54 protein-coding genes and 1 tRNA gene (2 of these 55 only partly in view) are annotated in these 56714 nt (G+C 70.1%); 20 read left to right on the forward strand and 35 right to left on the reverse strand.

What is annotated here, in order from left to right; genetic code table 11:
* Both LNW73_RS09530 and LNW73_RS09535 read left to right on the forward strand, forming a co-directional pair.
* Positions 1-335, forward strand: the final stretch of a protein-coding gene (locus tag LNW73_RS09530; protein ID WP_250992863.1) for an AIM24 family protein. Its footprint begins 454 nt before the window's first position; only the last 335 of its 789 coding nucleotides appear in the window; its start codon lies beyond the left edge, outside the window; its stop codon occupies positions 333-335.
* Positions 336-427: 92 nt separating this feature from the next.
* A complete protein-coding gene (locus LNW73_RS09535) occupies positions 428-901 on the forward strand; it encodes a MarR family winged helix-turn-helix transcriptional regulator (RefSeq protein ID WP_250989637.1) in 474 nt (157 codons plus the stop codon).
* A 203-nt stretch (positions 902-1104) separates the two neighbouring features.
* Here the strand turns inward: LNW73_RS09535 and meaB are convergent, their stop codons facing one another.
* Both meaB and LNW73_RS09545 read right to left on the reverse strand, forming a co-directional pair.
* Positions 1105-2058: a methylmalonyl Co-A mutase-associated GTPase MeaB gene (gene meaB, locus LNW73_RS09540; protein ID WP_250989638.1), complete on the reverse strand. Its 954-nt coding sequence runs from the start codon at positions 2056-2058 to the stop codon at positions 1105-1107.
* A gap of 176 nt (positions 2059-2234) precedes the next feature.
* Entirely contained in the window at positions 2235-3410 is a 1176-nt protein-coding gene (locus tag LNW73_RS09545) for an acetyl-CoA C-acetyltransferase (protein WP_250980332.1), read from the reverse strand.
* Positions 3411-3573: 163 nt separating this feature from the next.
* Between LNW73_RS09545 and mce the strand changes: the two genes are divergently transcribed.
* From mce to LNW73_RS09580, 7 genes are all read left to right on the forward strand, one after another.
* Positions 3574-4002 carry a methylmalonyl-CoA epimerase gene (gene mce, locus LNW73_RS09550; RefSeq protein WP_138357147.1) on the forward strand — a complete coding sequence of 143 codons (429 nt, stop codon included), beginning with the start codon at positions 3574-3576 and terminating at the stop codon, positions 4000-4002.
* A gap of 175 nt (positions 4003-4177) precedes the next feature.
* Entirely contained in the window at positions 4178-7729 is a 3552-nt protein-coding gene (scy, locus tag LNW73_RS09555; RefSeq protein ID WP_374118063.1) for a polarized growth protein Scy, read from the forward strand.
* A 103-nt stretch (positions 7730-7832) separates the two neighbouring features.
* Positions 7833-8771: a cellulose-binding protein gene (locus LNW73_RS09560; protein ID WP_250989639.1), complete on the forward strand. Its 939-nt coding sequence runs from the start codon at positions 7833-7835 to the stop codon at positions 8769-8771.
* A 114-nt stretch (positions 8772-8885) separates the two neighbouring features.
* Positions 8886-9905, forward strand: a complete 1020-nt coding sequence (locus tag LNW73_RS09565; RefSeq protein WP_250977774.1) for an ABC transporter ATP-binding protein — start codon at positions 8886-8888, stop codon at positions 9903-9905.
* A 2-nt stretch (positions 9906-9907) separates the two neighbouring features.
* Positions 9908-10678: an ABC transporter permease gene (locus LNW73_RS09570; RefSeq protein ID WP_250977773.1), complete on the forward strand. Its 771-nt coding sequence runs from the start codon at positions 9908-9910 to the stop codon at positions 10676-10678.
* Positions 10679-10788: 110 nt separating this feature from the next.
* Positions 10789-12123: an ABC transporter ATP-binding protein gene (locus LNW73_RS09575; protein WP_250989640.1), complete on the forward strand. Its 1335-nt coding sequence runs from the start codon at positions 10789-10791 to the stop codon at positions 12121-12123.
* Positions 12120-13013 carry an ABC transporter permease gene (locus tag LNW73_RS09580; protein WP_250989641.1) on the forward strand — a complete coding sequence of 298 codons (894 nt, stop codon included), beginning with the start codon at positions 12120-12122 and terminating at the stop codon, positions 13011-13013. The genes LNW73_RS09575 and LNW73_RS09580 overlap by 4 nt, the downstream gene beginning before the upstream one ends.
* A gap of 8 nt (positions 13014-13021) precedes the next feature.
* On the opposite strand, the gene LNW73_RS09585 is transcribed toward LNW73_RS09580, so the two are convergent.
* On the reverse strand, positions 13022-13348 hold the full coding sequence (locus LNW73_RS09585) for an ATP/GTP-binding protein (RefSeq protein WP_250989642.1): 327 nt from the start codon (positions 13346-13348) through the stop codon (positions 13022-13024).
* A 195-nt stretch (positions 13349-13543) separates the two neighbouring features.
* Here LNW73_RS09585 and LNW73_RS09590 point away from each other — a divergent pair, with 195 nt between their 5' ends.
* Entirely contained in the window at positions 13544-14572 is a 1029-nt protein-coding gene (locus tag LNW73_RS09590) for an LLM class flavin-dependent oxidoreductase (RefSeq protein WP_250989643.1), read from the forward strand.
* Positions 14573-14611: 39 nt separating this feature from the next.
* Here the strand turns inward: LNW73_RS09590 and LNW73_RS09595 are convergent, their stop codons facing one another.
* Complete coding sequence (locus tag LNW73_RS09595; RefSeq protein ID WP_138357354.1) at positions 14612-15004, reverse strand: SCO5389 family protein; 393 nt, start codon at positions 15002-15004, stop codon at positions 14612-14614.
* Between the two features lie 224 nt (positions 15005-15228).
* Between LNW73_RS09595 and nucS the strand changes: the two genes are divergently transcribed.
* Complete coding sequence (gene nucS / locus LNW73_RS09600) at positions 15229-15891, forward strand: endonuclease NucS (protein ID WP_198357678.1); 663 nt, start codon at positions 15229-15231, stop codon at positions 15889-15891.
* An 85-nt stretch (positions 15892-15976) separates the two neighbouring features.
* On the opposite strand, the gene LNW73_RS09605 is transcribed toward nucS, so the two are convergent.
* The 4 genes from LNW73_RS09605 to LNW73_RS09620 all read right to left on the reverse strand — a co-directional run bounded on the left by LNW73_RS09605 (position 15977) and on the right by LNW73_RS09620 (position 21419).
* Positions 15977-18412 carry an ATP-binding protein gene (locus LNW73_RS09605; protein WP_250989644.1) on the reverse strand — a complete coding sequence of 812 codons (2436 nt, stop codon included), beginning with the start codon at positions 18410-18412 and terminating at the stop codon, positions 15977-15979.
* 171 nt (positions 18413-18583) lie between these two features.
* Positions 18584-18883 (reverse strand): STAS domain-containing protein, encoded by a 300-nt coding sequence (locus LNW73_RS09610; protein ID WP_138355950.1) that lies wholly within the window; start codon positions 18881-18883, stop codon positions 18584-18586.
* Between the two features lie 130 nt (positions 18884-19013).
* Positions 19014-19862, reverse strand: coding sequence for a 3-hydroxyacyl-CoA dehydrogenase family protein (locus LNW73_RS09615; RefSeq protein WP_250977768.1), 849 nt, complete (start codon positions 19860-19862; stop codon positions 19014-19016).
* A gap of 201 nt (positions 19863-20063) precedes the next feature.
* Complete coding sequence (locus LNW73_RS09620) at positions 20064-21419, reverse strand: RNA-guided endonuclease InsQ/TnpB family protein (protein WP_250989645.1); 1356 nt, start codon at positions 21417-21419, stop codon at positions 20064-20066.
* 58 nt (positions 21420-21477) lie between these two features.
* Here LNW73_RS09620 and LNW73_RS35915 point away from each other — a divergent pair, with 58 nt between their 5' ends.
* Both LNW73_RS35915 and LNW73_RS09625 read left to right on the forward strand, forming a co-directional pair.
* Complete coding sequence (locus tag LNW73_RS35915) at positions 21478-21600, forward strand: hypothetical protein (protein ID WP_285390879.1); 123 nt, start codon at positions 21478-21480, stop codon at positions 21598-21600.
* Positions 21601-21614: 14 nt separating this feature from the next.
* Positions 21615-22187 carry a cob(I)yrinic acid a,c-diamide adenosyltransferase gene (locus LNW73_RS09625; protein WP_250977766.1) on the forward strand — a complete coding sequence of 191 codons (573 nt, stop codon included), beginning with the start codon at positions 21615-21617 and terminating at the stop codon, positions 22185-22187.
* 40 nt (positions 22188-22227) lie between these two features.
* Here LNW73_RS09625 and LNW73_RS09630 read toward each other — a convergent pair whose 3' ends face one another.
* Entirely contained in the window at positions 22228-22779 is a 552-nt protein-coding gene (locus LNW73_RS09630) for a hypothetical protein (protein WP_250989646.1), read from the reverse strand.
* A gap of 155 nt (positions 22780-22934) precedes the next feature.
* On the opposite strand from LNW73_RS09630, the gene LNW73_RS09635 reads away from it, so the two are divergent.
* The 3 genes from LNW73_RS09635 (at position 22935) to LNW73_RS09645 (ending at position 26968) form a co-directional block, all read left to right on the forward strand.
* Entirely contained in the window at positions 22935-24146 is a 1212-nt protein-coding gene (locus LNW73_RS09635; protein WP_250989647.1) for a sensor histidine kinase, read from the forward strand.
* Positions 24143-24793: a response regulator gene (locus LNW73_RS09640; RefSeq protein WP_250989648.1), complete on the forward strand. Its 651-nt coding sequence runs from the start codon at positions 24143-24145 to the stop codon at positions 24791-24793. Before LNW73_RS09635 ends, LNW73_RS09640 begins: the two co-directional genes overlap by 4 nt.
* Positions 24794-24943: 150 nt before the next feature.
* A complete protein-coding gene (locus LNW73_RS09645) occupies positions 24944-26968 on the forward strand; it encodes a glycosyl hydrolase family 18 protein (protein ID WP_250989649.1) in 2025 nt (674 codons plus the stop codon).
* A gap of 178 nt (positions 26969-27146) precedes the next feature.
* On the opposite strand, the gene LNW73_RS09650 is transcribed toward LNW73_RS09645, so the two are convergent.
* The 20 genes from LNW73_RS09650 to thrB all read right to left on the reverse strand — a co-directional run bounded on the left by LNW73_RS09650 (position 27147) and on the right by thrB (position 47340).
* Positions 27147-27599, reverse strand: coding sequence for a DUF2550 domain-containing protein (locus LNW73_RS09650; protein WP_250977761.1), 453 nt, complete (start codon positions 27597-27599; stop codon positions 27147-27149).
* A 97-nt stretch (positions 27600-27696) separates the two neighbouring features.
* Positions 27697-28071, reverse strand: coding sequence for a F0F1 ATP synthase subunit epsilon (locus tag LNW73_RS09655; protein ID WP_187145018.1), 375 nt, complete (start codon positions 28069-28071; stop codon positions 27697-27699).
* Positions 28072-28234: 163 nt separating this feature from the next.
* Entirely contained in the window at positions 28235-29677 is a 1443-nt protein-coding gene (gene atpD, locus LNW73_RS09660) for a F0F1 ATP synthase subunit beta (RefSeq protein WP_164293367.1), read from the reverse strand.
* Between the two features lie 5 nt (positions 29678-29682).
* On the reverse strand, positions 29683-30609 hold the full coding sequence (locus LNW73_RS09665; protein ID WP_250989650.1) for a F0F1 ATP synthase subunit gamma: 927 nt from the start codon (positions 30607-30609) through the stop codon (positions 29683-29685).
* A gap of 2 nt (positions 30610-30611) precedes the next feature.
* Complete coding sequence (gene atpA, locus LNW73_RS09670; protein ID WP_250977759.1) at positions 30612-32183, reverse strand: F0F1 ATP synthase subunit alpha; 1572 nt, start codon at positions 32181-32183, stop codon at positions 30612-30614.
* Positions 32184-32307: 124 nt separating this feature from the next.
* Positions 32308-33123: a F0F1 ATP synthase subunit delta gene (locus LNW73_RS09675; protein WP_250989651.1), complete on the reverse strand. Its 816-nt coding sequence runs from the start codon at positions 33121-33123 to the stop codon at positions 32308-32310.
* Positions 33120-33665 (reverse strand): F0F1 ATP synthase subunit B, encoded by a 546-nt coding sequence (locus tag LNW73_RS09680; protein ID WP_250977757.1) that lies wholly within the window; start codon positions 33663-33665, stop codon positions 33120-33122. The genes LNW73_RS09675 and LNW73_RS09680 overlap by 4 nt, the downstream gene beginning before the upstream one ends.
* Positions 33666-33701: 36 nt before the next feature.
* Positions 33702-33944, reverse strand: coding sequence for an ATP synthase F0 subunit C (atpE, locus tag LNW73_RS09685; RefSeq protein ID WP_018563527.1), 243 nt, complete (start codon positions 33942-33944; stop codon positions 33702-33704).
* Positions 33945-34020: 76 nt separating this feature from the next.
* Positions 34021-34830 carry a F0F1 ATP synthase subunit A gene (gene atpB, locus LNW73_RS09690; RefSeq protein WP_250989652.1) on the reverse strand — a complete coding sequence of 270 codons (810 nt, stop codon included), beginning with the start codon at positions 34828-34830 and terminating at the stop codon, positions 34021-34023.
* Between the two features lie 222 nt (positions 34831-35052).
* Positions 35053-35466, reverse strand: a complete 414-nt coding sequence (locus LNW73_RS09695; RefSeq protein ID WP_250989653.1) for a hypothetical protein — start codon at positions 35464-35466, stop codon at positions 35053-35055.
* 261 nt (positions 35467-35727) lie between these two features.
* On the reverse strand, positions 35728-37032 hold the full coding sequence (locus LNW73_RS09700) for an MraY family glycosyltransferase (RefSeq protein ID WP_138355968.1): 1305 nt from the start codon (positions 37030-37032) through the stop codon (positions 35728-35730).
* 160 nt (positions 37033-37192) lie between these two features.
* Positions 37193-38494 carry a serine hydroxymethyltransferase gene (glyA, locus tag LNW73_RS09705; protein WP_250977754.1) on the reverse strand — a complete coding sequence of 434 codons (1302 nt, stop codon included), beginning with the start codon at positions 38492-38494 and terminating at the stop codon, positions 37193-37195.
* A gap of 127 nt (positions 38495-38621) precedes the next feature.
* A complete protein-coding gene (locus LNW73_RS09710; protein WP_138355970.1) occupies positions 38622-39260 on the reverse strand; it encodes an arsenate reductase/protein-tyrosine-phosphatase family protein in 639 nt (212 codons plus the stop codon).
* Positions 39257-39904: an L-threonylcarbamoyladenylate synthase gene (locus LNW73_RS09715; RefSeq protein WP_138355971.1), complete on the reverse strand. Its 648-nt coding sequence runs from the start codon at positions 39902-39904 to the stop codon at positions 39257-39259. The genes LNW73_RS09710 and LNW73_RS09715 overlap by 4 nt, the downstream gene beginning before the upstream one ends.
* 151 nt (positions 39905-40055) lie before the next feature.
* Positions 40056-40901: a peptide chain release factor N(5)-glutamine methyltransferase gene (gene prmC, locus LNW73_RS09720; protein ID WP_250989654.1), complete on the reverse strand. Its 846-nt coding sequence runs from the start codon at positions 40899-40901 to the stop codon at positions 40056-40058.
* Positions 40902-40957: 56 nt separating this feature from the next.
* Entirely contained in the window at positions 40958-42046 is a 1089-nt protein-coding gene (gene prfA / locus LNW73_RS09725; protein WP_250977752.1) for a peptide chain release factor 1, read from the reverse strand.
* Between the two features lie 108 nt (positions 42047-42154).
* On the reverse strand, positions 42155-42382 hold the full coding sequence (rpmE, locus tag LNW73_RS09730) for a 50S ribosomal protein L31 (RefSeq protein WP_138355974.1): 228 nt from the start codon (positions 42380-42382) through the stop codon (positions 42155-42157).
* 201 nt (positions 42383-42583) lie between these two features.
* Positions 42584-43705, reverse strand: coding sequence for an LCP family protein (locus LNW73_RS09735; protein ID WP_250989655.1), 1122 nt, complete (start codon positions 43703-43705; stop codon positions 42584-42586).
* Positions 43706-43937: 232 nt separating this feature from the next.
* The gene (gene rho, locus LNW73_RS09740) at positions 43938-46043 is read right to left on the reverse strand and encodes a transcription termination factor Rho (protein WP_250989656.1); all 2106 of its coding nucleotides are present in this window, start codon (positions 46041-46043) and stop codon (positions 43938-43940) included.
* Positions 46044-46416: 373 nt separating this feature from the next.
* On the reverse strand, positions 46417-47340 hold the full coding sequence (gene thrB / locus LNW73_RS09745; protein WP_138355997.1) for a homoserine kinase: 924 nt from the start codon (positions 47338-47340) through the stop codon (positions 46417-46419).
* A gap of 18 nt (positions 47341-47358) precedes the next feature.
* Between thrB and LNW73_RS09750 the strand changes: the two genes are divergently transcribed.
* Positions 47359-47634 carry a hypothetical protein gene (locus LNW73_RS09750; protein WP_250989657.1) on the forward strand — a complete coding sequence of 92 codons (276 nt, stop codon included), beginning with the start codon at positions 47359-47361 and terminating at the stop codon, positions 47632-47634.
* Between the two features lie 46 nt (positions 47635-47680).
* Here LNW73_RS09750 and thrC read toward each other — a convergent pair whose 3' ends face one another.
* The 5 genes from thrC to LNW73_RS09775 form a co-directional block, all read right to left on the reverse strand.
* Positions 47681-48772 (reverse strand): threonine synthase, encoded by a 1092-nt coding sequence (gene thrC / locus LNW73_RS09755; protein WP_250989658.1) that lies wholly within the window; start codon positions 48770-48772, stop codon positions 47681-47683.
* Positions 48773-48778: 6 nt separating this feature from the next.
* Complete coding sequence (locus LNW73_RS09760) at positions 48779-50071, reverse strand: homoserine dehydrogenase (protein ID WP_250977747.1); 1293 nt, start codon at positions 50069-50071, stop codon at positions 48779-48781.
* Positions 50072-50183: 112 nt separating this feature from the next.
* On the reverse strand, positions 50184-51575 hold the full coding sequence (gene lysA, locus LNW73_RS09765) for a diaminopimelate decarboxylase (RefSeq protein ID WP_138355977.1): 1392 nt from the start codon (positions 51573-51575) through the stop codon (positions 50184-50186).
* A 14-nt stretch (positions 51576-51589) separates the two neighbouring features.
* Positions 51590-52603, reverse strand: coding sequence for an ArgS-related anticodon-binding protein NrtL (gene nrtL / locus LNW73_RS09770; RefSeq protein ID WP_250989659.1), 1014 nt, complete (start codon positions 52601-52603; stop codon positions 51590-51592).
* Between the two features lie 123 nt (positions 52604-52726).
* Positions 52727-53185 carry a response regulator gene (locus LNW73_RS09775; protein ID WP_250992865.1) on the reverse strand — a complete coding sequence of 153 codons (459 nt, stop codon included), beginning with the start codon at positions 53183-53185 and terminating at the stop codon, positions 52727-52729.
* Positions 53186-53416: 231 nt separating this feature from the next.
* On the opposite strand from LNW73_RS09775, the gene LNW73_RS09780 reads away from it, so the two are divergent.
* The 3 genes from LNW73_RS09780 (at position 53417) to LNW73_RS09790 (ending at position 55347) form a co-directional block, all read left to right on the forward strand.
* Positions 53417-53488 (forward strand) — tRNA-Arg (locus LNW73_RS09780).
* A 491-nt stretch (positions 53489-53979) separates the two neighbouring features.
* Positions 53980-54261, forward strand: coding sequence for an antitoxin VapB family protein (locus LNW73_RS09785; protein WP_250993137.1), 282 nt, complete (start codon positions 53980-53982; stop codon positions 54259-54261).
* A gap of 525 nt (positions 54262-54786) precedes the next feature.
* Positions 54787-55347: a DUF4231 domain-containing protein gene (locus LNW73_RS09790; RefSeq protein WP_250989660.1), complete on the forward strand. Its 561-nt coding sequence runs from the start codon at positions 54787-54789 to the stop codon at positions 55345-55347.
* Between the two features lie 15 nt (positions 55348-55362).
* On the opposite strand, the gene LNW73_RS09795 is transcribed toward LNW73_RS09790, so the two are convergent.
* Positions 55363-56714, reverse strand: the 3' portion of a protein-coding gene (locus LNW73_RS09795; protein WP_250989661.1) for a hypothetical protein. It continues 283 nt past the right edge of the window; 1352 of the gene's 1635 nt are visible here — the last part of the coding sequence; its start codon lies beyond the right edge, outside the window; the stop codon is at positions 55363-55365.

Raw genomic sequence — 56714 nt, forward strand, 5'->3', positions numbered from 1 at the left:
ACCCGCAGGCGCTGGTCGGCTGGGCGGACTGCCCCTCCCCCTGCCACCACTACGACCACGGCTACATGCGCGGCGTCCTCGGCGGCCTGCGGGCGCTCACCGGGATCGGCGGGACGTCGGGCGAGGAGCACCAGTTCGAGTTCGTGGGGGCCGGACAGGTGCTGCTGCAGTCCACCGAGGTCCTGATGCCGGAGACGGCGACCGGCGGCGTGCCGGCCTCCGCCGGGCCCGGCGTGCCGGGCGCGGGGGTGCCGGGGGCGCCGGGCGGCCAGCAGGGACAGGTGCCGCGGCTGCCCGGTCAGCTGGGCGATCTGCAGCGGCGCTTCGGGCTCTGAGCGGTGTGGCCGGAGGGCGTTCGTTCCGGGCTGTGACCGGCTGACTACGGGGCCCGTTCATACGGTTTTCAACTACCTGTAGAATTCAACCCATGGAGACTGAGAACGGCACCAAGTGGCTCACCGAGGACGAGCAGCGCGCCTGGCGCACACATCTCGACGTCAGCCGACTGCTGATGCACCAGCTGGAGCGTGACCTGCAGCCGTTCGGCCTCACCAACAACGACTACGAGATCCTGGTCAATCTCTCGGAGTCCGACGACCGGCGCATGCGGATGAGCGATCTCGCACGCGCCACTCTCCAGTCCAAGAGCCGGCTCTCCCACCAGATCACCCGGATGGAGAGCACCGGCCTGGTCCGCCGGGAGAACTGCGAGTCCGACCGGCGCGGGCTGTACGCCGTGCTCACGGAGCTCGGCTGGGACACGATGCGGAAGGTCGCGCCGCACCACGTGGCGTCGGTCCGGGAGAACTTCATCGGGCTGCTGCCGGCGGAGGACCTGGCGGCGCTGCACAAGGCGCTGCTGCCGATCGCGGAACACTTGCGCTCGGCGCGCGGCCGCTAGTTCCCTGCGGGGCTCCCTGCGGGAATCCCTGCGGGGTTCCCTGCCGGAGGCTGGGTGGGTCGGGGCCGGGCTCTCCGGAGGAGGGGTCCGAAATCGTATATTTACGAGCCTGGCGGCTCACAAATACACGGCAGCATTTCGGACCCCTCCTCCTGCGATCCCGGCCCCTCGCGTCACTGCCCCGTTGAGGTGACGATGGGGACCTAGACCTGCGTGACGCTCTCGATCAGTTCGTCCGCCGCGGTGTACGGATCCAGGCGGCCCGTGATGATCCGTTCCGCCAGGGCGTCGAGCCGCTGGTCGCCGTGCAGGTCGCCGATCCGCTCGCGCAGGGCGGTGACCGCGATGTTCTCCACCTCGTTAGCGGCACGCCGGCGGCGGCGGGCGTCCAGGACGCCGTGCTCCTCCATCCAGGCGCGGTGCTTCTCCAGGGCCTCGACGACCTCGTCGATGCCCTCGCTGCGGGCCGCGACGGTCTTGACGATCGGCGGGCGCCAGTCCCCCGGGCCGCGCGACTCGCCCAGCCCGAGCATGTGGTTCAGCTCGCGCGCGGTGGAGTCGGCGCCGTCCCGGTCGGCCTTGTTGACCACGTAGACATCGCCGATCTCCAGGATCCCGGCCTTCGCGGCCTGGATCCCGTCGCCCATGCCCGGCGCCAGCAGCACCACACAGGTGTCCGCCTGGGCGGCGATCTCCACCTCGGACTGCCCGACGCCGACCGTCTCGACGAGGATCACCTCGCAGCCGGCCGCGTCGAGCACCCGGATCGCCTGCGGCGCCGACCAGGCGAGGCCACCGAGGTGACCACGGGTCGCCATCGAGCGGATGTAGACGCCCGGGTCGGAGGCGTGCTCCGACATCCGCACCCGGTCACCGAGCAGCGCGCCGCCGGAGAACGGCGAGGACGGGTCCACCGCCAGTACTCCGACCCGCTTGCCGCGCTTGCGGTACGCGGTGACCAGCGCGGACGTGGAGGTGGACTTGCCCACGCCCGGCGAGCCCGTCAGACCGACCACGTACGCGCCGCCGGACAGCGGCGCGAGCGCGGCCATCACCTCCCGGAGCTGCGGGGACGCCCCCTCCACCAGCGAGATCAGCCGGGCCACGGCCCGCGGCCTGCCCTCCCGCGCCTGCTCGACCAGCGTGGCGACGTCCATCGCTTCGCGCTCCTTCTTTTTTGGGGCTCGGTTCGCCTCCGGGGCGCGAGAGCCGTTATGGGGGTCCCCCCGGACGGAGTCTGGGGGAGGTCGACCGTGCTCCCTCCCCCGACAACGACGCGCCCCTTCGGCTCACTCGCCGGTGGGTGGTGGCGGTGGCCATGCCTGCCGGGAGGCTACTTGCCGGGGACGCGGATGATCAGGGCGTCGCCCTGGCCGCCTCCGCCGCAGAGCGCCGCGGCGCCCGTTCCGCCGCCGCGCCGCTTGAGCTCCAGCGCGAGGTGCAGGACGACCCGCGCCCCCGACATCCCGATCGGGTGACCCAGGGCGATCGCACCGCCGTTGACGTTCACCTTTTCAGGTGTCACGCCGAGGTCCTTCATCGACTGCACGGCGACCGCGGCGAACGCCTCGTTGATCTCGATCAGGTCCAGATCCTGCACGGTCAGACCGTCCTTGGCCAGCGCGTGCGCGATGGCGTTGGAGGGCTGGGACTGCAGCGAGTTGTCCGGGCCCGCGACGTTGCCGTGCGCGCCGATCTCGGCGATCCACTCCAGGCCCAGCTCCTCGGCCTTCGCCTTGCTCATGACGACCACCGCGGCGGCGCCGTCGGAGATCTGCGAGGAGGTGCCGGCGGTGATCGTGCCGTCCTTGGCGAAGGCGGGGCGGAGCTTGCCGAGCGATTCCGTGGTGGTCTCGGGGCGGATGCCCTCGTCCTTGCTGAAGATCACCGGGTCGCCCTTGCGCTGCGGGATCTCGACGGGGGTGATCTCGGCCTCGAACAGGCCGTTCTTCTGCGCGGCGGCGGCGCGCTGGTGGGACTGGGCCGCGATCTCGTCCTGGGCCGCACGCCCGATGCCGAGGCGGGTGTTGTGCTTCTCGGTCGACTCCCCCATCGGAATGTTCTCGAAGGAGTCGGTGAGGCCGTCGTAGGCCATCGCGTCGAGCATCTCGATCGCGCCGTACTTGAAGCCCTCACGGGACTTCGGCAGCAGGTGCGGGGCGTTGGTCATCGACTCCTGGCCGCCGGCGACGACGATGTCGAACTCGCCGGCGCGGATCAGCTGGTCGGCGAGGGCGATCGCGTCAAGGCCGGAAAGGCAGACCTTGTTGATCGTCAGGGCCGGGACGTTCATCGGGATGCCGCCCTTGACGGCGGCCTGGCGGGCCGGGATCTGGCCGGCGCCGGCCTGCAGCACCTGGCCCATGATGACGTACTGCACCTGGTCGCCGCCGATCCCCGCGCGGTCCAGCGCCGCCTTGATCGCGACGCCCCCGAGGTCGGCGCCGCTAAAGGATCGCAAGGATCCGAGCAGCCTTCCCATGGGAGTTCTGGCACCTGCGACGATCACGGACGTACGTGGCTGGCTCATGGTGCGGCCCCTTCAGCAGAGGAAGAGAGAAGTTAACGAGGGTTACCGTCAATGTACTGAGCGGTAAGCGCGCGGTCATCGGGCGGAACGTGTGATCGCGCGCACGTTGCGTTACCGGGTCAGGTAGCGGTGCACTGTTCCCATGCTGACTCGCATCGACCACATCGGTATCGCGTGCTTCGATCTCGACGCCACCGTCGAGTTCTACCGCGCCACGTACGGCTTCGAGGTCCACCACTCCGAGGTGAACGAGGAGCAGGGCGTACGGGAGGCCATGCTCAAGATCAACGAGACCTCCGACGGCGGCGCCTCCTACCTCCAGCTCCTGGAACCGACCCGCGAGGACTCCGCGGTCGGCAAATGGCTGGCAAAGAACGGCGAGGGCGTGCACCACATCGCCTTCGGCACCGCGGACGTGGACGGCGACGCCGCGGACATCGCGGGCAAGGGCGTCCGCGTGCTCTACGAAGAGCCGCGAATCGGCTCCATGGGGTCACGGATCACGTTCCTGCACCCCAAGGACTGCCATGGTGTCCTCACCGAGCTGGTCACCGCCGCCAAGGACCACTGACCCCAGCCCCCCTTGGGCCGGTAGAGTGGCCCAGCCGACGGGTGGGCGTGGGGTACCGGCCCGCTCCACGGCGTGGATCAGACACACTTCTCCGTAGGGCTCTGTGCAAACAGGGCTCCGGAGAGTCTCACCCGGTTGGCGGGTGAGAACGCCAGGGGACGGATGGGACCGCGGAGTGCGGGGCAACGACCGCTACGAGGCCGACGATCACCTCTCGCTGTTCGAAGCTGAGATGGAGCGGCTTCGCACCGAGCGGGGTAAGGCCGTCGAGCACGCCGACGACCTGGGCTACCAGGTCGAGGTTCTGCGCGCCAAACTTCACGAGGCACGCCGCAATCTCGCCGCCCGCCCCGCCTACGACAACATCGGCCACCAGGCCGACCAGCTGCTGCGCAACGCCCAGATCCAGGCGGACCAGCTGCGCACCGACGCGGAGCGCGAGCTGCGCGAGGCGCGCGCCGCCACCCAGCGCCTGCTGCAGGAACAGGCCGAGCGGCAGTCCCGCTTCGAGGCCGAATGGCATGCCGAGGCCGTCGCCCGGCGCCGTCAGCTCGACGAGGAGCTGGGCGAGCGCCGGGCCACCGTCGAGACCCACGTCAACGAGAACGTGGCCTGGGCCGAGCAGCTGCGGGCCCGCAGCGAGTCCCAGGCCCGCCGGCTGCTGGACGAGACCCGCGCCGAGTCCGAGACGGCGCTCGCCGCCGCCCGCGCCGAGGCGACCCGGATCGCCGAGCAGACCCGCGAGCGGCTCACCGCCGAGGCGGAGTCCGCGAAGTCGGAGGCCGAGCAGCTGCTGCGGCGGGCCAGGACCGACGCGGAACGGCTGCTGAACGCGGCCTCCAACCAGGCGCAGGAAGCCAGCAGCCAGGCCGAGCAGCTGCGGACGTCCACCCTCAGCGAGTCCGACGCGGCCCGCCAGGAGGCCACCGAGCTCACCCGGCTCGCCCAGGAGCGGATGCGCGAGGCCGACGATTCGCTGCGCGAGGCCCGCGCGGAGGCCGACCGGCTGCGCGAGGAGGCCAACACGGCCGCCTCGAAGCGGCTGTCCACGGCCGAGGCCGAGAACGAGCAGCGCACCCGTACCGCCCGCGCCGAGATCGCCCGCATGGTGACGGAGGCGACCAAGGAGTCGGAGGCCGCCAAGGCCGAGGCCGAGCAGGTCCGCGCCGATGCGGTCGCCGAAGCCGAGCGGGTCCGGGCCGAGGCCCAGGAGACGGCGCGGTCCGCCGCGTCCGAGGACGCCGCGGCGCAGCTGGCCCAGGCGGCCAGGAGCGCCGAGGAGGTGCTGACGAAGGCGTCCCAGGACGCCCAGTCGACCACCCGGGCGGCCGCCGAGGAGGCCGAGCGGATCCGCGGCGAGGCCGAGGCGGAGGCCGAGCGGCTGCGCGGCCAGGCCGAGGCGTCGGCGCAGGAGCTGCGCGGCGCCGCGCAGGACGACACCGAGGAGTACCGGGCCAAGACCGTCGAGCTGCAGGAGGAGGCGCGCAGGCTGCGCGGCGAGGCCGAGCAGCTGCGGGCCGACGCGGTCGCCGAGGGCGAGCGGATCCGCGGCGAGGCCCGCCGTGAGGCCGTCCAGCAGATCGAGGAGGCCGCCAGGACCGCCGAGGGCCTGCTGGCCAAGGCGAAGGCGGACGGCGACGAGATGCGCCAGGGCGCGTCCACCGAGTCCGACCGGATGCGGGCCGAGTCCACCGAGCGTGCCTCCGCGCTGAACAAGAAGGCCGAGGAGGCCCTGGAGCGGGCCCGCGCCGAGGCCGACGTGCTGCGCGGCGAGGCCGAGCAGCAGGCCGGCCAGGTCAAGGAGGACGCCGAGGCCGAGGTGCTGCGGCAGCGCGGCGAGGCCGAGCAGACCGTGCTGCGGCTGCGGGCCGACGCCGAAGCCGACCTGGTGCGGCTGCGCGAGGAGGCCGAGCAGCGCGTCACCACCGCCGAGCAGGCGCTGCGCGACGCCCGCGGCGAGGCCGAGCGGCTGCGCCGCGAGGCGGCCGACGAGGCGGAACGGCTGCGGAACGAGACCGCGGAGCGGGTCCGGGTCCTCCAGGAGCAGGCCGAGGCCGAAACGGTACGGCTGCGTGACGAGGCCGCGGCCGACGCGTCGCAGACCCGCGCCGAGGCCGAGACGATCGCGGTGCGGCTGCGTACCGACGCCGCGACCGAGGCCGAACAGCTGCGCGCCGAGGCGCAGGAGACCGCGGACCGGCTGCGCGCGGAGGCCGCCGCGGCCGCCGAGCGGACCGGCACCGAGGCCGCCGAGGCGCTGGCCGCCGCCCAGGAGGAGGCGGCCCGCCGCCGCCGCGAGGCCGAGGAACTGCTCGCCGCCGCGCGCGGCGAGGCCGACCAGGAGCGGTCCCAGGCCCGCCGCGAGAGCGAGGAACTGCTCGCGTCGGCCCGTACCCGGGTCCAGGAGGCCGGGGTCGAGGCCGACCGGCTGGTCGCCGAGGCCGAGTCGCGGGCCACCGAACTGGTCGCCGCCGCCGAGCAGACCGCTCAGCAGGTCCGTGACGCCGTCGCGCATCTGCACGAGCAGGCCGACGAGGAGATCGCCGGACTGCGGTCCGCCGCCGAGCACGCCGCCGACCGGCTGCGTACCGAGGCCCAGGGCGAGGCCGACCGGCTGCACGCGGACGCCAACTCCGAACGGGAGCGGGCCGCCGAGGACGCCGCGCGGGTCCGCCGCGACGCCAAGGAGGAGACGGACGCCGCCAAGTCGCTGGCGGAGCGCACCGTTTCCGAGGCGATCGAGGAGTCCGAGCAGCTGCGCACGGAGTCCCGTGACGACGCCAACCGCCGCCGTACCGAGGCCGCCGGCCAGGCCGACCAGCTGATCACCAAGGCCCGTGAGGAGGCCGAACGTCTCGGCATCCTGGCCAAGGACGCGCTGGACACCGCCGAGCGCGAGTCGGAGGCGACCCGCGCCGAGGCCGACCGGATCCGCGACGAGGCCCGCGAGGCCGCCAACCGCCGCCGCAGCGAGGCCGCCGAGCAGGCGGATGAGCTGATCGCCAAGGCGCAGGCCGAGGCGGTGCGGATCGGGGCGGCCGCCGAGGAGCAGTCCGACACGATGGTCGGTGCCGCCCGCACCGAGGCCGAACGGATCTTCGCCGAGGCGACGCTGGAGTGCAACGGACTGGTCGAGCGGGCCCGTACGGACGCGGACACCCTGCTCGGCGAGGCGCGCCGGGACGCCACGTCGATAAGGGAACGCACCGAGGAACTGCGCAACCGCGTCGAGTCCGAGGTGGAGGAGCTGCACGAGCGGGCCCGCAAGGAGTCCTCCGAGCAGATGCGGACGGCCGGCGAGCGCGTCGACAAGCTGGTCGCGGCCGCCACCGAGCAGCTCACCGAGGCCGAGGCGAAGGCCGAGGAGCTCAAGTCCACGGCCTCGTCCGAGGCGAGCAAGGTACGGATCGCCGCCGTGAAGAAGGCCGAGGGGCTGCTCAAGGAGGCCGAGCAGAAGAAGGCCGACGCGGATCGGGATGCGGAGCGGGTCAAGGGGGAGGCCCGGGCCGAGGCGGAGCGTACGGTCACCGAGGGCAAGCGCGAGTTGGAGATCCTGGTGCGCCGCCGACAGGACATCAATGCCGAGATCTCCCGTGTCCAGGACGTCCTGGAGGCGTTGGAGTCATTCGAGACCCCAGGAGCCGGGAAGAACGCGGTGACCGCCGGTGCGGGGGCCGGAACCACCCGTTCGGGGGGCAAGCGCAACGACGATGCTCCACTCGATTGAGCGGACATTCTCCATACCTAATAGGCAATGGCTCGGTGACACGCCGTCCGGGCCCCTAGGATTCCCTCTATCACCTCACCCGGTCTGAATTGACAGGAACCCCATGAGTGACACCTCCTCCCCCTTCGGCTTCGAACTCGTTCGGCGCGGATATGACCGCGGTCAGGTGGACGACCGCATCACCAAGCTCGTCGCCGACCGTGATAGCGCACTGACCCGGATCACCGCGCTGGAGAAGCGCATCGAGGAGCTACACCTCGAGACCCAGAACGCGCAGGCGCAGGTCAACGACGCCGAGCCGTCGTACGCCGGCCTCGGTGCCCGCGTCGAGAAGATCCTCCGCCTCGCCGAGGAGGAGGCGAAGGACCTTCGTGAGGAGGCCCGCCGCGCGGCCGAGCAGCACCGCGAGCTCGCCGAGTCCGCCGCCAACCAGGTGCGCAACGACGCCGAGACCTTCGCCGCGGACCGCAAGTCCAAGGCCGAGGACGAGGGCGCCCGGATCGTCGACAAGGCGAAGTCCGACTCCACGCAGCTGCGTGGCGAGGCCCAGAAGGACGCCCAGGCCAAGCGCGAGGAGGCCGACGCCCTCTTCGAGGAGACCCGTGCCAAGGCCGCCCAGGCCGCAGCCGACTTCGAGACGAACCTGGCCAAGCGCCGCGAGCAGTCCGAGCGTGACCTGGCGTCGCGTCAGGCCAAGGCCGAGAAGCGCCTGGCGGAGATCGAGCACCGCGCCGAGCAGCTCCGCCTGGAGGCCGAGAAGCTCCGTACCGACGCCGAGCGCCGCGCCCGCCAGACGGTGGAGACGGCCCAGCGCCAGTCCGAGGACATCGTCGCGGACGCGAACGCGAAGGCCGACCGGATCCGCAGCGAGTCCGAGCGCGAGCTGGCGGCGCTCACCAACCGCCGCGACAGCATCAACGCCCAGCTGACCAACGTCCGCGAGATGCTGGCCACCCTCACCGGTGCGGCGGTGGCCGCGGCCACCGGCCCGGCCGACGAGGAGCCGATCTCCCGCGGCGTCCCGGCGCAGCAGGGCAGGTAACACCACAAAGCGGGCACACCCCTCCCGCTGATCCCCCATCACCAGAAGCCCCCGTCCTCCTCGGATGGGGGTTTTTGGCGTGACGGAGGCCCGGTCGGACATTACGTTGGGACAATGATTGAACTGCAGGGGCTCACCAAGCGGTACGGGGACAAGACCGCTGTCGACCACCTCACGTTCACCGTGCGCCCCGGCGTGGTGACCGGCTTCCTCGGGCCGAACGGGGCGGGCAAGTCCACCACCATGCGGATGATGCTGGATCTGGACAACCCGACCGCGGGCGATGTGCGCATCGACGGCAAGCACTACCGGGAGCTCAGCGAGCCGTTCAAGTACATCGGCGCCCTCCTGGACGCGAAGGCCATCCACGGCGGCCGCACCGCGTACAACCACCTGCTGTGCCTCGCGCAGTCCAACCGCATTCCGGCCTCCCGGGTCGACGAGGTGCTGGAGACCGTCGGCCTGTCCTCGGTCGCGAAGAAGCGGTCCAAGGGCTTCTCGCTCGGCATGGGCCAGCGGCTCGGCATCGCGGGCGCCCTGCTCGGCGACCCCGAGATCCTGATGTTCGACGAGCCGGTCAACGGGCTCGACCCCGAGGGCATCCACTGGATCCGCAACCTGATGAAGGATCTGGCCGCCCAGGGTCGTACGGTCTTCGTCTCCAGCCACCTGATGAGCGAGATGGCGCTGACCGCCGAGCACCTGGTCGTCATCGGCCAGGGCCGGCTGCTCGCGGACACCTCGATGGCCGACTTCATCGCGACGAACTCCCGCTCGTACGTCCGGGTCAGGACCCCTGATCCGGAGCGGCTGCGGGACGCGCTGGCCGCCGCGCAGATCACCCCGGTGGTCACCGGCGACGGCTCCTTCGAGATCGAGGGCGGCGATCCGGCGCGGATCGGCGAGCTGGCCGCGAAGCACCAGCTGACCCTGCACGAGCTGAGCCCGCAGCGGGCCTCACTGGAAGAAGCCTTCATGCAGCTCACCGCCGACTCGGTGGAATACCACGCGGGCGGGCACCTCGCCGGTGACCCGGCCGGTGCGGTACCCGTCACGGACCCCGCCGCCCCGCAGTGGGGCGCCGGCTGGTCCGGCGGCAAGGACAGCACCCCCAGCACCGGAAAGGAGTCCTGACCATGGCGGCTCCCGGCGCGGTCCTGCAGTCGGAATGGACCAAGATCAGGACGGTACGGTCCACGGTGTGGACGCTGGCGCTGGCGTTCATCGTCACCGTCGCGCTCAGCGCGGTCATCTGTCTGGTCATCAAGAGCACCTTCAGCGACATGTCGGAGGGCGACCGGGCCACCTTCGACCCGACGAGCTCCAGCTTCGCGGGGATGGCACTCGGTCAGCTCGCGCTGATCGTGTTCGGCGTCCTGGTGATCGCCAGCGAGTACAGCTCGGGCATGATCCGCACCTCCCTCGCGGCGGTCCCGCAGCGCGCCTCGTTCTACTTCTCCAAGGTCGTCGTCGCCGGAGCGCTCGCGCTGGTGGTCGGCATGGCCACCAGCTTCATCTCGTTCTTCCTCGGCCAGGCGCTCCTCGGCAGCCACAAGGTGACGATCAGCGACCCGGGCGTGCTGCGCGCGGTGTTCGGCACCGGGCTCTACATGACGTTCCTGGTGCTGTTCTGCGTGGGCGTCGCGACGATGCTGCGCAGCCCGATGCTCGGCCTGGGCATCCTGATGCCGTTCTTCTTCCTCATCTCACCGATCCTGTCGGCGGTGCCGAAGGTGAAGACGGTGGCGAAGTACTTCCCCGACCAGGCCGGCCAGCAGATCATGCGCGTGGTGCAGGAGGACAACCCGGCGCCGTACGGCCCGTGGGCCGGGCTGGGAATCATGGCGGTCTGGGTCGCCGCCGCCCTCATCGGCGGCTACGTGGTCCTGAAGAACCGCGACGCGTGAGCGATACCGGCAGGGGTACCGGAAGTACACCCCTGCTGGAACCGTTCATGCCCCTGTAGCCTCCTAAACCTCACGGGGGCACGTGCCCCGGTTGAAGGCGAGGGGCAAGCATGATCGAGGCAACGGGCCTCACCAAGCGCTACGGCGCGAAGACGGCTGTGTACAACCTGTCGTTCCAGGTCCGATCGGGCGCCGTGACCGGCTTCCTCGGACCCAACGGCTCGGGCAAGTCCACCACCATGCGGATGATCCTGGGCCTGGACGACCCGTCGGCGGGCCGTGTCACCATCGGCGGCCAGCCGTACCGGCAGCTGACCAACGCCCCCCGCAGAGTCGGCGCGCTCCTCGACGCCAAGGCCGTGCACGGCGGCCGCAGCGCGCGCCAGCACCTGCTGTGCCTGGCGCAGCTGTCCGGCATCCCGGCCCGCCGGGTGGACGAAGTACTGGGCGTCGTCGGGCTGCAGGACGTCGCGTCGCGCCGCTCCAAGGGCTTCTCGCTCGGCATGGGCCAGCGGCTCGGCATAGCGGGCGCCCTGCTCGGCGACCCCGAGGTGCTGCTCTTCGACGAACCGGTGAACGGCCTGGACCCCGAGGGCATCCTCTGGGTCCGCAACCTCATGCGGAAGCTCGCCGCCGAGGGCCGCACGGTCTTCGTGTCGAGCCACCTGATGAGCGAGATGGCGCTGACCGCCGACCACTTGATCGTGATCGGCCGCGGGCAGCTGCTCGCCGACATGAGCGTCAAGGACTTCATCGCCCGCAACTCGACCGCGCACGCCACGGTCCGCACCCCCGACGACGCCGGGATGCGCGAGAAGCTGTCGAAGGCGCTCAGCGAGGCCGGCGGCCTCGTGCAGCCCGAGCAGGACGGCGCCCTGCGCGTCACCGGCCTGGAGCTGCCGCGGATCAGCGACCTCGCGCACGAGATCGACGTACGCCTCTGGGAACTGTCGCCGCACCAGGCCTCGCTGGAAGAGGCGTACATGCGGATGACCAGCGGCGCGGTGGACTACCGCTCCACGGAGGACCTGCGCCAGGGGCTGCAGCAGCCCGCCCCGCACCCGCAGCAGGGCTACCAGCAGGCCGGTTACCCGCCGCAGGGCCAGTACCCGCAGGGCGGTTACCCGCAGGGTGGTTACCCGCCGGCCGGTTACCAGCAGCAGGCGCCCGCCGGCTGGGGCCAGCCGCCCACGCAGCAGGCCCAGCAGCAGCTGTACACCCAGCCGCCGGCACAGCCCGCCCAGCCCTACGCGCAGCCCTACGGCCAGCAGCCCGCGGGACCGCCGCCGCAGCCGTACGCGGCGACCACCGCGGTACCCGCGCAGCCGCCGGTCGTGCCTGCCGCCCCGGTCGCCCCGGCTCCGCCGGCCGCGCCCGCCGCGCCCCCCGTGGTTCCGCCCACCGCTCCCAGCCTCAACAAGTCCGACAGCGAGGACGCCCGATGACCGCCCCCGTCCCCGCCCCCGGCGCTCCCTACGCGTACACCCAGCAGTACACGTCGCCGATCCCGGTGCAGAACACCACGCTCGCGCACGCGCTGAAGTCCGAGTGGACGAAGATCCGCACGGTGCGGTCCACCGTGTGGACGATCAGCGTGATGCTCGCCGTCGTCATCGGCATCGGCCTGCTGGTGACCATGGCGATGAGCAGCAGCGACTACGTCGGGGCGCCGCTGCTCAGCGGCGGCCTGTTCGGGCTGATGCTCGGCCAGCTCGCGGTGATCACCCTCGGCGTCCTGGTGGTGACCTCCGAGTACAGCACCGGCATGATCCGTACGACGTTCACCGCCTGCCCGAGCCGTTCCCGGGTGCTCACCGCCAAGGCGATCGTCTTCTTCGGCCTGTCGTTCGTGACGACGACCGCGGCCTGCGGGATCACCGCGCTCATCAACTCCGCGGCCCTGTCGGACCAGAAGGTCCCGTCCTCGGCCTACGAGGACTCGGTGATGCGGGATTCGATCGAGGCCGGCAAGGTCGTCGCCCACGGCGGCCAGTGGCTGGGCGCCACCGTCGGCGCCGGTCTGTTCGTGGCGCTGCTCGGTCTGCTCTCGCTGGCGATCGGCACCCTGCTGCGGCACTCGGCGGGCGCGATCACGGCCATGATGGGCGTGGTGCTGCTGCCGCTGATCCTGGCGCTCTTCATGTTCGCCGAGAGCATGCACTCGCTGCGCGACTTCCTGATCAAGTACTCGGCGCTCAACGGGCTCGCGTCCATGTACCGGATCCCGATGGACGGCGGCACCAGTACCGGCTGGCCGGGCCTCGGGCTGCTGGCGATCATCACGGCGATCGCCCTGGCCGGCGCCTACGCGGTACTGGCCAAGCGCGACGTCTGACCGCTTCCTCAGTAGCGCGGTGCGTTACGGGACCGCTGCACCCTCGTGGTGCGGCGGTCCTTCGCGTTCCAGCACGCCCGGTGCCAGTGCCTGCGGTCGTCGACACCGCCGCCGTACTCCGGCCAGGCCACCAAGTGCCCGACGGCGGGCGGAATCTCCTGGTCGCAGCCCGGGCACCGGTAGGCCTTGCCCGCGGCACTTCCGGCGATCGGCCGGACCGACCACTCCTCACCCTGCCAGGTCTCGGTACGCTCGGGACCGCGGCCCGTGCCCGATTCCCCGGGACGGTCGGCGGGGCTGTCACCACCGCGCGGGTGGTTTCGACGCGGCGACATGGGACACCTCGCGGTTCGGTCGGATCGGGGCGGCTCGTCCCAGAATACGCGGCGGGTCACAGGGCGGACGTACCTCCGATCGCGCCCCCACCCGCCCCCGTCCGACATCCGTTGCCGAAAATCATGAAATCGCTGCGGCAGGCCGTGCCTTTGGCACGTGTCAAGCGTTAGTGCCTGTAGAGGAGGGAGTGACCGATGCGTGTTGGGACTTTTGTTCTCGCGGCTCAGTTCCCCGGCCAGGGCCAGGGTGAGGTGCTGCACCGGGCGGTACGGTCGGCCGAGCTGGCCGAGTCCGCGGGGCTGGACACCGTATGGCTGGCCGAGCACCATTTCGTTCCGTACGGAGTCTGCCCGTCCGCGGTGACGCTCGCTGCGTTTCTGCTGGGTCGCACCAGCACCATCGGGGTCGGCACGGCGGTCAGCGTGTTGCCGACCGCCCATCCGGTGGCGCTCGGCGAGCAGGCCGCACTGCTGCACATAGCCTCCGGCGGCCGTTTCACCCTCGGCGTCGGGCGCGGCGGCCCCTGGGTGGACCTGGAGGTCTTCGGCGCCGGCCTCGAAGCCTTCGAGCACGGCTTCCCGGAATCGCTGGACCTGCTGATGCGCTGGCTGCGCGAGCCGCGCGTCGGGGCGGACGGGCCGCGCTATTCGTTCCGCGAGGTGCCCGTCGTACCGCGCCCGGACGAGCTCGACGAGCCGGGCCCGCCGGTCGTGGTCGCCTGCACCTCACCGAACTCCGTCCGGCTGGCCGCGGAACGCGGTCTGCCGATGCTGCTCGGGATGCACTGCGGCGACGAGGAGAAGGCCGGGATGGTCGAGCTCTGGCAGCTCACGGCGCGGGCGGCGGGGCTCTCCCCCGAAGTCATCGCGGCGGCCGGGTCCGAGCACGTTTCGGCGGGCGTCGTCCAGATCGCGGACAGCCGAGCGGACGCGGTCGAGGCACTGGTGAAGGCGATGCCCGGCTGGCTGCAACGCGGCCTGGCCGCCCATCAGACCGTGGACGGCAGCGCCCGCGCGATGCGGAACCCGCTCAGTTACACGGAGTTGCTCTGCGATCTCCACCCGGTGGGGACCGCCCAGCTCTGCGCCGACCGGCTGGCGGCCACCTCCGAGCGGACGGGGATCACCCGCTTCGCGCTGCTGGTGGAGGGCTCGGGAGATCTGGCTGTCACCGAGGAGAACGTCATGCGACTGGGCAGCGACGTGCTCCCGCAATTGGCCTGAACCGGAGGCGGGAGCACGTGAACCGCTGTCACATGAGGATCAGCAGTCCCTGAACTCCGGTGACTGGTTGAGCAGTTGGGAGCGCACGGACGTAAACTTTCCGTAACTCCCGTCAACGGCCGGGTCGAGCGGGAAGACCGCTACCCGGTGGCAGTTCTGGAACGCGAGTCGGACCCCGAAGTGGCGCTGCAGGGCACCGCGTATCGCGTCACTCGCCAGCGCGCGCAGCAGCTGACCGCGCGCCTGTTCGTCCGGCGGCGGCACCTGGTTGTCGGCGAAGGAACCACCGTCAACCTTGAGTTGCGCCACCAGTGAACTGATCATCTCCCATGCGTACGGCAGGGATGTCCGGACGCAGTCGACGAATTCCTTCTCGTCGACCTCGCCTCGCTCGGCCTGTTCGAGGAGGGCCGGTGAGACGTCGAGCGACATGGGTACTCCTCTCGTGACCCCGCAATGTGCGGAGCCAGACGGACATGGACCGGAAACCGGCCGAGCTTCTCCCGCACGACGGCTTCCACATACAACGGTAGGCGGCACGGTCCTGGCGCACCAGGAGGTAGCGCCCACAACCGGCCATTTTTCAACAGTCGCCCGGACCCTCCCCTTGAGGGCGAATCGCGCACGGGGCGGGGCGTCGAGTAGCGTTGCCCACCATGCGCCTCGTCATTGCCCGCTGCTCCGTGGACTACGCGGGCAAGCTCTCCGCCCACCTTCCGTCGGCGACCCGTCTGCTCCTCGTGAAGGCCGACGGTTCGGTCTCCATCCACGCCGACGACCGCGCCTACAAGCCGCTCAACTGGATGTCCCCGCCGTGCACGCTCAAGGTGGGCGACGACGGTGTCTGGACGGTGGTCAACAAGGCCGGTGAGCAGCTGATCATCACCATCGAGGAGGTCCTCCACGACTCCTCGCACGAGCTCGGGATCGACCCCGGCCTCATCAAGGACGGCGTCGAGGCCCACCTCCAGGAACTGCTCGCGGACCGCATGGAAGTACTGGGTGCGGGGTGGACCCTGATCCGGCGCGAGTACATGACGGCGATCGGGCCGGTCGACATCCTGTGCCGGGACGCCGAAGGCGTCACGGTCGCGGTCGAGCTCAAGCGGCGCGGCGACATCGACGGCGTCGAGCAGCTCACCCGCTACCTCGAGCTCCTGAACCGCGACCCGCACCTCGCCCCGGTGAAGGGCGTCTTCGCCGCCCAGGAAATCAAGCCCCAGGCCCGCGTCCTGGCCACCGACCGCGGCATCGGCTGCGTCGTCCTCGACTACGACGCGATGCGCGGCATCGAGGACGACAAACTCCGCCTGTTCTGATCGCAGGCCGTTCCGCTCACGAGCGGATCGCGCTAGGCGCGCTGAGCCCCGACCTGGGAGTTACTACCGGGCCGGGGTTTCAGCGTTACGGGGTGGCGCCGCCGGGCGGGGTGGTCGGCGTATCGGTGGGCGGAATCGTCGTTGGCGAGGTGGTCGGGGTGGTCGGCTGCGTGGTCGGAGTCGTCGGCTTGATCGTCGTCGGGGTGCCCGACGGGCCGCCAGTCGTTCCTGGAGGGGACGACGTGTGCCCCGTTGAGGGCGACGTGTGCGTGCCGGTGCCCGGCGCCGAGGACGATCCGCCCGGCTTGCCCGACGTCGCGGGCGCTCCGCCAGGCGTCGTCGGCGCCGTGCCCGTCGTCGGCGTGCCCGGTTTCGTCGAGGTGGTGCCGTCCGTCGTCTGCTGGTCGGCGGGGAGGCCGGCGTTCTGGTCGTCCGGCTGGGCGGACTCGACGGGCTTCACGTTGTTCGGCACATTGCGGTTCTCGCTGCTGCCCGCGGAGGTGCCGAGCGTGACGACGGTGCCGATGATCGCCGCGAGTGCGGCGCCCGCGCCCGCGGCGAGGAGGTTGCGGCGGGAGTTGCCGAAGACGGTCCGTGCGGTCCTGCGGGCCGGCAGGCCGCCCCCGGTGAGCCGCTTGCTGATGACCGTGACGGGCGGGTCGTAGGAATCGCGGCCGGGAGCGGCGGACGCCGCGAGGTGCGAGTCCGGGCCCGCGCCGGGTATCTCCAGGCCGGCCGCGGGCAGCGTGAGCGCCACGGAGCCGCTGGAACGGTCGTTGACGAGCGCGAGGGTCCGTCGGCCCACCAGGGTGCCCTGGCGGTCGGCGAGCGCCCCGCGCAGGGCTATGGAAGCCTCCAGCTCGGCCCGGGCCCGGTCGAGGCCGCCGGTGCAGAGCGCGAGGACGCCCAACTCGTGATGGAAGTAGGCCTCTTCGGCCACTTCGCCGGCCAGTCGGGCTGATTCCTGCCCGATCCGCAGCGCCCGCTCCCAGGCGCTCCAGTGCAGTGCGCCGGCGAACGCGGGGGCCGCGGTGCGGGCGAGGAGGACGGCGTTGCTGGGGTGTCCGGCATCGCGGCAGGCGGCCATCGCGGCGAGGATCGCCTCGGCCTCGGTGGCGGCCCGTTCCGGGGCGACCGAGGGGTGGCCCGCCCACCAGGCGTAGTGCTGGGCCGCGGCGAGGGCGAGGGCGGTGTCCTCCGACTCCGTGGAGAGTCCCACGGACAGCTGCTGACGCACCCCGGCGGCGAGCCGGTAGTGCGAGGCGACGGGGACGGCGAGGCCGCAGGCGGCTATCTCGCCGAGCGCGGCGTCACCGTGGGTGTCGCCCACGAGCGCGGGCAGGTGCGAGGGGTGCGGGCATTCGCCGTCGAGCGCGACGGCGAAGTCCAGCGCCTGCTGGGCCGCCTCGCTCAGCCGGGACGCGAGCAGTTCGGCGGGCGCGGCGCTCTCGGCGAGCGACGGCAGCGGTATGCGGCCGGCGGGCTCGGCGTCGAACGGGCCGCCGTCCTCGGGCCCTGAGCCCGAGGTCCAGACGGAGTCGTCCCACTCCTGCTCGGCCTCGATCGGGTTGCGCAGGACGTCGCGCTGCCGCAGCAGCGCACCGGCCTGGAAGAAGCGCAGCGGCAGACCCTCGGACTCGAACCAGAGGTCTGCTGCCCAGGCGGCCTCCTCCTCGTCGAGCGGGCGCTCCACGACGTGCTCCAGCAGGGCCAGACACGCGACGCGGGTGAGGCCGGGCAGGAAGACCTCTTCGATCAGCGAGTCGGGGGCGGGGGCGGCGACGTCCGGGGTCGCGGTGATCAGAAAGGCGCACTCCGGCACGGCGTTCAGCAGCTCTTCGAGCGCGGTGCCGCCGAATTCCAGGTCGTCGAGGACCACGATCGCGCCGACGTCGCTGAGCAGCTCCAGGAGCCGCGGGCGGTCGGGGCGGTATCCGTCGGCCTCGTAGACGAGGGCGAAGAGGTCCTGCAGCAGGTCGGCGGAGGTGCGGCGGTAGCCGGACAGCCGCAGTATCCCGTCGGGCGCGAGGTCGGCGCAGGCGTCGGCGACGACGTCCAGCAGCGAGCTGCGGCCGGCGCCGGAGGGGCCGGTGACCCGGACCGAGCGGCCGCGGGCGAGCAGCCGGACGAGCCGCTCCCGTTCCTCTTCGCGCTCCAGCAGGGGCAGCTCGGGCGCCCGCGGGCCCGGGGGCAGCTGCGGTCGGCGGTCCTTGGCCTGCCGCAGCCGGTCCTGCGGGGTGCGGCGCGCGGGCGCGCGCCGCTCCTCCGGCGGGCACTGCGCGACCTCGCTGCCGTCCACCGGGTTGATGGTGAGCAGGAAGTCGCCGGCGACCACCTGGACGACCCGGGCGGGGCCGGGGCGACCCGGGTCCCCTTCGGGCCACAGGGTCTCCCCGCCGAAGACGGGGGCAGGCTCGCGCGGCGGGCGCGGTATGCGCGCCAGCGCCATGGTCTCGTCGGCGGCACCCGTCTCGGGCTCTGGTACCGCGAGATCGTCTGGTCGACCGGAGTGTGGGTCCATTGTTTCCGCCCCCCATATGCGTCGCGTACGGGGTCGTGTCGGACCACCGTAGTCCGCTTAGTCGGACCGGTCCGGTTCCCCTCCTCGACCCACCGTGTGGCAGGCCGGAAACCGAACTCTAAAGCCCCGGACAGTATTGCCGAAGGGCAGGGGCGTTGCGCTCCCCTTACATCACCTTTCAGCCTCGATCGCCAGGATTCGGTGCAGTCGTGTGGCTACGAGCAGCCGCTGCATCTGTGGCGGAACGCCCCGCAGCACGAGCCGTCGGTTGACCCGGCCCGCCCTTCGGTGCGCTCCCATGATCACGCCCAGGCCCGCGGCGTCCCACGAATCCAGTGCTGTCAGGTCCAGCACAAGATCGCCGCAACCGGAGTCCACGGCGGTGTGCAGGACGGTACGGGCGTCCGCCGCGCTGCGGACGTCGAGACGGCCTCCGACGACCAGCTCGGCATGGTCGCCCTGGATATGCATAAATCGCTCCCGGTGGAGTGATGGTGTGATGGGTTCCGCGATGGCTCACCACAACTGACGGTTCGTCGCATATAAACGTTGCCGTCTGTGAGCGAACCGATACCGAATTCACTCCTGGGAGTGAAAAGGGTTAGTACGTGTAGAAGCCCTGTCCGCTCTTCCGGCCCAGGTCGCCGGCGTCGACCATGCGGCGCATGATCTCCGGTGCGGCGAACTTCTCGTCCTGCGACTCGGCGTAGATGTTGCCGGTGGCGTGCAGCAGGATGTCGACGCCGGTCATGTCCGCGGTGGTCAGGGGACCCATCGCGTGGCCGAAGCCGAGCTTGCAGGCGATGTCGATGTCCTCGGCCGACGCGACCCCGGACTCGTAGAGCTTGGCCGCCTCGACGACGAGCGCCGAGATCAGCCGGGTGGTGACGAAGCCCGCCACGTCGCGGTTGACGACGATGCAGGTCTTGCCGATCTCCTCGGCGAAGGCCTTGGCGGCGGCCAGCGTCTCGTCACTGGTCTTGTAGCCGCGCACGAGTTCGCACAGCTGCATCAGCGGTACCGGCGAGAAGAAGTGGGTGCCGACGACGCGCTCCGGGCGCTCCGTGACCGCCGCGATCTTGGTGATCGGGATGGCGGAGGTGTTGGAGGCGAGGATGGCGTCCTGGCGGGCGATCTTGTCGAGCGCCCGGAAGATCTCCTGCTTGACCTCGATCTTCTCGAACACCGCCTCGACGACGATGTCGGCATCCGCGACGGCTTCCAGCTCGGTGGTGGTGGTGATCCGGGCGAGCGCCGCCTCGGCGTCCTCGGCGGTCATCTTCCCCTTGGCGACGAACTTCCCGTACGAGGCCTGGATACCGCCCAGACCGCGGGCGAGCGCCTCGTCCGTGACGTCACGCAGCACCACGTCGTAACCGGCTGCCGCCGATACCTGAGCGATGCCGGAGCCCATGAGACCGGCTCCGATGACGGCGAGCTTCTTCGCCACGACACACACCTTTACGTTCGGGGATTCTGGCCGGACCTTAACGCCCGCTCACACCCCGGCGCAGTAGGAAGAGAGGCGGGTCACTCTGTGTCTTTCGTCGCACTGGCACGGCACTCGGCGCGGTGGCTCTGCGTCTTTCGTCGCTTGACCTCCTCCCAGCCGCAGTACGGCCGGGATTCCTTGGAGCCCTCGTACCTGTCATCAAACAGCTTTGACAGGTGAGGGGTTCAGGGGTTCACGCATCCGCCTCCCGCTGGAGCGGGGACTCGGCCCGTCGGAACTGGGCCTGCGCGTGCAGTCGACCGCCGGTCCGGCGGCAGTGAACAAGTCCTGAGTGGCCAACAGATGCGTGCCACGCCGATGGAGGATTCGGGACGCGCTGCGATCCGCGTCATCTCTGTGTCCGCAACCACGGCACTCGAACCGGTCCCGGCTGATCCGGGAGGCCGCATCTCGGTGACCGCACTCGGCACAAGTCTGCGAGTAACCTGCCGGATTGACGGCGACAAGGCACGAGCCGTACCAGGAGGACTTGTACTCCAGTTGTCTGCGGCGCTCTCCCGGCATGTTGTCGAGGATTCCCCGATTGACTGCGGCCTTCTGAGCGACTCGGGTGCCGGGCTCCTCCACGCTGCCGTGTGCGCCGGCTGTCATGTTGATCACGCGCAAGTCCTCAATGGCGACCATGCCGTGGTTCTTGGCAAGGTCGCTGGTCAGCTTGTGCGTGAAGTCATGTCGTCGCCGGGCCTGCCGGGCTTTCACCTCGGCGATCTGTCGCGTAGTGCGTCGCAGACGATTGCCGTACCTTCCTCCGTTGTGCTTCTTGGCGAAGGTGATCTGTCTGACCTGGCGTCGCTGTAGGCCGAGAAGGCGCCGTTCCTCACCGTCGGAAAGCGTCTTCGGCATGACACGGGGCGAGGATTCATCCGACACATACGCGGCCTGGACGACGCCGAAGTCCACTCCACATCCAGGCTTACCGTTCGGTGCTCCAGGCTTTCGTCCCGTTGCAACGCCGAAGGAGACGTACCACCGGCCTGACCGCTCCAGGACGACTGTCGCGTTCTTCACCTCGCCGCCCAAGGCGCGTGTGAGACGAAATCTCACCGGCCCGATCTTCGGCAGGGTAACCGATGCCCATCTGCGGCTGAGCTTCTCGACCCGGACCGCCTGGCCGGGAAGGGGGACCGACAACTTCCCCGAACGCTTCTTGAACACCGGCGCACCGGACGGATGGTCGCGGTTCCACCAGTTCTCGTAAGCGGCGTCGAGATGGCGCAGTACCGATTGGCCGGCCTGCGCGGGCAAGTCCTTCAACCAGTCCAATTCCGCCCGCGCCGCGGTGAGGTGAGTGCCTTGGGTTGCAAGCCGCAAGGTGACACCGCGTTGTCGATATACGTATTGGCGCTGCTCAAGGGCCAGGTTCCAGAGTGCTCGGCAACTGTGCCCCCACCCTCGCAGGCGTCCCGCCTGCTCATGGGTCGGGTGCAGTCGGTACCGTCGGCCCTCGTCGGCCTGGCACCTCTTCGTCTTCGCGCTGTTCCTGACCTGAGCCATTGCCCCTCCCTTCGAACTTCTTAACGAACCGCCCGTCCATGGGTCACCCGTACGGCCCATGACCGCCTTCGTCGGCGACTACTGGACCGGCACGGTCGGTGTGGGTGCGCTGGTCGCCGCCGGGTTCGCGGTGGTGTCCGTGACGGTGGGCACACGGGTCTTCACCAGGGCCGGTGCGTGACTACGCTCGGCCGTATGGTCAATCTGACGCGCATCTACACCCGCACCGGGGACACCGGCACGACCGCCCTCGGCGACATGAGCCGCACCGCCAAGACCGACGTCCGGATCTCGGCCTACGCGGACACCAACGAGGCGAACGCCGCCATCGGGGTGGCCATCGCGCTGGGCTCGCTCCCGGCGGAGGTCTCCGCGGTCCTCACCCGAGTGCAGAACGATCTCTTCGATGTCGGTGCGGACCTCGCCACGCCGGTGGCCGAGGACCCCAAGTACCCGCCGCTGCGCGTCGAGCAGTCGTACATCGACAAGCTGGAGGGCGACTGCGACCGCTTCCTGGAGGAGCTGGAGAAGCTCCGCAGCTTCATCCTGCCCGGCGGGACCGCGGGGGCGGCCCTGCTGCACGCCGCCTGCACGGTGGTCCGGCGCGCGGAGCGCTCGACGTGGGTGGCGCTGGAGCAGTACGGCGAGATCATGAACCCGCTCACCGCGACGTACCTCAACCGGCTGTCGGACCTGCTGTTCATCCTGGCGCGGACGGCCAACAAGGAGCTCGGCGACGTGCTGTGGGTGCCGGGCGGCGAACGCTGACGAGCTCCGCTCGCCGGGGCGCGGGCTGTCCGGCGGTGGCTCAGGCCCGCCGGGCGGCGGCCGGCTCGCGCTTCGGCCAGATCGTGTAGCTGGCGGCGATGACCAGGTTGATGCCGGTGATCATCGCCATTCGCAGCTGCCACTGCGTCAGCGCGTCCGTCCGGTCCGCGTCGCCGACCGCCCAGACGGCCGCCTGCAGCAGCACCACGGCGATGACCGCGGCGAGCGCCGTGCGGGCGAGCGTCCGCCACTCGTGGACGGCGCGCGCCCTGCCGTACTTCGGCGCACCGGCCGGCTTCGGTCCGCCGGCGAAGCGGTGGGCGAAGTGGCCGTCGGCCCACCGCACCATGGAGTGGCCGTAGGCGACCGAGAAGCCGATGTAGGCGGCGGCCAACCCGTGCTTCCCGTCGGCGGTGGCGCCGCCGCGCAGGTCGAGGACGGTGGCGACGAGCAGCACCAGGTCCACCAGCGGCACGCAGGCCAGCACCACCGCACCGGGCTTCGGCCGCCGCAGCGGGTAGCGCAGCACGAGCCCGGCGGCCAGCACCAGCCAGAAGCCGATCTCGCACGCGACGATCACGGTGATGAGCATGACCTGACACCTCTCCCTCGGGTTTCCTCCAGCCTCGCGGGCGTCCCGCCCGGTTACGTCGTCGCGCCTGACGATCCGGGTCTGCATCCTTCGATGTACCGGCCTACGACCGGCAGACGACGCCCGGACCCCTCGCGGCGTGCTGTGATGGACGCATGCCGCTCGCCCTCCCCCGCCCGCACCGGACCGATGTGCGGATCGCCGTCGCCGGGCTGCTCGGCGGGCTGGTGATGTGGTCGTTCGGCCTCTACACGCATTCCGGCCGGGCGCCGCAGGTCCCGGCCTGGGGGACTCTGCTGCCGCTGATGCTCATGGCCGGCTGCGCACTGCTGCGCCGCACCGCCCCGGCGGTGGCGATCATCACCGGCGTCGTCGCCCTGAGCGCCGACATGATCATCGGATCCCTGCTGGTCACGGTGCTGATGTTCACCGACATCGTCTACGCGGCCGTGTTGTACGGCCCGAAGCGGATGACGCGGTCGGTGCCCGCCGTGAGCATCGTCATGACGACGGCGATCACCATCACCCTGGCGCTGACCCAGCGCAACGCGCAGGCGCTGTCCGGTGGCCTGATCTGCGCGCTGATCTCGGTGGCCCCGGCCTGGAGCGGGATCATCGTCCGGCAGCACCGCGACACCGCGGACGCGGCGACGCTGCGGGCCGAGCAGACGACGCTGCTGGCCGAGCTGGACCGGCAGCAGGCGGTGACGGCGGAGCGCGCCCGGATGGCGCGGGAGCTGCACGACATGGTCGCCAACCACCTCTCCGCGATCGCCATCCACTCCACGGCCGCGCTGTCGATCGACAAGCGCGAGGGCCCGGCCCGTGACGCGCTCGGGGTGATCCGGGAGAACAGCGTCCAGGGGCTGTCCGAGATGCGCCGGCTGATCGGGCTGCTCCGGGACACCGAAGGGGACGCGGCGCCGGCCGCCGCGCCCACGCTGAAGGCGCTGGACGCGCTGCTGGAGCACGCCCGCGCCGGCGGCGCCGAGAGCGGGCAGACGTTCGCGCTGCGGGACGGCCGCCCGCACGACGCTCCCCCGCTGTCGACCCCCGTCGAGCTGGCGGCGTACCGGATCGTGCAGGAGTCGCTGACCAACGCGCTCAAGCACGCGGCGCCCGGCGAGGTCCTGGTCGTGCTGGAGCAGGACGAAGAGGCCCTCACCGGCACCGTCAGCAGCCCGTTCGGCGACCGGGACGGTCCGCGCGCGCCCGGGTCCGGTTCGGGGCTGATCGGTATGCGGGAGCGGGCGGAGCTGCTCGGTGGGTCCTTCGAGGCGGGCCTGGAGCAGGCCGCTGACAGTGACGGCAAGGTGTGGCGGGTGCGGGCGGTACTGCCCGTCGACTGCGGGGGAAGAGCCGGATGATCCGTGTGGTGGTGGCCGAGGACCAGAGTGCCGTGCGCGCCGGGCTGGTGATGATCCTGCGCTCCGCCCCCGATATCGCGGTGGTCGGCGAGGCGGCCGACGGCGAGGAAGCGGTGCTGCTGGCCCGCGAACTGCGGCCTGACGTGGTGCTGATGGACATCCAGATGCCACGTCTCGACGGTGTCGAGGCGACCCGGCGGGTGGTCGCCGAGCAGCTCGCGGACGTCCTGGTGCTGACCACCTTCGACCTGGACGAGTACGTCTTCGGAGCGCTGCGCGCGGGCGCCGCCGGCTTCCTGCTCAAGGACACCGACGCGGAGCGGCTGCTGGAGGGGGTGCGGCTGGTGGCGCGCGGCGACGGGATGATCGCCCCGGCGGTCACCCGGCGGCTCATCGGAGCGTTCGCCGGGCAGCCGGTGAAGCGGTCCGCCGACCCCGCCGTTCTGGACGTACTGACCCCGCGCGAGCGCGAGGTGCTGGCGTGTCTCGGCAGCGGGCAGTCGAACGCTGAGATCGCGGTGCGGCTGGAGATGGCCGAGGCGACGACGAAGACGCACGTCAGCCGGATCCTGGGGAAGCTGGAGATGCGCAGCCGGGTCCAAGCGGCGGTACTGGCACAGGAGTTGGGTATGGTCCAGACCTCTTGACCTATGGTCCAGACCTTTCTACGCTCACCCACACAACAGATGGTGAGCGGACCATGACAATCACGCGATGATCCACCGTCGGAATGACTGTCGGGCGTGCTCTCCGGGCGGCGCAGGTTCCCCCCTTCCCCCCAACCTCGAGGAGCACCCTTGAGAACAGGAACCGCACAGCTCTTCCGGCGCAGATTAGCCGCGGTCGCCACCGCGCTGCTGCTCCCGCTGGCCGCGATCGTCGGTCTGGCCACCCAGGCGAACGCGGCCGCGTCCGCCACCGCGACCTACGCCAAATCGTCCGACTGGGGCACCGGGTTCGGTGCCGGCTGGACCATCAAGAACACCGGTACGACGACGATCACCTCCTGGACCGTCGAATGGGACTACCCCACCGGCACCTCGGTCACCTCCTTCTGGGACGCGACCGTCACCCACACCGCCAACCACTGGACCGCCAAGAACGTGGGCTGGAACGGCACCCTCGCCCCCGGCGCCAGCGCCGGCTTCGGCTTCAACGGCGCGGGCTCCGGCAGCCCGAGCGGCTGCAAGGTCAACGGCGGTTCCTGTGACGGCGGTACGGTGCCGCCGGGCGACAACCCGCCCTCCGCCCCTGGCGCCCCCACGGCCAGCGGCATCACCAACACCTCCGCCACCCTCTCCTGGACGGCGGCGACCGACGACAAGGGCGTCAAGAACTACGACGTCATCCGCGACGGCACCACCGTGGCGACCGTCACCGGCCTCACCTACACCAACACCGGTCTGACCGCGGGCACCGACTACGTCTACACCGTCAAGGCCCGCGACACCACCGACCAGACCGGCCCGGCGAGCAACGCGACCATCGTGCACACCACCGGCGGAGGCGGCGGCGACCCCGGCGGCACGTACGCCAAGGTCGGCTACTTCGTGCAGTGGGGCATCTACGGCCGCGGCTACACCGTGAAGTCCCTGGTCAGCACGGGCGCGGCGGCGAAGCTCACGCACATCAACTACGCCTTCTCCAACATCGACCCGGCCAACCTGACCTGCATGAACGGCGTCACCAAGGCCACCACCAGCAACCCGGAGGACCCCAACCAGGGGGACGGCGCCGGTGACTCCTGGGCGGACTACGAGAAGGGCTTCAGCGCCGGCGAGTCCGTCAACGGCAGCACCGACACCTGGGACCAGCCGCTGGCCGGCAACTTCAACCAGATCAAGCAGCTCAAGGCCAAGTACCCGAACCTCAAGGTCAACATCTCGATCGGCGGCTGGACCTACAGCAAGTACTTCTCGGACGCCGCAAAGACCGCGGCCTCCCGGCAGAAGTTCGTGCAGTCCTGCATCGACATGTACCTCAAGGGCAACCTGCCCGTCAGCAACGGACGCGGCGGCCCCGGCTCCGCGGCCGGTGTCTTCGACGGCGTGGACATCGACTGGGAGTGGCCCGGCTCGCCCGACGGGCACCCCGGCAACCACTACTCCACCGCGGACAAGGCCAACCTCACCGCGCTGCTGGCCGAGTTCCGCACCCAGATGAACGCGCTCACCACGACCACCGGGAAGAAGTACCTGCTCACCGCGTTCACCCCGGCCGACCCGGCCAAGGTCGACCTCGGCTGGGACATCAGCGCCAACGGCATCTTCAAGTCGATGGACTTCGCCAACGTCCAGGGGTACGACTTCCACGGCTCCGGCAGCGACAACAGCTGGGAACCGCTCCGCACCGGCCACCAGGCCAACCTCTATCCCGACACCCAGGACCCGTACACCACCCACTTCAGCGTCGAGGGCGCCGTCAACAAATACCTCGGCGCCGGCGTCAGCCCCCGCCAGCTCACCATCGGCCTCGCCTTCTACGGGCGCGGCTGGCAGCAGGTCACCGACGGTGGCGCGCACGGTGAATGGCAGGCGGCCAACGGGGCCGCGCCCGGCCAGTTCCCCGAGGAGTCCGGCACCCGCGGCTACAGCAACCTGATCGCCTCGGTCGGCGGCCTCACCGTCTACCACGACGAGCAGTCCGTGGCGACGTACGGCTACACCGGCGCCAACGGCCAGTGGTGGAGTTTCGACGACACCTGGTCGATCGGCAAGAAGAGCGCCTGGATCAAGTCCAAGAACCTGCTCGGCGCGATGATCTGGGAGATGTCCGGTGACACCGGAACCCTCATGACGTCCGTGGACAGCGGGCTCAAGTAGAAGCCCCCCGGCCGGGGCCCGACACGCCGCCCGTCGTCCCCGGCCGGGGACAGCCAGAAGCCCTCGACCGCCACGCACGGCAGTCGAGGGCTTCTCACGTAGGACAGGGGCTTACGCCACATTCACCCTCCCCCAGACTCCGTCCGGGGGTGCCCCCATACAGCGAGGCCCCTCTTATTTAAGCCACATTGACTCGCTGGCCAGGCGGTGCGGCTTCCAGCCAGGCCAGGAAGCCCGTCAGGGCGTCCTCGCTCATCGCCAGCTCCAGCCGGGTGCCGCGGTGCGCGCACAGCAGCACGGTGGCGTCGGAGAGCAGTGCCAGCTCCTCCTGGCCCTGCGGGGGCCGGCGGCTGAGCACCTCGATCGCGGGACGGTCCAGCACGCGGCGCGGCCGCGGCGAGTACGAGAAGACCCGGAACCACTCGATCCGGTCACCGCTGTAGCGGGCCACACCGTAGACCCAGCCCTTGCCGGTGGACTCGACCTCTTCCCCGTCGGCCGGGGCCGGTCGCAGACTGCAGTCGAAGGTGCCGCCGGGGCGCTGGATCAGCCGCCGGCGGAGCCCGAAGACGAACAGTCCCAGCAGCGCCGCCGCCACAATCCCGCCACACACCTGAAAAGCGAGGATCACGCCCACCGACCTCCTCGCCTAGGAATGGCTACTGCCCTTACTGTGCCGGAGCCGCGGACCGCCCCATGGGCTGTCCGCGGCATCCAGGTATATCCGCTCAGTGACCGCTCGAAACGGCGGCCAGCCGGACCTCGGCACGCCTTTCGGCGGCTGCGTCGGTGTCGGCCTTGGAACGCTCCAGAGCCCGCTCGGCACGCGCGACGTCGATCTCGTCGGCGAGCTCCGCGATCTCGGCGAGCACCGAGAGCTTGTTGTCGGCGAAGGAGAGGAATCCACCGTGTACGGCGGCGACCACGGTGCCACCGTCGCTCGTACGGATCGTCACGGGACCGGACAGCAGCACACCCAGCAGCGGCTGGTGTCCCGGCATGACGCCGATGTCACCGGACGGCGTGCGCGCGATGACCATGGTGGCTTCGCCGGACCAGACACTGCGGTCCGCTGCGACCAGCTCGACGTGCAGCTCAGCCAAGACGGCTCCTCGGTTCGGCACCCACCGCTTCCGGCGGGTGTTGGGTCAAAGAATAGTGGAGGTTTCCCCGCCGTTACCGCCAGGGACCCGCTCCCGCGGGTGCGCAGGGGGTGAAAGGTGCTGTCGTACGCACCGTCCACCCCCGCGCGTCGTGCCGCCGGACTCAGCTGACGCCGAGCTCCTTGGCGTTGCGCACCAGGTCCTCGATACCGCCGCACATGAAGAACGCCTGCTCGGGGAAGTGGTCGTAGTCACCGTCGGCGATGGCGTTGAACGCCGTGATCGACTCTTCGAGCGACACGTCGGAGCCGTCCACACCGGTGAACTGCTTCGCCACGTGGGTGTTCTGCGACAGGAAGCGCTCGATCCGACGGGCGCGGAAGACGGTGAGCTTGTCTTCTTCACCCAGCTCGTCGATGCCGAGGATCGCGATGATGTCCTGGAGGTCCTTGTACTTCTGCAGGATGCCCTTGACGCGCATGGCGCAGTCGTAGTGGTCCTGCGCGATGTAGCGCGGGTCCAGGATCCGGGACGTCGAGTCCAGCGGGTCGACCGCCGGGTAGATGCCCTTCTCCGAGATCGGACGCGACAGAACGGTCGTCGCGTCCAGGTGGGCGAAGGTCGTCGCCGGGGCCGGGTCGGTCAGGTCGTCCGCGGGAACGTAGATCGCCTGCATCGAGGTGATCGAGTGACCGCGGGTCGACGTGATGCGCTCCTGAAGGATGCCCATCTCGTCGGCCAGGTTCGGCTGGTAACCCACCGCGGACGGCATACGGCCGAGCAGGGTGGACACCTCCGAGCCCGCCTGGGTGTACCGGAAGATGTTGTCGATGAAGAAGAGCACGTCCTGGCCCTGAACATCGCGGAAGTACTCCGCCATGGTCAGACCGGCGAGCGCCACACGGAGACGGGTGCCCGGGGGCTCGTCCATCTGGCCGAAGACCAGCGCGGTCTTGTCGATGACGCCGGACTCGGTCATCTCCTCGATGAGGTCGTTGCCCTCACGGGTACGCTCACCGACACCCGCGAACACCGACACACCGTCGTGGTTGTTGGCGACGCGGTAGATCATTTCCTGGATCAGCACGGTCTTGCCGACACCGGCACCACCGAACAGACCGATCTTGCCGCCCTTGACGTACGGGGTCAGCAGGTCGATGACCTTGACGCCGGTCTCGAACATCTCGGTCTTGGACTCGAGCTGGTCGAAGGCCGGGGCCTTGCGGTGGATCGGCCAGCGCTCCGTGATCTCGACCGTGGACGGGTCCACGTTCAGGATCTCACCGAGGGTGTTGAACACCTTGCCCTTGGTGACGTCGCCCACGGGGACGGTGATGCCCGAGCCCGTGTTGGTCACCGGGGACTGGCGGACCAGACCGTCGGTGGGCTGCATCGAGATGGTGCGGACCAGGCCGTCACCCAGGTGCTGGGCGACTTCCAGGGTCAGCGTCTTCAGCTTGCCGTCCTCGGCCGGGTCAGCGACCGTGACGTGCAGAGCGTTGTAGATCTCCGGCATCGCGTCGACGGGGAATTCCACGTCGACGACCGGGCCGATGACCCGAGCGACGCGGCCAGTAGCCGTGGCCGTTTCAACAGTGGTGGTCATAGTGGTTAGTCACTCCCCGCGCTAGCGTCGGCGAGGGCGCTCGCGCCACCGACGATCTCGCTGATTTCCTGGGTGATTTCGGCCTGGCGGGCCGCGTTGGCAAGCCGGGAGAGCTTCTTGACGAGGTCTCCGGCGTTGTCGGTCGCCGACTTCATCGCGCGACGGCGGGCAGCGTGCTCGGAAGCGGCGGCCTGCAGCAGTGCGTTGTAGATACGGCTCTCGACGTACCGCGGCAGCAGGGCGTCGAGGACGCCCTCAGCCGACGGCTCGAAGTCGTACAGCGGCAGGATCTCTCCCTTGCCGTGCGACTCCTCCTGCGCCTTCAGCGCCTCCGCGTCGAGGCTGAGCGGCAGCAGCCGGTTGTCCACCGGCGACTGCAGCATCATCGAGACGAACTCGGTGAACACGATGTGGATCTCGTCCACACCGCCCTCGGCCGTGTCCTGCTGCACCGCCGCGATCAGCGGTGCGGCGATCGCCTTGGCGTCCCCGTAGGACGGCTGGTCGGTGAAGCCCGTCCAGGACTCCACGACCTTCCGCTCACGGAAGTTGTAGTACGCGACGGCCTTACGGCCGACGAGGTACGAGTCGACCTCCTTGCCCTCCGAGCGAAGCCGCTCGGTGAGCCGGTCCGCAGCCTTGATCGCGTTGGACGAGTACCCGCCGGCCAGGCCGCGGTCGCTCGTGATGAGCAGAACCGCGACCCGGGTGGGCGACTCGACCTCGGTGGTCAGGGCGTGCTTGGTGTTGGAGCCCGTGGCGACCGCGGTCACCGCGCGGGTGAGCTCGGTCGCGTACGGACCCGATGCCGCCACCTGACGCTGCGCCTTGACGATGCGCGAGGCGGCGATCATCTCCATCGCCTTGGTGATCTTCTTGGTCGCGGTTACCGACTTGATGCGACGCTTGTAGACCCTGAGCTGGGCTCCCATGCTCAGCCCTCACCCAGGAGCTTGCCGTCCGACGTCTCAAACTGCTGCTTGAAGGTGGCAACGGACTCGGCAAGCGCCTGCAGCGTGTCGTCGGACATCTTCGCGCCCTCGACGATGCTGTTCATCAGGCCCTTGTGCTCGCGGCCCATGTAGTCGAGGAGCTCCCGCTCGAAGCGGCGGATGTCCTCGACCGGGACGTCGTCCATCTTGCCGGTGGTGCCGGCCCAGATGGAGACGACCTGGTCCTCGACCGAGTACGGCGCGTACTGGCCCTGCTTCAGCAGCTCGACCATCCGCTTGCCGCGCTCCAGCTGGTTCTTGGACGCCGCGTCCAGGTCGGAACCGAAGGCGGCGAACGCCTCCAGCTCGCGGTACTGGGCGAGGTCCACGCGCAGTCGGCCGGACACCTGGCGCATGGCCTTGTGCTGCGCGCTGCCGCCGACTCGCGAGACCGAGATACCGACGTTCAGCGCCGGGCGCTGGCCCGCGTTGAACAGGTCGGACTCCAGGAAGCACTGGCCGTCGGTGATGGAGATGACGTTGGTCGGAATGAACGCCGACACGTCGTTCGCCTTGGTCTCGACGATCGGCAGACCGGTCATCGAACCCGCGCCCATGGCGTCCGAGAGCTTCGCGCAACGCTCGAGGAGACGGGAGTGCAGGTAGAAGACGTCACCCGGGTACGCCTCGCGGCCCGGCGGGCGGCGGAGCAGCAGGGAGACGGCGCGGTAGGCGTCGGCCTGCTTCGACAGGTCGTCGAAGACGATCAGGACGTGCTTGCCCTGGTACATCCAGTGCTGGCCGATGGCCGAACCGGTGTACGGGGCGAGGTACTTGAAGCCGGCCGGGTCGGACGCCGGAGCCGCGACGATCGTCGTGTACTCGAGAGCGCCCGCCTCCTCCAGCGCACCGCGCACGGACGCGATGGTGGAGCCCTTCTGGCCGATGGCGACGTAGATGCAGCGGACCTGCTTCTTCGGGTCGCCGGAACGCCAGTTGTCACGCTGGTTGATGATCGTGTCGACGGCCAGGGCGGTCTTGCCCGTCTGGCGGTCGCCGATGATCAGCTGACGCTGACCGCGGCCGATCGGCACCATCGCGTCGACGGCCTTGAGGCCGGTCTGCATCGGCTCGTGCACCGACTTACGCACCATGACGCCGGGAGCCTGCAGCTCCAGGGCGCGCCGGGCGTCCGTCTCGATCTCGCCGAGGCCGTCGATCGGGTTGCCGAGCGGGTCGACGACCCGGCCCAGGTAGCCCTCGCCGACCGCGACGGACAGGACCTCTCCGGTGCGTCGCACCGGCTGGCCCTCCTCGATACCGCTGAACTCGCCGAGGACGATCGCGCCGATCTCGCGCTCTTCGAGGTTCAGCGCGAGACCGAGGGTCCCGTCCTCGAACTTCAGCAGTTCGTTCGCCATGGCCGAGGGAAGACCCTCGACCTTCGCGATGCCGTCACCGGCCTCGCTGACCGTGCCGACCTCCTCGCGCGAGGCGGCGTCCGGCTGGTACGACTGGACAAAGGTCTCCAGCGCGTCCCGGATCTCCTCCGGCCGGATCGTGAGCTCCGCCATCTGGGTTCCCTGCTCTCCTTGTTGGGCCCGAAGTTTCCTGCGGGTGCCTGGGGGTCGTCCCCGGCAGGCACCTCGCTACGGCCCAACTCGGGCCGCGGTCATGCTCTTGAGTTGGTGGCTGGTCTCAGCCGGCCATCCGCCGGGCCGCCTCTTCGAGGCGGTCGGCGATGGTGCCGTTGATGACCTCTTCGCCTACGCGCACCGTGATCCCGCCGAGGACCGTCGGGTCCACGTCGAGGTTCAGGTGCACCTGCCGGCCGTACAGCTTGGCCAGCGCGGCGCCGAGGCGCTGCTTCTGCTGGTCGGTCAGCGGTACGGCCGAGACCACCACCGCGACCATCCGATTACGGCGGGCGGCTGCCAGCTTGGACAGGGCTTCGAGCCCTGCTTCCAGGCTACGTCCCCGCGGGTGGGTGACAAGCCGGGCGACCAGTCGCTCGGTGACCGGGCTGACCCGGCCGTCGAGCAGTGAGCGCAGCAGCTCGGCCTTGGCCGAGGTCGCGGCGACCTTGTCGGTCAGCGCGGCCCGCAGCTCGCTGCTGCCGGAGACGATCCGGCCGAAGCGGAACAGCTCGTCCTCGACGTCGTCGAGAGCGCCCGCGCGCTGGGCGGCGACCAGGTCGGCGGCGTAGGAAAGCTCCTCCACCGCGTCCGTCAGGTCACGCGACCGGGACCAGCGGGAGCGGACCAGGCCCGACACGAGGTCGAGGGTCTCTCCGCCGATCTGGCCGCCGAGCAGCTGCTCGGCCAGTCCCGCCTTGGCCTCGCCGGTCTTCGCCGGGTCGGTCAGGGCACGCCGCAGCGATCCCTCGCGGTCGAGCAGCCCCGTGACGGAGGCCAGCTCTTCCCCGAGCTTCGCCGCGTCGACGGACGTGTTGTCCGTCAGCGCGTCGAGCTGCTCGCGTCCGGCGGCCAGTGCCTCGCGGCTCGCGCCGTTCATCGCGTGGCCTCGGCCTTCTCCTCGAGCTCGTCGAGGAAGCGGTCGATGGTGCGGCTCTGCCGGGCGGTGTCCTCGAGGGACTCGCCGACGAGCTTGCCGGCCAGGTCGGTGGCGAGCTTGCCCACGTCCTGGCGCAGCGCCTGCGCGGCGGCCTTGCGGTCGGCCGCGATCTGCGCGTGGCCGGCCGTGACGATGTCCTCGCGCTGCCGCTGGCCTTCCGCGCGCATCTCGGCGATGAGCGCGGCGCCCTGCTCCTGCGCCTCCTGGCGCAGTCGCGCGGCTTCATGCCGGGCCTCGGAGAGCTGCTCGCGGTACTGCTCGAGCGTCTGCTGCGCCTCGGCCTGGGTGGCCTCGGCCTTCTCCATGCCGCCTTCGATGGCCTCGCGGCGCTCGTCCAGAACCTTGTTGATGTTCGGGAGGAGCTTCTTGGCGAGGAAGCCGAAGACGATGGCGAAGGCGATCAGGCCGATGATGAGCTCGGGGATCGGCGGGATGAGGGGGTTTTCCGCCTCCTCGGCCGCCATCTGTACCAGGGCGATCACATCAGTGCCTTCCGTCGAAAGGATCTAGTGCCGTAATCAGCTGGTCGGGTAGACGAACGGCATGACCAGACCGATGAGGGCGAGCGCCTCACAGAAGGCGAAGCCGAGGATCTGGTTGGCACGGATCAGGCCGGCAGCCTCAGGCTGACGGGCAAGGGCCTGGGTGCCGTTACCGAAGATGATGCCGATGCCGACGCCGGGGCCGATCGCGGCGAGGCCATAGCCGATGGAGCCCAGGTTGCCCAGGATCTGAGTAGCGGCGAGGTTCACAGCGGACATGCTGTTTCTTCCTTCTCTTTCACGGACCGATGGGGGTTGGCCACCGGACATCTTTTGGCGGGGAGCGCGGGTGCCGTCAGTGGTGTTCGGCGAGCGCGCCCTGGACGTACGAGGTGGCCAGGAGCACGAAGACGTACGCCTGAACAGCCTGGATGAAGAGCTCGAAGGCGGTCATGACGATCGTCATGACGAACGAGACGCCCGCGTACGCGATGCCGATCCCGTTGAGCAGGTACCAGCTGGCGATCGTGAACAGCAGCAGCAGGGTGTGGCCCGCGAACATGTTCGCGAAGAGCCGGACCGCGTGCGTGAACGGACGGACCAGCACGTTCGAGAAGAACTCGATCGTCATCGACAGCGGCAGGACCTTGCCGAGTGTCGGGTCGTAGCCGGTGATGTTCTTCAGGCCGCCCACGAAGCCGTGCTTCTTGAACGTCAGGTACATCCACAGCACGTACACGATCCCGGCCAGGGCGACCGGGAAGGAGATGATCGCCGTCACCGGGAACTGGGCGATCGGGATGATCGACCAGAGGTTCATGATCCAGACGATGAAGAACAGCGAGACCATCAGCGGGACGTACTTCTCGCCCTGCTTCTTGCCGAGCGTCTCGTAGACGATTCCCCGGCGGACGAAGTCGTAGCCCGCCTCGCCCACCATCTGGAGCTTGCCGGGAACCAGCTTCGGCTTGTTGAAGGCCGCCCAGAAGAACCCGACGATGAGCACGGAGCTCAGCAGAGCCAGCAGCATCGGCTTGTTGAAGTCAAAACTGCCGATGCTGAAGATCGGCTCGAAAAGGAAGGAGTGCAGGCCGGGAGCCGGGAAGCCGCACCCGTCGAAGATGTGGCAGTTGGTCTCGAAGGCGAGAACCTGGTCAGCACTCACCGCGAGCTCCTTCAGCGTGGCGCATGGGTACGGCAACCTCGATGTGTCGGCGCGGCGTACAGCCACGGAACGGCACTGGACTGGTCTGGCAGAAATGGGGGCGGCTCATCGGCTCGACGCCGAGAGACTGTGCAGGCAGCTCCGCCACCCGCGCCAGCTGTGCCGCAGTTGAGACCGGACGATAGCAAATGAGCGGAGACGTCTTTACACCGGCCCTACGGTTCACGACGTGGACCCGGCGGAGTCCGGCTCGACGTACAGGATCTTCGCCTTCATATGGGCTCGGGCCTGTGCGGCGATCCAGACAAGGGTGGTACCGAGGAGTGCGAAGGCAAAGGCCCGCAGGTTGAACAGCGAGGTGTGCTTGAACACCGCGAGGACCACCGCGAGCAGCAGGATCTGGGTCGTGTACAGCGCCAGCCCCATCATCTGGAACAGCGCCGGGTACGACTTCGCCACTCGCTGCAGCACCAACAGACCGATCGACATGAACGCGATCACCACGAACGTGCCGAAAGCGGCGCCGAGCGCTCCCTTGCCACCGGCGACCACGCTGCTGACAACGACGGCGATGACACCGGCGGCGGCAGAGGGGACAGCACAGTTGAGGAACATTCGGACGTCGTTGGACTGCATGGTGGCAGCTCCTCCGGCGGGAGTTGGGGGAAAGCGGCTGGTCGTCGGAGACGAGCGTAGACCCGGACCGAGGACGTGCCTCACGCCGGAAGACCGTCGCACTAGGGTCTTTCGGCTTGTTTCCCGGGTTTCGTGAACGGTATCACAAAGTATTTGATGCGGTCTTTACCTTGTAAGTGTGCTGCCTGTCACACGGAAGGAGTAGTTGGCGTGTCATCCCGCTGACGTCCAACTCGGCTTCTGGTAGAGGCGAACAGCCGATTACCTGCGGCTGTCGACCGGGCGTCGGTCGGGCAGCCGGGAGCGGTCGCCGATCGCCGTCGAACCGTGCACGCCGGCCGCTCCGCCGGCGCGGATCAGCTGCTCGGCGGCGAGCTGCGCGGCCTGCGTCGTCCGGCGCTTGCGGCGGTAGCGGGGCGGCACGAACGCCTCGGCCCAGCGCGGTGCGCGCGGCCGGAACCGCGGCAGCAGCAGCACGACCAGGCCGACGGCGCTGAGGACCATGATCACCAGCACGATCCACAGGCTGGAGGAGTTGAGCGAGAAGGCGACCGCGCCGAACGCGATCAGCGCCGACCAGAAGTACATGATCAGCACGGCCCGGCTGTGCGAGTGTCCGATCTCCAGCAGCCGGTGGTGCAGATGGCCGCGGTCGGCGGCGAACGGCGACTGCCCGTTCCAGGTGCGGCGCACGATGGCCAGCACCAGGTCCGCGGCCGGGATCGCGATCAGCGTGAGCGGCAGCAGCAGCGGCATGTAGACCGGCACCATGAAGTGCACGGTCTCGCGGGTGGACCCCGTCATGTCGGTGATGGCGTCCGGGTCCACCTGGCCGGTGATGGAGATCGCGGACGAGGCGAGGACCAGACCGATCAGCATCGAGCCGGAGTCGCCCATGAAGATCCGGGCCGGGTGCAGGTTGTGCGGCAGGAAGCCCAGGCACATCCCGATGAGGATGGCGCTGAACAGCGTCGCGGGGGCGGCCGCCTCGACGCCGTAGCCGTACCACATGCGGTACGCGTACATGAAGAACGCGATGGCGGCGATGGCGACCATGCCGGACGCCAGGCCGTCGAGGCCGTCGACGAAGTTGACGGCGTTGATGGTGATCACGACCAGCGCGACGGTGAGCAGCGTGGACTGGATCGGCGACAGGGAGACGGTGCCCACACCGGGGACCGGCAGCCACAGGATCGTCAGACCCTGCAGCACCATGACGCCCGCGGCGATCATCTGGGCGCCGAGCTTGATCAGCGCGTCCACGCCCCACTTGTCGTCCAGCACACCCAGCAGCCAGATCAGGCCCGCTCCGGAGAGCAGCGCCCGCGGCTCGTTCGACAGCTCGAAGACGCTGCTGAGGTTCCACAGATGGGAGGAGACCAGCAGACCCGCGCACAGCCCGCCGAACATCGCGATCCCGCCGAGCCTCGGTGTCGGCTCCCGGTGCACGTCCCGCTCACGGATCTCCGGCATGGCGCCGGCCGCGATCGCGAACTTCCGCACCGGGCCCGTCAGCAGATACGTGACGGCGGCGGTCACACAAAGCGTCAGCAGATACTCGCGCACAGGGCTGCCTCCGGCAGGGTCGGCCGGACGAAGCGGTGCTTCAGGGGCGTCGGGCAGGTCCTCACAGCGTCACACCTTAGTGGCGTCGTACTCCCAGCTGCGAACATCTGCGAAGACTCACAGATACCGGCCCATGGTTCCACCGCCTCCGGAAGACCGGTCACGCGGGATACGGCGGGAAGCCTCCGACGAACTGCGCGACCTCGGGCGCGAGCCCCTGCTCCTCGCGCAGCGCTCGGGCGATCAGCGGCGCGACCTGCGACATCTCCGGTTCCGCCATGCCCTGGGTGGTCACCGCGGCGGTACCGATCCGGATGCCGGACGCGATGTCGGACGGCTGCGGATCGTACGGCAGCGCGTACTTGTCGAGGACGATTCCGGCGGCGGCGCAGCGTCCTCTCGCCTGTACTCCGGTGACACCCAGCGGGGTGACATCGGCGGTGATCAGATGGGTGTCGGTCCCGCCGGTGGTGATCGTCATCCCCTCGGCGGCGAGCGCGTCGGCCAGCAGCCGCGCGTTGGCGACGACCTGGTGCGCGTACGCGGCGAACGCCGGGGTCGCGGCCTCGGCGAAGGCCGCCGCCTTCGCGGCGATGGAGTGCAGATGCGGGCCGCCCTGCGAGAACGGGAAGACCGCCCGGTCGATGCGCTGGGCGAGGTCCGCGCCGCAGAGGATCAGCCCGCCGCGCGGTCCGCGCAGCACCTTGTGGGTGGTGGCGCACACCACGTCCGCGTACGGCACGGGGCTGGGCGCGGCGCCGCCGGCGACCAGGCCCAGGGTGTGCGCGGCGTCCACGATCAGATACGCGTCGACCTCGTCGGCGATCTCCCGGAACGTCCGGTAGTCGATGTGCCGGGGGTATGCGATGGCACCGCACACGATCGCCTTGGGGCGGTGCTCCCGGGCCAGCGCCCGTACCTGGTCGTAGTCGATCAGTCCGCCGCCGTCCGGGGCACCGGGCGGCGTCACCCCGTAGCCGACGAAGCGGAACCAGCGGCCGGAGAAGTTCGCCTGCGAGCCGTGCGTGAGGTGGCCGCCGTGCGGCAGCGCCATCGCGAGCACCTTGTCACCGGGGACCAGCAGCGCCGCGTACGCGGCCAGGACGGCCGACGAGCCGGAGTACGGCTGCACGTTGGCGTGCGCGGCGCCGAACAGGCCGGTGGCGCGCTCCACCGCCAGCCGCTCCGCCACATCGACCAGTTCGCACCCGGAATGGTGCCGGCGGGAGGGATAGCCCTCGGCGTACTTGTTGGCGAGTGGTGAGCCCAGCGCGGCCAGGACGGCGGACGAGGTGAAGTTCTCCCCCGCGATCAACTGCAGGGTGGTGCTCTGCCGTTCCAGCTCGGCGAGCAGCACACCCGCCAGCTCCGGGTCCTGCCGCCGCAGCGCGTCGAAGTCCGGATGCCACGTCTGGGCGGCGGGCCGCAGCGGGGTCTGTGAGGTTTTTTCGGCGACCGGCATGGCTGGACTCCCGCAGGAGGGTCGGGTTACTGCACCCAACTGTAGGGGCGCCGCCGCCGCGGCGCCCGGCGAGCGGAGCAACACGTGCCGGATCCGGCCGCACCCGGCCTGCCGGTGGCTCGGGGTCCTACCGGGGGGTCGGGGTACGGATTCCGGTCAGCGCGGTGACGACCGGGTCGAGGGAACTGTGGATCTCCTCGCCGATGCTGCGGAAGAACCCGATCGGGGCGCCGTAGGGGTCGTAGACCTCGTCGGCCTCGGCGCTCGGGGCCAGCAGCCAGCCGCGCAGCGCGGCGGCGGCACGCACCAGCGCGCGGGCGCGGTCCGACACGCTGCCCTCGGGGAGGGTCGCGGGGTCTATGGCCCGCACCAGCCGGGTGAACTCCTTCAGCGTGAAGGTGCGCAGCCCCGCCGCGTGCCCCATCGAGATGACCTGCGCGCGGTGGTCGCGGGTCGCGGTCAGCACCAGGTCGGCGTCGATGACGTGGTCGTCGAGCAGCTCACGGCCGATGAACCCGGACGCGTCGGCGCCGTACTCGGTGAGGACGGCGGCGGCGTGCGCCTCCATGGGCGCGCCTTCGTGCCCCCAGGTGCCGGCGGACTCGACGAGGATCCCGTCGGCACCGTCGCCGAGGCGCAGCGTCAGCTCATGGCGGGTCAGCCGCTCGGCGATCGGCGAGCGGCAGACATTGCCGGTGCAGACGTGGAGGATGCGGAAGCGGTCATCGCGCTGACCCGGTATGCCACGCCTTTCGGGCGCGGTCAATTGCGCTCCTCCAGGTCGGGTACGACCTCTCGGAGCTGGTCGGCGCTGATCGCGCCGGCCCGCAGCAGCACCGGGATCTTGCCGGTCACGTCGACGATGGACGACGGGACGGTGGCGGGCGTCGGCCCGGCGTCCAGGTACACCGCGACGGAGTCGCCGAGCATCTCCTGGGCGGCGTCGCAGTCCTCGGGGGAACGGTGGCCGGTCAGATTGGCGCTGGACACCGCGAGCGGGCCGGTGGCGGTCAGCAGTTCGATCGCGACGGGGTGCAGCGGCATCCGGACCGCGACGGTGCCGCGGGTGTCGCCGAGGTCCCAGTTCAGGGACGGCTGGTGCTTGGCGACGAGGGTGAGCGCGCCGGGCCAGAAGGCGTCGACGAGCTCCCAGGCCTGCTCGGAGAAGTCCGTGACGAGGCCGTGCAGCGTGTTCGGGGAGCCGACCAGCACCGGGGAGGGCATGTTGCGGCCCCGGCCCTTGGCCTCCAGCAGATCGCCGACGGCCTGGGCGTCGAACGCGTCCGCGCCGATGCCGTACAGGGTGTCGGTGGGCAGCACGACGAGTTCACCACGCTTGATGGCGGACGTCGCTTCGCGCAGTCCGGCGGCGCGGTCGGTCGCGTCCGAGCAGTCGTAACGCCGTGCCATTAGCTGACCTCCAGGCTGTGCGCCGCTGCGGCGCCGTGCGTGCAGTTGACCCGCGTCATCATGGCGTCGCCTTGCGCGCCGTCGTGCTGTTTTCTCCCGGGGGACGACCCCCGTACCCCCGGCACCAGGCTGCCGGCGCGAGCCACCGTCATCATGGCGTCGCCTTGCGCGCCGTCGTGAAGCGGGGCCGGTTGTTCAGATCGGGGTGGTCGGCGGCGTCGGCCCAGCCGGCGTCCTCCTTGAAGATCCACGGAACCTGACCACCCTGGGAGTCCGCGTGCTCGATCACCACGACGCCGCCCGGCCGCAGCAGCCGGTGCGCCGTGCGCTCGATGCCGCGGATGGTGTCGAGGCCGTCCTCACCCGAGAAGAGGGCCAGTTCGGGGTCGTGGTCACGCGCCTCGGGCTGCACATATTCCCACTCGGTGAGCGGGATGTACGGCGGATTGCTGATGACGAGGTCCACCTGGCCGTTGAGCTCGGGGAACGCGGTGAGCGCGTCGCCGTGCTCCAGCTGGACCTTGCTTCCTTCGATGTTCTTGCGGGCCCATTCCAGGGCCTTCTCCGACAGCTCCACGGCGTGCACGCGGGACCGCGGCACCTCCTGGGCCAGGGCCAGCGCGATGGCGCCGGAGCCGGTGCACAGGTCGACGATCAGCGGCTCGGCCACGTCCATGGCCCGTACGGCGTCTATCGCCCAGCCGACGACCGACTCCGTCTCCGGGCGGGGGACGAAGACGCCCGGCCCGACCTGGAGCTCCAGATACCGGAAGAAGGCGCGCCCGGTGATGTGCTGGAGCGGTTCACGCGCCTCGCGGCGGGCGACCGCCTCCCAGTAGCGGGCGTCGAATTCGGAGTCGGCGACCGAGTGCAGCTCGCCGCGCTTGACGCCGTGCACGTACGCGGCCAGTTCCTCCGCGTCGAAACGCGGGGACGGCACGCCGGCGTCGGCCAGCCGCTGGGCGGCCTGCGCCACCTCGGCGAGCAGCACGTTCACTGATTGCCCTCCTGTTAGCTCGCGCTGTGGCTGGTCAGCCGGCGCTTCGGCTGGTGTCAGCCGGCGTCGCCGGCCGCGGCCAGCTTGGCGGCGGAGTCGGCATCGACACACGCCTGGATCATCGCGTCGAGGTCCCCGTCGAGGACCTGGTCCAAGTTGTACGCCTTGAAGCCGACGCGGTGGTCCGAGATGCGGTTCTCGGGGTAGTTGTACGTCCGGATCCGCTCGGAGCGGTCCACCGTGCGGACCTGGCTGCGGCGCGCGTCGGAGGCCTCCTGGTCGGCTTCCTCCTGCGCGGCGGCGAGCAGCCTGGAACGCAGGATACGCATCGCCGACTCCTTGTTCTGGAGCTGGCTCTTCTCGTTCTGGCAGGAGACCACCAGACCGGACGGCAGGTGCGTGATGCGGACCGCCGAGTCGGTGGTGTTGACGGACTGGCCGCCGGGGCCCGACGAGCGGTACACGTCGATGCGCAGATCGTTCGGGCCGATCTCGACCTCGACCTCCTCGGCCTCGGGCGTGACGAGCACGCCGGCCGCGGAGGTGTGGATCCGGCCCTGCGACTCGGTGGCGGGCACCCGCTGCACGCGGTGCACCCCGCCCTCGTACTTCAGCCGCGCCCAGACGCCCTGGCCGGGCTCGGTGGCACCGTTGCCGCCCTTGGTCTTCACCGCGACCTGGACGTCCTTGTAGCCGCCGAGGTCGGACTCGTTCGCCTCGATGAGCTCGGTCTTCCAGCCGACGCGCTCGGCGTACCGCAGGTACATCCGCAGCAGGTCGCCGGCGAACAGCGCGGACTCCTCGCCGCCCTCTCCGGCCTTGACCTCGAGGATGACGTCCTTCTCGTCGTGCGGGTCGCGCGGTACGAGCAGCAGCCGCAGTTTCTCGGTCAGCTCGGCGCGCTGCTTGTCCAGCACCTTGAGCTCGGCCGCGAAGTCCGGATCGTCCTGGGCGAACTCACGGGCGGTCTCGATGTCCTCGCCGGTGAGCTTCCAGGAGCGGTAGGTGCCGATGATCGGCGTCAGTTCGGCGTAGCGCTTGTTGAGCTTGCGGGCATTGGCCTGATCCGCGTGCACCGCGGGATCGGCGAGCCGCTTCTCGAGGTCGGCGTGCTCGCCGATCAGTTCCTCGACTGCCTCGAACATTGCTGTGCCTCTCCTGAACAACCCTGGACTGCTATCGGTACCGGACGACAAAGCGCCGGTCCGGTCCCCCGAGGTGTCGGGAGACCGAGAACCGGCGCTTTCGGGTCGCTACTTCTGGGCGGACCCGGCGGCCTTCTTGCCGAAGCGGGCCTCGAAGCGGGCCACGCGGCCACCGGTGTCGAGGATCTTCTGCTTGCCCGTGTAGAACGGGTGGCACGCGGAGCAGACGTCGGCGCGAATCACGCCGCTCTTCTCGGTGCTGCGGGTCGTGAACGACGCGCCACAGGTGCAGGTGACCTGGGTCTCGACGTACTCGGGGTGGATTTCGCGCTTCAAGGGATGCTCCTAGGTTCGGGAGGGCGCCGGGTCGTGGAGCGGGTTTGCGTCACGTGAACCGGGGCCAGCGGTCCAGTCTGCCAGCACCGGCCGCATCTCCCAAAACGAGAGGCGGCCGGATTTCATTCCCGACGGCCCCGCACGGTCCGGAAAAGGCCCGGAACCGGTGCGGGAGCCCGTTCGAGGGGTTCGGGAACGACTTCAGGAACCGGTTCCGACGACGCCCTTGGCATCGGTCTCGTCGGCGGCCGAGCCCTTGGTGGCGGCGGCCGGTATCGGCAGGTCCGCCTTGAGCGCCTGCCAGACCAGTGCGGCCTGCGCGTCCATGGGCTCGACGCGGTTCTCGTCGCTCTTCGCGTACTGGACCGGCAGCGTCACCATGGTGATGTTCTCGGACTTGAGGCCCTTGAGGCTCCCCGCCAGGCCCTTCAGGCCGCTGACGGAGGCCAGGTCCGAGTCGGTCGTGATGGCCTTGGTGGCCTTGTCCGCGACCTTGTACAGCTGTGTGGGGCTCGAGAGCACGCCCAGACCGTTCACCCGGTCCATGAGCGCCTTCATGAACGCCTGCTGCAGCTGTATGCGGCCCAGGTCGCTGCCGTCGGCCACGCCGTGCCGGGTGCGGACCAGGCCGAGCGACTGCTCGCCGTTGAGGGTGTGGGTGCCGGCCGCCAGGTCCAGATGGCTGTTCTTGTCGTGGATCGCCTTGCTGGTGGTGACGGGAACCCCGCCCAGGGCGTCGATCAGGCCCTTGAAGCCGGTGAAGTCGACCTCGATGTAGTGGTCCATGCGGATACCGGTCATGGACTCGACGGTCTTGACCGCGCACGCGGGGCCACCGACCGAGTACGACTCGTTGAACATCACCTTGTTCACCTCGGGCGAGGTGCCGCCGCCGGTCTTGGCGCACTCCGGGCGGGTGATCAGGGTGTCACGCGGGATGCTCACCACGCTGGCCGTCCTGTGGCCCTGGTAGAGGTGCACGATCATCGCGGTGTCGGAGCGGGCGCTGCCCTCGTCCGTGCCGTACTTGTCGTTCGCGCCGGCGCGGGAGTCGGAGCCGAGGACGAGTATGTCCTCCGAGCCGTTGTCGACCTGCTCGGGCCGGTCGTCACCGAGCGCCTGGTTGATGTTGACGCCCTTGATGTTGCCGTTGAGCTTGAAGTACAGGTATCCGGCGCCCGCACCGCCCACCACGACCAGTCCCGCGACGGCCCAGACGGCTATTCGCAGCAGGCGGCGGCGCGGGGCCGTCCGCCGGCGGCGGCCGGAGGCGTGCTTGGAGCCGCCGTTCGTCCCCCGCGTATCGCTCGTGTCGTCCGCCATGGCCTCTCTCAGTCCTCGTCCGTCGTCGGTGTGCTGCTACCCCCAGCTGTGTCGCTCAGGCGTGGCTTGTCTTGTAGGTCAGACGGCGAACCGCCCGACGTGGTTCCTGGCGAGTGTGCACGCCGAACATGAGAACGGGCTCCCAGGGACCCCTTCCGGGGAGCCTGAGAGCCCGTTCTGAGCCTCCTGAGGCCCTTCTGTGACATACGTCTCGGAAGGTCCCGAGCCCGGGTCAGTCGTTGCTGTTGCCCGGGGTCGTCTTGGCGATCTGCATCAGGAACTCGGCGTTCGACTTCGTCTGCTTCATCTTGTCCAGCAGCAGCTCGATCGCCTGCTGGGAGTCGAGCGCGTGCAGCACCCGGCGGAGCTTCCAGACGATCGCGAGCTCGTCGCGGTCGAGCAGGATCTCTTCCTTACGGGTACCGGACGGGTCGACGTCCACCGCGGGGAAGATGCGCTTGTCGGCGAGCTTGCGGTCGAGCTTGAGCTCCATGTTGCCGGTGCCCTTGAACTCCTCGAAGATCACCTCGTCCATGCGCGAGCCGGTCTCGACCAGCGCGGTGGCCAGGATGGTCAGCGAGCCGCCGTCCTCGATGTTGCGCGCCGCACCGAAGAACCGCTTCGGCGGGTAGAGCGCGGTCGAGTCGACGCCACCGGACAGGATGCGGCCGGAGGCCGGCGCCGCGAGGTTGTACGCACGGCCCAGACGGGTGATCGAGTCCAGCAGGACGACCACGTCGTGACCCAGCTCGACGAGACGCTTGGCGCGCTCGATGGCCAGCTCGGCGACGGTGGTGTGGTCCTCGGCGGGACGGTCGAAGGTCGAGGAGATGACCTCGCCCTTCACCGACCGCTGCATGTCGGTGACCTCTTCCGGACGCTCGTCGACCAGGACGACCATCAGGTGGCACTCGGGGTTGTTGACGGTGATCGCGTTGGCGATCGCCTGCATGATCATGGTCTTACCGGTCTTCGGCGGGGCCACGATCAGACCACGCTGGCCCTTGCCGATCGGCGCGACCAGGTCGATGATCCGGGTCGTCAGCACACCCGGGTCGGTCTCCAGGCGGAGCCGGTCCTGCGGGTACAGCGGGGTCAGCTTCTGGAACTCCGGACGGCCGCGGCCGGAGTCCGCCGCCATGCCGTTCGCCGAGTCCAGCCGGACCAGCGCGTTGAACTTCTCGCGGCGCTCGCCGTCCTTGGGCTGGCGGACGGCGCCGGTGACGTGGTCACCCTTGCGCAGGCCGTTCTTGCGGACCTGGGCGAGCGAGACGTACACGTCATTCGGGCCCGGCAGGTAGCCGGACGTCCTGATGAACGCGTAGTTGTCGAGAATGTCCAGGATGCCCGCGACGGGGATCAGCACGTCGTCGTCGTTGACCGTCGGCTCGTTGCCGAACTGCTGCTGCTCCTCGCGGCGGTTGCTGCCCCGCCCGCGGCGGTCGCGGTAGCGGCCCCGACGGCGGCCGCGGCCGTCACCGAACTCGTCGTCGTCCTGCGCGTTCTGACCCTGGCTCTGGTCGCGGCCCTGACCCTGAGCGCCCTGACTCTGGCTCTGGTCGCGGCCCTGGCCCTGGTTCTGGTTCTGGCCGCCGCCCTGGCTCTGGCCCTGCGGGCTCTGGCCCTGGCCGCCGCCCTGGTTGCCGCGGTTCTGGCGGTTGCCGCCCTCCGCGCCGCCGCCCGCGGGGGCGGCGCCGTTCTCGTCGCCACGGTTGTTGCGGCGCTCGCGCTGCCGCTCCTGGCGCTCGCGGCGGTCGTTCTGCCGGTCGCCGCGCTGGCCGCGCTGGCGGTCCTGGCGCTCCTCGCCGGCCGCGGTCTTGCCGTCGGCGGCGGGCTTGCCCTCGGCAGCGTCCACAGCGGCCTCGGCGCGCTCGCCGGCACGCTCGTTCCTGGTGGCCTTGGGCTGCTCACCGGCGGGCTGGCCGGGAATGTCGATCTGCTTCGCCTCGGACGGCGCGGCGGCGGCCGGAGCCGCGACAGCGGGCTCCGAGCTCTCCACCGTGCGGGCCCGGGAGGTCGCCCGGCGCTTCGGCTTCTCGGCGGCGGGCTCGGCGGTCGCCGTCCCGGCCACCGCGGCGGCCTTGGGAGCGCTGGTGGCCGCACCCTTGCCGGCCTGCGTCTCCTTGATCGTGTCGATCAGCTGGCTCTTGCGCATCCGCGCGGTGCCCTTGATACCGAGACCGGAGGCAAGCTGCTGCAGCTCTGCCAGGACCATGCCGTCGAGGCCGGTCCCCGACCGGCGGCGCTTGGGGGCAGCACCGGTGGCAGGCGCGGCAGCGGCGTCCGGAGCGGGCGCGGCGTCTGCACGCACGCCCATCAGATCGGTGGTGTCGCTCACGAAGGGTCCTTCCCTGGAGCGGACGTCGGCCTGTCTGGCTCGGCGACCGGTTGTGCTGTCCGGATCTGGGCGTTTCCGCTGCTCAGAGCCGGGGCGATGGTCCGCCTGATGGCGGCAGAAATACCTACATGGTTCCGGCGCGAAGGTTAAAGGAGATAATTCGCGCCGACTCCGGAGCGTGCTCGACACTGCTTAGGCAGGATGCTCAGGCAGTGTGGGAGGCTCCCGGAAGAGTGGCGGTCCCCAGAAGGGACACAGATCACTTCTGCGTGCACTTCGGCACCATTCGTATGCATGGGCCGTCGAGTGCAGGCTTGACATTAACACTACCGGATCCAACAAACATTCCCCCTCTCTCCAACCGGCAATCGTGTCACTGCCCCACTGCTAGGGGCAGTACACAGGCCCCTGCCGCGTCGAGGGCCAGACGGTTCGCCGCCCACCCCTCGCCCGCGAGCCGGGAGACTTTGTCCGCGGCGCCTTCCTCGGTGAGCGCGAGGACCGTGGGCCCCGCTCCCGAGATGACCGAAGGGACGCCGTCGGCCCGCAGCCGGTTCACCAGTGCCACACTTTCGGGCATGGCGGGAGCACGGTAGTCCTGGTGCAGCCGGTCCTCGGTGGCGGGCAGCAGCAGCTCGGGGCGGCGGGTGAGCGCCTCCACCAGCAGCGCCGCGCGGCCCGCGTTGACCGCGGCGTCCACATGCGGGACGGTGCGCGGCAGGAGGCCGCGGGCGACCTCGGTCAGCACCGGCTTGGACGGTACGAACACCACCGGGACGACGGAGGCCGCCGGATCCATCCGGATCGCGCGGGCGGCACCGGACTCGGTCCAGGCGAGGGTGAAGCCGCCGAGCAGACAGGCGGCGACGTTGTCGGGGTGGCCTTCGATCTCGGTGGCCAGTTCCAGCAGTGCGGCGTCGTCGAGACGCTCGGGGCCGCCTATCGTCACGGCGCGGGCGGCCATGATCCCGGCGCAGATCGCGGCGGACGAGGAGCCCAGGCCGCGGCCGTGCGGGATGCGGTTGGCGCAGACCACTTCCAGACCGCGCGGCTGTCCGCCGAGCAGGTCGAAGGCGGTCCGCATCGAGCGCACGACCAGGTGCTTCTCGTCGCGGGCCAGGTTCTCGGCGCCCTCGCCGGCGATGTCGACATGCAGCCCGGAGTCGGCGACCCGGACCACGACGTCGTCGTACAGGCCCAGCGCCAGGCCGAAGGCGTCAAAGCCGGGGCCGAGGTTGGCGCTGGTCGCGGGGACGCGCACTCGGACCGCGGCGGCGCGGAACGCGGGACCGGCCATCGTTCGACGATTCTCCTTGTGCTGGTGCTTGTTCTTGTGCAGCTGGTGCGTGTTGTGCTGGTGCTCGTTGTGCTGATGCGTGCTGTGCTGGTGCTCGTTCTGGTGCTTGTGCTGTGCGGAAGGGCGGTTCTTGCCCCGGAATGCCAGCCATCGGCGGTGTACGGCGGGGCTGCGGTGTGCGGCAGGAGCGGCAATGCCTGTGGCATGAGCCGGATCGGCGCACTGCGGCGCCGCTGGGGTCAGCCTATCGAAGGAAGGTTCTGCTGCGACATAGGGCGCACGAACAGCGCGTGATGCGTGTCGCGAGCTTCTTCGTGCGCCCCTTCACCACGGCGCCGCGTCAGACCAGCCCGAGCTTCTCGGCCGCGGCGTCGGCGTCGACCGCCACGGTGACCGGCTGGGGCGCGCCGGCGACCGCCCAGTCCGGGTCCTTGAGGCCGTTGCCGGTCACGGTGCAGACGATCCGCTGACCCGGGTCGACCTTGCCCTCTTCGAGCGCCTTGAGCAGACCGGCGACCGAAGCGGCCGAGGCGGGCTCCACGAAGACGCCCTCCTTGGCGGCCAACAGCCGGTACGCGGAGAGGATCTGACGATCGGTCACCGCTTCGATCAGACCGCCCGATTCGTCCCGCGCCTCCTCGGCGAACTGCCAGGAGGCAGGGTTGCCGATCCGGATCGCGGTCGCGATGGTCTGCGGGCTGCGCACCGGAGCGCCGTTGACGATCGGAGCGGAACCGGACGCCTGGAAGCCCCACATGCGCGGCTTCCGGGTCGAAACGCCGTCGGCCGCGTACTCGCGGTAGCCGCGCCAGTACGCCGTGATGTTGCCCGCGTTGCCCACCGGAAGCAGGTGAATGTCGGGCGCGTCGCCGAGCGCGTCGACGATCTCGAACGCCGCGGTCTTCTGGCCCTCGATACGTACCGGGTTGACCGAATTGACCAGCGCCACCGGGTACTTCTCCGACAGTCCGCGGGCCAGCTCCAGGCAGTCGTCGAAGTTGCCGTCGACCTGCAGGATCTTCGCGCCGTGGATCAGCGCCTGACCCATCTTGCCGAGTGCGATCTTGCCCTGCGGCACCAGGACGGCGCAGACCATTCCGGCGCGCACCGCGTAGGCGGCCGCCGAGGCGGAGGTGTTGCCGGTGGAGGCGCAGATGACGGCCTTGGCACCCTCCTCCTTGGCCCGGGTGATCGCCATGGTCATCCCGCGGTCCTTGAAGGAGCCGGTGGGGTTGGCGCCCTCGACCTTGAGGAACACGTCGCAGCCGGTCAGCTCGGAGAGCAGCTGGGCGGGAACGAGCGGGGTGCCACCCTCCAGGAGCGTGACGACCGGGGAGTCCGCCGAGACCGGCAGCCGGCTGCGGTACTCCTCGATGATGCCGCGCCACTGGTGGGTGCCGGACATTCGGGGGTGGTCGGTGACAGCGTTCATAGTGGGTTACTCCCCTTCCACGCGCATGATGCTGGCGACACCGCGCACGGTGTCGAGCTTCCGCAGTGCTCCGACGGTCGCCGACAGGGCGGCGTCGGGCGCACGGTGAGTGACGACGACGAGGGACGCTTCGCCGTCCTTGCCCTGCTGGCGGACCGTGTCGATCGACACGTCGTGTTCCGCGAAAACGGTGGCGACCTGGGCGAGAACACCCGGTTTGTCTGCCACGTCAAGGCTGATGTGGTAGCGGGTGACCACATCGCCCATCGGGCTCACCGGCAGTTGCGTGTACGCGGACTCGCCGGCGCCTGTGGTGCCTGCCAGTTTGTTGCGGCAGGCGGCCACGAGGTCGCCGAGTACGGCGGAGGCGGTGGGTGCGCCGCCCGCGCCGGGACCGTAGAACATGAGCTGACCCGCGGCCTCCGCCTCGACGAAGACCGCGTTGTACGCCTCACGGACGCTCGCCAGCGGGTGGCTGAGCGGGATCATCGCCGGGTGGACCCGGGCGGTGACGGACCTGCCGTCGACGGTGCGCTCGCAGATGGCCAGCAGCTTGACCGTGCAGCCCATCCGCTTGGCGGACGCGATATCGGCGGCGGTGACCTCGGTGAGGCCCTCGCGGTACACATCGTCCATGGTCACGCGGGTGTGGAAGGCGATCCCGGCCAGGATCGCGGCCTTGGCGGCGGCGTCGAAGCCCTCCACGTCGGCGGTCGGGTCGGCCTCGGCGTAGCCGAGCGCGGTGGCCTCGTCGAGCGCCTCGGAGTAGCCGGCGCCGCTGGAGTCCATCTTGTCGAGGATGAAGTTCGTCGTGCCGTTGACGATGCCCATCACCCGGTTGATCTTGTCGCCGGCCAGTGACTCGCGCAGCGGGCGGATCAGCGGGATGGCCCCGGCCACGGCGGCCTCGTAGTAGAGGTCGACCTTGTGCGCGGCGGCGGCGGCGTGCAGCGTCGCGCCGTCCGCGGCGAGCAGCGCCTTGTTGGCGCTGACCACGGACGCGCCGTGCTCGAAGGCGGTGGTGATGAGGGTGCGGACCGGCTCGATGCCGCCGATCACCTCGATCACGACGTCGATGTCACCCCGTTTGACCAGGGCGGTGGCGTCGGTGGTGAGCAGCTCGGCGGGCACTCCGGCGCGCACCCGGTTGGGGCGCCGCACCGCGATGCCGGCCAGCTCGACCGGGGCTCCGATCCGCGCGGCGAGATCGGCGCCCTGCGTCGTCATGATGCGCGTCACCTCTGAGCCGACCACACCACAGCCCAGCAGCGCCACCTTCAGCGGACGCGTACGCATCATCCGACCTCGTTTCTCACAGCTCTCGGGGTGGGACCAGTCTCACGCACCGGACGCGAGAATCCATCTCGTGTCCGGTGTGTGAGATCAGCCCCGCTATTTTTGAGATTTCACGTCAGCCGACGTCAAGACGCAGGAGATCGTCCTCCGTCTCACGTCGCACGATCACCCGCGCCCCGCCATCATTCACGGCCACGACGGGCGGCCGCAGAGCATGGTTGTAATTGCTCGCCATGGAACGGCAGTACGCACCGGTCGCCGGAACGGCGAGCAGATCGCCCGGCGCGAGGTCGGCGGGCAGGAACGCGTCCTTGACGACGATGTCGCCGGACTCGCAGTGCTTGCCGACGACCCGCGCGAGCATCGGCTCGGCGGTGGACGTCCTGGACACCAGGGAGACGCTGTACTCGGCGTCGTACAGCGCGGTGCGGATGTTGTCCGACATTCCGCCGTCCACGCTCACATACGTCCGCAGCCCCTCCAGCGGCTTCACGGTGCCCACCTCGTACAGCGTGAACGCCGTCGGGCCGACGATCGCCCGGCCCGGCTCCACGGACAGCCGCGGCACGCCCAGCCGGTTCGCCTCGCACTCGCGGGTGACGATCTCCCGCAGCGCCCTGGCGATGTCGTGCGGCTCGGCCGGATCGTCCTCCGAGGTGTACGCGATGCCGAGGCCGCCGCCCAGGTCGATCTCGGGCAGCTCCACGCCGTGCTCGTCACGGACCTCGGCGAGCAGCGACACCACGCGGCGCGCGGCGACCTCGAAGCCGGCCATGTCGAAGATCTGCGAGCCGATGTGCGAGTGGATGCCGACCAGATCCAGCGCGTCGAGCTTCAGCACCCGGCGCACCGCCTCGGCCGCCTGCCCGCCGGCGAGCGCCAGCCCGAACTTCTGGTCCTCGTGCGCCGTCGCGATGAACTCGTGGGTGTGCGCCTCGACCCCGACGGTCACCCGGATCTGCACCCGCTGGCGCTTGCCGAGCCGCTCGGCGACGTGCGCGACCCGGACGATCTCCTGGAACGAGTCCAGGACGATCCGCCCGACACCCACCTCGATGGCGCGCTCGATCTCCTCCAGCGACTTGTTGTTGCCGTGCAGCGCGATGCGGTCGGCCGGCATCCCCGCCGACAGCGCCACCGCCAGCTCGCCGCCGGAACACACGTCGAGGTTGAGGCCCTCCTCGAACAGCCACTTCACGACCGCCCGCGACAGGAACGCCTTCCCCGCGTAGAACACGTCCGCGCCCTCGCCGAACGCGTCACGCCAGGCGTGGCAGCGGGCCCGGAAGTCCTCCTCGTCGAGGAAGTAGGCGGGCGTGCCGAACTCCTCGGCGAGATCGCGTACGTCCAGCCCGCCGACCTCGGCCGCACCGTCCGTGTTGCGGGTGACCGTACGGGCCCACACGCGCGGATCGAGGACGTTCAGGTCGGCGGGCGGCGCGGTGTAATGCCCCTCGGGCATGACATCGGCGTAGCGGGGCCCGGCGGGGTGGGCGGATCTACTCACGGGGCTCTGTCTCCTCAGAGGTGTTCTGGCGCGCTGATGCCGAGCAGGTCCAGGCCGCCTGCCAGCACCGTGCCGGTCGCTTCGGCGAGCGACAGCCGGACACAGTGGGCGGCCAAGGGTTTCTCGTCGCCGCGCGGCAGCGGCGGGCACTCGTCGTGGAAGCGGAGGAAGGCGTCGGCGAGCCGTTCCAGATGGCGGGCGACCCGATCGGGGGCGCGGTGCCGGGCGGCGGTCTCTACGACACGGGGGTAGTCGGCGATCAGGCCGAGGAGGTCCGTCTCCGCGGGATGGTGAAACGTACCGTCCGAAGCGTCGGAGGAGGGTTCGATGCCCAGATCGTGGGCGTTGCGGAGCAGCGCCCGGCTGCGGGCGTGCGCGTAACGGACCCGGAAGAGCGGATTGCCGGCGCGCTGCGAGAGCAGGACGGCCGGATCCAGGGACGGCGTGTCGTCGGCCGGGGGGCGCAGGAGCGCCCAGCGGGTGGCGTCGGGGCCGAGACGCTCGCAGAGCTGGGCGGCGGTGGCGCCGGCGGGGCGGACGGAGACGGGTTCGGGGGGCTCGACCGAGTCGCCGGCACCGACACTGGCACCGCAGGAACGCAGCAGCCGCTCCAGCACCTCGGCGGTGACCGCCGCGCGGGGCTCGCCGTCATGGACGGTCGTCACGTACGTGCCGGCCAGCGCGTCGCCGTGGCCGTACGCCGCGCCCCGCTCCAGCACCTTGCGCACCACGTCCCCGTAGGCCGCCGCGTCGAGCGTGATGTTCAGGAAACCGGGGCCCGCGATCACCACCTGAGCGATGCCGGGTTCCGTCGCCAGCCGCTTGCGCAGCACCTCGGCGACCTCCCGCGGCGGGCACCCCGCGGCGCCCGCGAGCTGCAGCGCGACATTCGTCGCGTAGTCGCCGCACCCGGGCCGGGGCGGCCGCTGCACGCTGATCCGGTCCGGCACCGTCACCCGCAGCTCATCGGCCGCGACGGCGCGACGAACCGTGCTCAGAACAGCACGGGAGAGCTCAGCGGGGGTCACACGGAAAGGGTAGGCGAGGAGGGGGTACCCATGCGACCGGGTTTCGCCGCCCTCCACTCTTTCGCGAGCGGCCGCGGCAGGTGTCACCCCACCGACAACGTCAGCCACACCCGAGCCGGAACCTCAGCCGCAACCGCTGCCGGGGGCCGCGGCCGCCTGGTCCTCGGTGGGCGCGCCGGCGGACGACTCAGCGCCGGAAGCGCCGGGGGCGCCCGGTCCGCCGTGGGCCAGCCGCCGCACCATGTTCACCAGATCGGAGGGCTCGAACGGCTTCCCCAGGAACGCGTCCACCCCGGCCGCCACGCCGCGCTCGACCTCGAGCTGGGTGCACGCGCTGACGATCGCGATCCGTATGTCCCGGGTCCGCGCGTCGGACCGCAGCCGGGCCGCCGTCCGCAGTCCGTCGAGCCGCGGCATCACCACATCGAGCGTGATCACATCGGGCTGCACGCGGTGGACGATGTCCAGGCATTCGGCACCATCAGCCGCGGTCACGACCTCGAAGCCCTCCAGCTCGAGATTGACCCTGATCAGCTGCCGGATGACCTTGTTGTCGTCGACCACAAGGACCCGGCCGGACATGCCCGGCACATCTCGAAGAGTAGGCGGGGCCATCGCGATCCGTCCGCGTTTTGCCCACTTCTTCCCCGTGAGAGGGAGCTTTCCGAACCCGCCCCCGCCCACCACACCCCATGCGCTAAAGCCCTCCCCCACGACCGCTCGCCCCTTCGGGCCAACACCCCAAAACCCTGTACCCAGGCACCATGCACAAGCTGGTAGGGTTTCACCCGTCACCGCTACTGCGGACGACACGCCCCCGTAGCTCAGGGGATAGAGCATCGGCCTCCGGAGCCGGGTGCGCAGGTTCGAATCCTGCCGGGGGCACTTCGCAAGAAGTGTCCGAGGACCCCGTCACCAGCGGAAACGCTGGGGACGGGGTCTTCGCGTATCTCCAGCCGTATGCAACTGAACGCCCCCACCCGGAAATGACGAAGGCCCCCGGACGACTCCAGAGGCCAGGCCGCGACGTTCATCCCGCATCCCACCTGTCACTCATCGGCAGCACGTCGAAGCGCCGACCACTCCCCTGCGCCGATTGGCGAACAGCCCCCCGCCCTTGGCCGCGCCGAAGGTCTCCAGGCGCTCGCGATAGATGTCCACAAGCTGTGGAGGAATCGGCACGGGCCGGTTCTTGAAGCCCTGGTCGTCGTGCGTCTCACCGGTACCCGTCCAGAGCTTCCCGACGAGCAGCGGGCGGGATGCCCTGGCCAAGAGCATCGTGGGTGAGGGCGCCGGCTGTTCTGAGCGTCGTGGGCGGTGGGCAGCCGGCCCTTTCCGACCTTCCGGACCATCTTCCCGTCTGGAAGTATGCGGGCATGGGATCCGAGGACCGCCAGGAGCGCCTGCGCCGCGAGCGTGCAGGCGGCGGGGAGAGTTTCAACGATGTCCTGCGACGCGTGGTGCGTCGTCCATCGGTACTGGTGAAGGTACTGGCCGTCGCGCTCCCGCTGGCAGTGGTCGGCATCGTGTTCGTCCCGGCGCCGTTCACCATTGTGCCCATCGGCCTGGTCGGCATTCCGGTCATGGCCTGGATGGTGGGACGAGACCGGAAGGAATCTCCCTCTCCGTCGGACTGCGACCCCGTCGAAGACCCCTGAGCCGATGGCAATGCGTCTGCGGTGGGCGCTTCGTTCGTCCGGCTCCCGACTGGTTCCGTCGCCTGCGCATCCGCTGGGAGATCGGCGACGACATCCACGAAGCTTTCCTCAGGCTGGCCTGCTGCCTCAACTGCCGGCGGCGCCTGGCGAGGGGCCTGCGTCAGCCCTCACTGTCCAGGCTACCCGGCCGGGCTCTCCGCGCTCAGAACGGGTGAGGCGGCGCGGTGCTCCTCGCATACGGCCCACCAACTCTCGCCGCCTTTGTCCTCAACGTGCACGCTCCATAGGGCGGCCCTTGGACAGGGCGCGTTCCAGGAGCACTCACCTAGATGGGACTTCGTACCCGGGCGATGCCTGTCCTGTGTCCACTCGATCGGGGGCTCCATCAGCTTCATGGTTCCAGTGAAGAGGAGACCGGCCGGGCACCGCAGCCGAATAGGTGTCGCCAGCGGGGATGATGCCGGGTGCCGCTGTCGGGGGTGGGAGTGGTTGACTCGGGTGGGGCGTGGGGGTCTACTCCCTGCCATGTCGGAGAGCGATGACAACGCGTCCAGTTCCAGCGGGACTTACGGAGGTTCGGCTGTCGAGCCGATGACGCCGGAGCGGTACATCGAGACCAGGCTGGCCCAGTATCAGAAGTGGTACGACCGGAAAGCGGTCAGGACCAAGGCCATGCATCTGCGGATGCGGACGCTGTCGGTGGTCGGTGGGGCGCTGGTGCCGGTGCTGGTCAATGTGGATCTGCCGTTCTCGCGGCTCACTGCCACCGTGCTCAGCCTGGTGGTGGTCGTGTCGGTGTCGCTGGAGAGCGTGTACCGGTATCGGGAGCAGTGGAAGAACTACCGGTCGACGGAACAGCTGCTCGGACATGAGCGGGTCTATTTCCAGACCAAGGTGGGGCCGTACGCCGGGCTGGCGGACGGGAAGGCGTTCGTCACGCTCGTGGGGCGGGTGGAGAAGGCGATCGCCAATGAGAATTCGGCGACGTTGAACGTCATGACGCTGGGCGGCCAGGTCAACGCGGATCTGCAGATGCCGATCGGCATCCCGGACGCCAGGCGGGAGCAGCCGGATCCTGAGCGGTGACGGTGACGGTGACCGTCAGGGCGCCGGGGTGAGGCGGGGGCCGCAGGGTTGGGTGGGGGTGGTGGTGCGGAGGTGGGTGGATCGGGGGATGGCGGGGAGGGTGGTGTGTTGGAGGGCTGTGAGGCGGGTGGGGTCGGGGACGGCGTCGTGGCGGATCCAGTCGCCGGTGTCCGTCCGGGTGGAGAGCGGAACGTAGCCGTGGGCGGTGAGGGCTGCGGGGGTGAGGCCGGAGATGGCCGCCCAGGGGTTGTGGACATGGATGAAGGTGGGGCGCACGGTGTCGAAGACGTAGGTGCGCAGGCGGGTCGTGTCGTGCGCCGCGTAGGCGTCCGCGATGGCCGGGTCGGTGAGACCCGCGAGGTCGGTGACGCGGAGCCGGCTGGTCAGGAGGGTGCCGCCGAGGTCGGGGAGCAGGAGGCCGGTGTCGGGCGGGAGGGCGAGCCGGTCGGCGTAGCTGTTGAACAGCCGGCCGTAGCGGTCGGCGACGAAGCACATCGACAGCGTCGGGTCGGCCCGGAACTCCGCCGCGCGGGGCCGCTGTCCGGCCAGTGACAGAACGGATCCGACGAGGAGCGCCGCCGCCAGGACCGCGCGTCCGCGCGGCCGTTCGCGGTCCCAGACGGTGACGGCGGCCAGCGCGCCGGCGAAGGCCGCGAGCGTCCATACCGGGGTCGCGAAACGGTAGAGGGCCATCCAGTCGCGCTGCAGCGTCCCGTAGGCGGTCAGGGCGAGGGCCAGCGGGACGAGTACGGCGAGCAGCGCCCGGCGGCCAGGACCCGGGCGGGCGAGTGCGGCGGCCGTGCAGGCCAGTGCGGCGAGGACCAGGGTCCAGCCGGCGAACGAGAGCAGCTCGGTGGTGTGCGCGAGGCCGGCCAGGTCCGGCGCCCGCTGGGCCTTCGCGACCGCGGTGTTGGGGACCCAGCGGCCGAACTCCGCATGTCTCCAGAGCAGATGAGACGCGTAGGGGAGAGCGAAGGCCGCTGTCGACAAAGCGATCGCACGGGCCATGTGCCGGCGGCGCACGAGCAGCAGCGTCGTCAGCGGGTACGCGGCCGCGTAGACGATGCCGTCCGGGCGGGTGAGCGCGGCGAGCAGCGCGAGGAGGCCGGCCGCGACGGCGGTGCCCGGCCGCAGCAGGTCGTCACGGACGGCGGACCGGGCCAGGACGGCCGCGAGGGCGGTGACGGCGAGGCCGTACAGCGGGTTCTCCAGTCCGGAGAACAGCCAGACCACCAGCGAGAAGTTCCCGGCCATCGCCGCTCCGGCGAGCAGCGTCACGGCCCACGCCCGCCCCGGCAGCACCGCCCGCGCCGCGAACGAGACCGCGGCCAGCATCCCGATCACGCACAGCAGCGCCAGCGCTTTGG

Origin of the sequence: Streptomyces sp. RKAG337 (assembly GCF_023701715.1) — a bacterium.
Lineage (GTDB): Bacteria > Actinomycetota > Actinomycetes > Streptomycetales > Streptomycetaceae > Actinacidiphila.

Bases quoted from the DNA above. Each gene is read 5' to 3' on its own strand.
- LNW73_RS09535 (WP_250989637.1), top strand. From the start codon at position 428: ATGGAGACTGAGAACGGCACCAAGTGGCTCACCGAGGACGAGCAGCGC.
- meaB (WP_250989638.1), bottom strand. From the start codon at position 2,058: ATGGACGTCGCCACGCTGGTCGAGCAGGCGCGGGAGGGCAGGCCGCGG.
- mce (WP_138357147.1), top strand. From the start codon at position 3,574: ATGCTGACTCGCATCGACCACATCGGTATCGCGTGCTTCGATCTCGAC.
- LNW73_RS09560 (WP_250989639.1), top strand. From the start codon at position 7,833: ATGAGTGACACCTCCTCCCCCTTCGGCTTCGAACTCGTTCGGCGCGGA.
- LNW73_RS09565 (WP_250977774.1), top strand. From the start codon at position 8,886: ATGATTGAACTGCAGGGGCTCACCAAGCGGTACGGGGACAAGACCGCT.
- LNW73_RS09570 (WP_250977773.1), top strand. From the start codon at position 9,908: ATGGCGGCTCCCGGCGCGGTCCTGCAGTCGGAATGGACCAAGATCAGG.
- LNW73_RS09575 (WP_250989640.1), top strand. From the start codon at position 10,789: ATGATCGAGGCAACGGGCCTCACCAAGCGCTACGGCGCGAAGACGGCT.
- LNW73_RS09580 (WP_250989641.1), top strand. From the start codon at position 12,120: ATGACCGCCCCCGTCCCCGCCCCCGGCGCTCCCTACGCGTACACCCAG.
- LNW73_RS09585 (WP_250989642.1), bottom strand. From the start codon at position 13,348: ATGTCGCCGCGTCGAAACCACCCGCGCGGTGGTGACAGCCCCGCCGAC.
- LNW73_RS09590 (WP_250989643.1), top strand. From the start codon at position 13,544: ATGCGTGTTGGGACTTTTGTTCTCGCGGCTCAGTTCCCCGGCCAGGGC.
- LNW73_RS09595 (WP_138357354.1), bottom strand. From the start codon at position 15,004: ATGTCGCTCGACGTCTCACCGGCCCTCCTCGAACAGGCCGAGCGAGGC.
- nucS (WP_198357678.1), top strand. From the start codon at position 15,229: ATGCGCCTCGTCATTGCCCGCTGCTCCGTGGACTACGCGGGCAAGCTC.
- LNW73_RS09605 (WP_250989644.1), bottom strand. From the start codon at position 18,412: ATGGACCCACACTCCGGTCGACCAGACGATCTCGCGGTACCAGAGCCC.
- LNW73_RS09610 (WP_138355950.1), bottom strand. From the start codon at position 18,883: ATGCATATCCAGGGCGACCATGCCGAGCTGGTCGTCGGAGGCCGTCTC.
- LNW73_RS09620 (WP_250989645.1), bottom strand. From the start codon at position 21,419: ATGGCTCAGGTCAGGAACAGCGCGAAGACGAAGAGGTGCCAGGCCGAC.
- LNW73_RS35915 (WP_285390879.1), top strand. From the start codon at position 21,478: ATGACCGCCTTCGTCGGCGACTACTGGACCGGCACGGTCGGTGTGGGT.
- LNW73_RS09625 (WP_250977766.1), top strand. From the start codon at position 21,615: ATGGTCAATCTGACGCGCATCTACACCCGCACCGGGGACACCGGCACG.
- LNW73_RS09630 (WP_250989646.1), bottom strand. From the start codon at position 22,779: ATGCTCATCACCGTGATCGTCGCGTGCGAGATCGGCTTCTGGCTGGTG.
- LNW73_RS09635 (WP_250989647.1), top strand. From the start codon at position 22,935: ATGCCGCTCGCCCTCCCCCGCCCGCACCGGACCGATGTGCGGATCGCC.
- LNW73_RS09640 (WP_250989648.1), top strand. From the start codon at position 24,143: ATGATCCGTGTGGTGGTGGCCGAGGACCAGAGTGCCGTGCGCGCCGGG.
- atpD (WP_164293367.1), bottom strand. From the start codon at position 29,677: ATGACCACCACTGTTGAAACGGCCACGGCTACTGGCCGCGTCGCTCGG.
- LNW73_RS09665 (WP_250989650.1), bottom strand. From the start codon at position 30,609: ATGGGAGCCCAGCTCAGGGTCTACAAGCGTCGCATCAAGTCGGTAACC.
- atpA (WP_250977759.1), bottom strand. From the start codon at position 32,183: ATGGCGGAGCTCACGATCCGGCCGGAGGAGATCCGGGACGCGCTGGAG.
- LNW73_RS09675 (WP_250989651.1), bottom strand. From the start codon at position 33,123: ATGAACGGCGCGAGCCGCGAGGCACTGGCCGCCGGACGCGAGCAGCTC.
- atpE (WP_018563527.1), bottom strand. From the start codon at position 33,944: ATGTCCGCTGTGAACCTCGCCGCTACTCAGATCCTGGGCAACCTGGGC.
- LNW73_RS09695 (WP_250989653.1), bottom strand. From the start codon at position 35,466: ATGCAGTCCAACGACGTCCGAATGTTCCTCAACTGTGCTGTCCCCTCT.
- glyA (WP_250977754.1), bottom strand. From the start codon at position 38,494: ATGCCGGTCGCCGAAAAAACCTCACAGACCCCGCTGCGGCCCGCCGCC.
- LNW73_RS09715 (WP_138355971.1), bottom strand. From the start codon at position 39,904: ATGGCACGGCGTTACGACTGCTCGGACGCGACCGACCGCGCCGCCGGA.
- prfA (WP_250977752.1), bottom strand. From the start codon at position 42,046: ATGTTCGAGGCAGTCGAGGAACTGATCGGCGAGCACGCCGACCTCGAG.
- LNW73_RS09735 (WP_250989655.1), bottom strand. From the start codon at position 43,705: ATGGCGGACGACACGAGCGATACGCGGGGGACGAACGGCGGCTCCAAG.
- thrB (WP_138355997.1), bottom strand. From the start codon at position 47,340: ATGGCCGGTCCCGCGTTCCGCGCCGCCGCGGTCCGAGTGCGCGTCCCC.
- thrC (WP_250989658.1), bottom strand. From the start codon at position 48,772: ATGAACGCTGTCACCGACCACCCCCGAATGTCCGGCACCCACCAGTGG.
- LNW73_RS09760 (WP_250977747.1), bottom strand. From the start codon at position 50,071: ATGATGCGTACGCGTCCGCTGAAGGTGGCGCTGCTGGGCTGTGGTGTG.
- LNW73_RS09775 (WP_250992865.1), bottom strand. From the start codon at position 53,185: ATGTCCGGCCGGGTCCTTGTGGTCGACGACAACAAGGTCATCCGGCAG.
- LNW73_RS09785 (WP_250993137.1), top strand. From the start codon at position 53,980: ATGGGATCCGAGGACCGCCAGGAGCGCCTGCGCCGCGAGCGTGCAGGC.
- LNW73_RS09790 (WP_250989660.1), top strand. From the start codon at position 54,787: ATGTCGGAGAGCGATGACAACGCGTCCAGTTCCAGCGGGACTTACGGA.